The 57,671-nt window shown below is 32.9% G+C and carries 51 protein-coding genes, 1 pseudogene, 1 riboswitch and 1 other annotated feature (1 of these 54 running past the window's edge); of the genes and pseudogenes, 4 read left to right on the top strand and 48 right to left on the bottom strand.

All coding sequences use genetic code 11. From position 1 onward, the window contains the following. The 17 genes from fmt to WBF61_RS00475 all read right to left on the bottom strand — a co-directional run. Positions 1 to 795 carry the 5' portion of a methionyl-tRNA formyltransferase gene (fmt, locus tag WBF61_RS00555; RefSeq protein ID WP_424252977.1) on the bottom strand. The gene continues 159 nt to the left of window position 1, outside the view, so the window shows 795 of its 954 coding nt (coding positions 1–795); it begins with the start codon at positions 793 to 795; the stop codon falls past the left edge of the window. After that, complete coding sequence (gene def / locus WBF61_RS00550; RefSeq protein ID WP_424252976.1) at positions 792 to 1,286, bottom strand: peptide deformylase; 495 nt, start codon at positions 1,284 to 1,286, stop codon at positions 792 to 794. Before def ends, fmt begins: the two co-directional genes overlap by 4 nt. Before the next feature lie 21 nt (positions 1,287 to 1,307). After that, entirely contained in the window at positions 1,308 to 3,722 is a 2,415-nt protein-coding gene (gene priA, locus WBF61_RS00545; protein ID WP_424252974.1) for a primosomal protein N', read from the bottom strand. 14 nt (positions 3,723 to 3,736) lie between these two features. Then, positions 3,737 to 4,942 carry a bifunctional phosphopantothenoylcysteine decarboxylase/phosphopantothenate--cysteine ligase CoaBC gene (coaBC, locus tag WBF61_RS00540; protein ID WP_424252972.1) on the bottom strand — a complete coding sequence of 402 codons (1,206 nt, stop codon included), beginning with the start codon at positions 4,940 to 4,942 and terminating at the stop codon, positions 3,737 to 3,739. 193 nt (positions 4,943 to 5,135) lie between these two features. Next, the gene (rpoZ, locus tag WBF61_RS00535; protein WP_424252970.1) at positions 5,136 to 5,351 is read right to left on the bottom strand and encodes a DNA-directed RNA polymerase subunit omega; all 216 of its coding nucleotides are present in this window, start codon (positions 5,349 to 5,351) and stop codon (positions 5,136 to 5,138) included. Between the two features lie 5 nt (positions 5,352 to 5,356). Next, positions 5,357 to 5,971 carry a guanylate kinase gene (gene gmk, locus WBF61_RS00530; RefSeq protein ID WP_424252969.1) on the bottom strand — a complete coding sequence of 205 codons (615 nt, stop codon included), beginning with the start codon at positions 5,969 to 5,971 and terminating at the stop codon, positions 5,357 to 5,359. Positions 5,972 to 6,026: 55 nt separating this feature from the next. Then, complete coding sequence (locus tag WBF61_RS00525; protein WP_424252967.1) at positions 6,027 to 6,248, bottom strand: YdbC family protein; 222 nt, start codon at positions 6,246 to 6,248, stop codon at positions 6,027 to 6,029. Between the two features lie 250 nt (positions 6,249 to 6,498). Beyond that, positions 6,499 to 7,125: a V-type ATP synthase subunit D gene (locus WBF61_RS00520; protein ID WP_424252966.1), complete on the bottom strand. Its 627-nt coding sequence runs from the start codon at positions 7,123 to 7,125 to the stop codon at positions 6,499 to 6,501. Positions 7,126 to 7,131: 6 nt separating this feature from the next. Beyond that, on the bottom strand, positions 7,132 to 8,508 hold the full coding sequence (locus tag WBF61_RS00515) for a V-type ATP synthase subunit B (RefSeq protein ID WP_424252964.1): 1,377 nt from the start codon (positions 8,506 to 8,508) through the stop codon (positions 7,132 to 7,134). After that, positions 8,501 to 10,285: a V-type ATP synthase subunit A gene (locus WBF61_RS00510; protein WP_424252963.1), complete on the bottom strand. Its 1,785-nt coding sequence runs from the start codon at positions 10,283 to 10,285 to the stop codon at positions 8,501 to 8,503. Before WBF61_RS00510 ends, WBF61_RS00515 begins: the two co-directional genes overlap by 8 nt. Before the next feature lie 12 nt (positions 10,286 to 10,297). After that, positions 10,298 to 10,609 (bottom strand): V-type ATP synthase subunit F, encoded by a 312-nt coding sequence (locus WBF61_RS00505; RefSeq protein ID WP_424252961.1) that lies wholly within the window; start codon positions 10,607 to 10,609, stop codon positions 10,298 to 10,300. Then, positions 10,599 to 11,603, bottom strand: a complete 1,005-nt coding sequence (locus tag WBF61_RS00500) for a V-type ATP synthase subunit C (RefSeq protein WP_424252960.1) — start codon at positions 11,601 to 11,603, stop codon at positions 10,599 to 10,601. Before WBF61_RS00500 ends, WBF61_RS00505 begins: the two co-directional genes overlap by 11 nt. 18 nt (positions 11,604 to 11,621) lie before the next feature. Then, positions 11,622 to 12,203: a V-type ATP synthase subunit E gene (locus WBF61_RS00495; protein WP_424252958.1), complete on the bottom strand. Its 582-nt coding sequence runs from the start codon at positions 12,201 to 12,203 to the stop codon at positions 11,622 to 11,624. 53 nt (positions 12,204 to 12,256) lie between these two features. Further along, positions 12,257 to 12,736: a V-type ATP synthase subunit K gene (locus WBF61_RS00490; protein ID WP_085560144.1), complete on the bottom strand. Its 480-nt coding sequence runs from the start codon at positions 12,734 to 12,736 to the stop codon at positions 12,257 to 12,259. Positions 12,737 to 12,778: 42 nt separating this feature from the next. After that, a complete protein-coding gene (locus WBF61_RS00485) occupies positions 12,779 to 14,734 on the bottom strand; it encodes a V-type ATP synthase subunit I (RefSeq protein WP_424252956.1) in 1,956 nt (651 codons plus the stop codon). Then, on the bottom strand, positions 14,721 to 15,047 hold the full coding sequence (locus tag WBF61_RS00480) for a hypothetical protein (RefSeq protein WP_424252954.1): 327 nt from the start codon (positions 15,045 to 15,047) through the stop codon (positions 14,721 to 14,723). Before WBF61_RS00480 ends, WBF61_RS00485 begins: the two co-directional genes overlap by 14 nt. 43 nt (positions 15,048 to 15,090) lie before the next feature. Further along, positions 15,091 to 15,137, bottom strand: a sequence feature (sodium ion sensor (DUF1646 type); this cis-regulatory element may regulate processes involved in with the transportation of sodium ions). Positions 15,138 to 15,374: 237 nt separating this feature from the next. Further along, on the bottom strand, positions 15,375 to 16,244 hold the full coding sequence (locus WBF61_RS00475; protein WP_424252952.1) for a DegV family protein: 870 nt from the start codon (positions 16,242 to 16,244) through the stop codon (positions 15,375 to 15,377). A gap of 167 nt (positions 16,245 to 16,411) precedes the next feature. Between WBF61_RS00475 and WBF61_RS00470 the strand changes: the two genes are divergently transcribed. After that, the gene (locus tag WBF61_RS00470) at positions 16,412 to 16,729 is read left to right on the top strand and encodes a hypothetical protein (RefSeq protein WP_424252950.1); all 318 of its coding nucleotides are present in this window, start codon (positions 16,412 to 16,414) and stop codon (positions 16,727 to 16,729) included. A gap of 436 nt (positions 16,730 to 17,165) precedes the next feature. Here WBF61_RS00470 and WBF61_RS00465 read toward each other — a convergent pair whose 3' ends face one another. From WBF61_RS00465 to WBF61_RS00430, 8 genes are all read right to left on the bottom strand, one after another. Then, positions 17,166 to 17,834: an ABC transporter permease gene (locus WBF61_RS00465; RefSeq protein ID WP_424252948.1), complete on the bottom strand. Its 669-nt coding sequence runs from the start codon at positions 17,832 to 17,834 to the stop codon at positions 17,166 to 17,168. A gap of 3 nt (positions 17,835 to 17,837) precedes the next feature. Further along, a complete protein-coding gene (locus tag WBF61_RS00460; protein WP_424253018.1) occupies positions 17,838 to 18,767 on the bottom strand; it encodes an osmoprotectant ABC transporter substrate-binding protein in 930 nt (309 codons plus the stop codon). Between the two features lie 31 nt (positions 18,768 to 18,798). After that, entirely contained in the window at positions 18,799 to 19,422 is a 624-nt protein-coding gene (locus tag WBF61_RS00455) for an ABC transporter permease (RefSeq protein WP_424252946.1), read from the bottom strand. A 12-nt stretch (positions 19,423 to 19,434) separates the two neighbouring features. After that, the gene (locus WBF61_RS00450) at positions 19,435 to 20,619 is read right to left on the bottom strand and encodes a betaine/proline/choline family ABC transporter ATP-binding protein (protein ID WP_424252944.1); all 1,185 of its coding nucleotides are present in this window, start codon (positions 20,617 to 20,619) and stop codon (positions 19,435 to 19,437) included. A gap of 193 nt (positions 20,620 to 20,812) precedes the next feature. Beyond that, positions 20,813 to 22,264, bottom strand: coding sequence for a cardiolipin synthase (gene cls, locus WBF61_RS00445; RefSeq protein WP_424252942.1), 1,452 nt, complete (start codon positions 22,262 to 22,264; stop codon positions 20,813 to 20,815). A gap of 129 nt (positions 22,265 to 22,393) precedes the next feature. After that, entirely contained in the window at positions 22,394 to 22,963 is a 570-nt protein-coding gene (gene thiT, locus WBF61_RS00440) for an energy-coupled thiamine transporter ThiT (protein ID WP_424252940.1), read from the bottom strand. Positions 22,964 to 23,038: 75 nt separating this feature from the next. Next, positions 23,039 to 23,139, bottom strand: a riboswitch (TPP riboswitch). 105 nt (positions 23,140 to 23,244) lie between these two features. Then, on the bottom strand, positions 23,245 to 24,315 hold the full coding sequence (locus WBF61_RS00435) for a hypothetical protein (protein WP_424252938.1): 1,071 nt from the start codon (positions 24,313 to 24,315) through the stop codon (positions 23,245 to 23,247). A gap of 49 nt (positions 24,316 to 24,364) precedes the next feature. Beyond that, on the bottom strand, positions 24,365 to 24,850 hold the full coding sequence (locus WBF61_RS00430; protein ID WP_424252937.1) for a GNAT family N-acetyltransferase: 486 nt from the start codon (positions 24,848 to 24,850) through the stop codon (positions 24,365 to 24,367). Between the two features lie 751 nt (positions 24,851 to 25,601). Between WBF61_RS00430 and WBF61_RS00425 the strand changes: the two genes are divergently transcribed. After that, the gene (locus tag WBF61_RS00425) at positions 25,602 to 26,801 is read left to right on the top strand and encodes a quaternary amine ABC transporter ATP-binding protein (RefSeq protein WP_424252935.1); all 1,200 of its coding nucleotides are present in this window, start codon (positions 25,602 to 25,604) and stop codon (positions 26,799 to 26,801) included. Beyond that, positions 26,794 to 28,572: pseudogene (locus WBF61_RS00420) on the top strand (ABC transporter permease/substrate binding protein). The gene WBF61_RS00425 and the pseudogene WBF61_RS00420 overlap by 8 nt, the downstream one beginning before the upstream one ends. A 316-nt stretch (positions 28,573 to 28,888) precedes the next feature. Here the strand turns inward: WBF61_RS00420 and WBF61_RS00415 are convergent. Genes WBF61_RS00415 through WBF61_RS00405 form a run of 3 tightly spaced genes read right to left on the bottom strand, consistent with a single transcriptional unit; the run spans position 28,889 to position 32,557 of the window. After that, on the bottom strand, positions 28,889 to 30,568 hold the full coding sequence (locus tag WBF61_RS00415) for a ribonuclease J (protein ID WP_424252933.1): 1,680 nt from the start codon (positions 30,566 to 30,568) through the stop codon (positions 28,889 to 28,891). 31 nt (positions 30,569 to 30,599) lie between these two features. Then, complete coding sequence (gene dapA, locus WBF61_RS00410; RefSeq protein WP_424252931.1) at positions 30,600 to 31,481, bottom strand: 4-hydroxy-tetrahydrodipicolinate synthase; 882 nt, start codon at positions 31,479 to 31,481, stop codon at positions 30,600 to 30,602. Positions 31,482 to 31,504: 23 nt separating this feature from the next. Beyond that, entirely contained in the window at positions 31,505 to 32,557 is a 1,053-nt protein-coding gene (locus WBF61_RS00405; protein WP_424252930.1) for an aspartate-semialdehyde dehydrogenase, read from the bottom strand. A 206-nt stretch (positions 32,558 to 32,763) separates the two neighbouring features. Between WBF61_RS00405 and WBF61_RS00400 the strand changes: the two genes are divergently transcribed. Beyond that, complete coding sequence (locus WBF61_RS00400) at positions 32,764 to 33,525, top strand: alpha/beta hydrolase (RefSeq protein ID WP_424252928.1); 762 nt, start codon at positions 32,764 to 32,766, stop codon at positions 33,523 to 33,525. A 91-nt stretch (positions 33,526 to 33,616) separates the two neighbouring features. Here WBF61_RS00400 and pnp read toward each other — a convergent pair whose 3' ends face one another. From pnp to WBF61_RS00300, 20 genes are all read right to left on the bottom strand, one after another. Further along, the gene (pnp, locus tag WBF61_RS00395; protein WP_424252926.1) at positions 33,617 to 35,722 is read right to left on the bottom strand and encodes a polyribonucleotide nucleotidyltransferase; all 2,106 of its coding nucleotides are present in this window, start codon (positions 35,720 to 35,722) and stop codon (positions 33,617 to 33,619) included. 212 nt (positions 35,723 to 35,934) lie between these two features. After that, positions 35,935 to 36,204: a 30S ribosomal protein S15 gene (gene rpsO, locus WBF61_RS00390; protein ID WP_424252924.1), complete on the bottom strand. Its 270-nt coding sequence runs from the start codon at positions 36,202 to 36,204 to the stop codon at positions 35,935 to 35,937. 174 nt (positions 36,205 to 36,378) lie between these two features. Then, on the bottom strand, positions 36,379 to 38,367 hold the full coding sequence (uvrB, locus tag WBF61_RS00385; RefSeq protein WP_424252922.1) for an excinuclease ABC subunit UvrB: 1,989 nt from the start codon (positions 38,365 to 38,367) through the stop codon (positions 36,379 to 36,381). A gap of 521 nt (positions 38,368 to 38,888) precedes the next feature. Further along, the gene (gene rpsT, locus WBF61_RS00380) at positions 38,889 to 39,143 is read right to left on the bottom strand and encodes a 30S ribosomal protein S20 (protein WP_424252920.1); all 255 of its coding nucleotides are present in this window, start codon (positions 39,141 to 39,143) and stop codon (positions 38,889 to 38,891) included. A 144-nt stretch (positions 39,144 to 39,287) separates the two neighbouring features. After that, positions 39,288 to 40,322, bottom strand: a complete 1,035-nt coding sequence (holA, locus tag WBF61_RS00375; protein ID WP_424252918.1) for a DNA polymerase III subunit delta — start codon at positions 40,320 to 40,322, stop codon at positions 39,288 to 39,290. A gap of 65 nt (positions 40,323 to 40,387) precedes the next feature. Then, the gene (locus WBF61_RS00370; protein WP_424252916.1) at positions 40,388 to 42,739 is read right to left on the bottom strand and encodes a DNA internalization-related competence protein ComEC/Rec2; all 2,352 of its coding nucleotides are present in this window, start codon (positions 42,737 to 42,739) and stop codon (positions 40,388 to 40,390) included. Positions 42,740 to 42,810: 71 nt separating this feature from the next. After that, a complete protein-coding gene (locus WBF61_RS00365) occupies positions 42,811 to 43,269 on the bottom strand; it encodes a ComE operon protein 2 (RefSeq protein WP_424252914.1) in 459 nt (152 codons plus the stop codon). A 114-nt stretch (positions 43,270 to 43,383) separates the two neighbouring features. Then, positions 43,384 to 44,112 (bottom strand): helix-hairpin-helix domain-containing protein, encoded by a 729-nt coding sequence (locus WBF61_RS00360; protein WP_424252912.1) that lies wholly within the window; start codon positions 44,110 to 44,112, stop codon positions 43,384 to 43,386. 139 nt (positions 44,113 to 44,251) lie between these two features. Further along, the gene (locus tag WBF61_RS00355) at positions 44,252 to 45,295 is read right to left on the bottom strand and encodes a SepM family pheromone-processing serine protease (protein ID WP_424252910.1); all 1,044 of its coding nucleotides are present in this window, start codon (positions 45,293 to 45,295) and stop codon (positions 44,252 to 44,254) included. Positions 45,296 to 45,333: 38 nt separating this feature from the next. Next, positions 45,334 to 45,834 (bottom strand): pantetheine-phosphate adenylyltransferase, encoded by a 501-nt coding sequence (coaD, locus tag WBF61_RS00350; RefSeq protein WP_424252908.1) that lies wholly within the window; start codon positions 45,832 to 45,834, stop codon positions 45,334 to 45,336. Beyond that, positions 45,827 to 46,402 carry a 16S rRNA (guanine(966)-N(2))-methyltransferase RsmD gene (rsmD, locus tag WBF61_RS00345; RefSeq protein ID WP_424252906.1) on the bottom strand — a complete coding sequence of 192 codons (576 nt, stop codon included), beginning with the start codon at positions 46,400 to 46,402 and terminating at the stop codon, positions 45,827 to 45,829. The genes coaD and rsmD overlap by 8 nt, the downstream gene beginning before the upstream one ends. A 110-nt stretch (positions 46,403 to 46,512) precedes the next feature. Continuing rightward, positions 46,513 to 46,803, bottom strand: a complete 291-nt coding sequence (locus WBF61_RS00340) for a DUF2129 domain-containing protein (RefSeq protein ID WP_424253016.1) — start codon at positions 46,801 to 46,803, stop codon at positions 46,513 to 46,515. A gap of 88 nt (positions 46,804 to 46,891) precedes the next feature. Further along, entirely contained in the window at positions 46,892 to 48,052 is a 1,161-nt protein-coding gene (locus tag WBF61_RS00335; protein WP_424252904.1) for a CAP-associated domain-containing protein, read from the bottom strand. A gap of 24 nt (positions 48,053 to 48,076) precedes the next feature. Continuing rightward, the gene (locus tag WBF61_RS00330; RefSeq protein WP_424252902.1) at positions 48,077 to 51,508 is read right to left on the bottom strand and encodes a pyruvate carboxylase; all 3,432 of its coding nucleotides are present in this window, start codon (positions 51,506 to 51,508) and stop codon (positions 48,077 to 48,079) included. Positions 51,509 to 51,586: 78 nt separating this feature from the next. Further along, positions 51,587 to 52,744, bottom strand: coding sequence for an FtsW/RodA/SpoVE family cell cycle protein (locus WBF61_RS00325; RefSeq protein ID WP_424252900.1), 1,158 nt, complete (start codon positions 52,742 to 52,744; stop codon positions 51,587 to 51,589). A gap of 40 nt (positions 52,745 to 52,784) precedes the next feature. Beyond that, positions 52,785 to 53,066 carry a DUF1507 family protein gene (locus WBF61_RS00320; protein ID WP_424252898.1) on the bottom strand — a complete coding sequence of 94 codons (282 nt, stop codon included), beginning with the start codon at positions 53,064 to 53,066 and terminating at the stop codon, positions 52,785 to 52,787. A gap of 176 nt (positions 53,067 to 53,242) precedes the next feature. Beyond that, positions 53,243 to 55,087, bottom strand: coding sequence for a translational GTPase TypA (gene typA, locus WBF61_RS00315; RefSeq protein WP_424252896.1), 1,845 nt, complete (start codon positions 55,085 to 55,087; stop codon positions 53,243 to 53,245). A gap of 262 nt (positions 55,088 to 55,349) precedes the next feature. Beyond that, positions 55,350 to 56,141, bottom strand: coding sequence for an inositol monophosphatase family protein (locus tag WBF61_RS00310; protein WP_424252894.1), 792 nt, complete (start codon positions 56,139 to 56,141; stop codon positions 55,350 to 55,352). Between the two features lie 55 nt (positions 56,142 to 56,196). After that, positions 56,197 to 56,484, bottom strand: a complete 288-nt coding sequence (locus WBF61_RS00305) for a UPF0223 family protein (RefSeq protein ID WP_424252892.1) — start codon at positions 56,482 to 56,484, stop codon at positions 56,197 to 56,199. Positions 56,485 to 56,495: 11 nt separating this feature from the next. Then, positions 56,496 to 57,440, bottom strand: a complete 945-nt coding sequence (locus WBF61_RS00300) for a lactate/malate family dehydrogenase (RefSeq protein WP_424252890.1) — start codon at positions 57,438 to 57,440, stop codon at positions 56,496 to 56,498. Between the last annotated feature and the right edge of the window lie 231 nt (positions 57,441 to 57,671).

The following is a 57,671-nucleotide window of genomic DNA, read 5'->3' as shown; positions in this document are numbered from 1 at the left end:
TATTTTAATAATAACTCCTGGACTCTTATTTGTTTTTTCATTCGTAGGTGTCGTATCCCAAATCTTTAACCGACTATCATTGACAAACGTATAAGCACCAGGCCAAGGACGCATACCACGGACTTGACAGTCAATTTCTACTGCTTCTTTAGCCCAATCAATAATTTCTTCTTCCGGTTTAATGTTGGGTGAGAATGTTACTTTCTGTTCATCTTGCAAAATCGGTTTGATATGACCAGCTAATAATTCTGGTAAAGTATCAATTAACAATTCTTTTCCTAATGAGCTTAAGCGCTCAAACAAAGTTCCTACGTCGTCTTTTTCTGTAATGGCTAAAGAACGCTGAGATAAAATTGCTCCAGCATCCATTTTTTTCTCCATGTACATAATGGTTACACCTGTTTCTTTTTCACCATTAATTAAAGCATAATGGACAGGCGCTCCTCCTCGGTATTTAGGTAATAAAGAAGCATGGACATTAATGGCTCCGTATTTTGGTACGCTTAATAATTTTTGTGGTAAAAATTGTCCAAACGCTGCTGTAATAAGTAAATCTGGTTTCATTTCTATTATTTTAGCCATTTCCTCAGATCCCGTTATTTTCTCCGGTTGTAAAACCAGTAGACCATGCTTGAGAGCCGCTTTTTTTACAGGCGTTTCTGTCATAATTTTCTTTCTACCGACTGGTCTATCAGGTTGTGTTACAACAGCTAGTACTTCATATTTTTCGGCAATTAATGCCTCTAATATTGGGACAGAAAATGCCGGTGTCCCCATAAAAACTATTTTTGTCATGTTATATTCTCCTCCATATAGGCTTCTAAGTCCTCAGGTTTAATTTTTTGAATAATCCTGTCTGTAAATAACTTTCCATCGAGGTGTTCTAGCTCATGTTGAAACACACGCGCTAAATAGTCTTCTGCTTCAACTTCATAAGCATCGCCTTCTCTATCAAAGTATTGAACAATAATCTTTTCTGCCCGTTCAACTGTACCGTAGATTTCTGGAAAACTTAAGCATCCCTCGACATCAATCGTTTTACCCGTTGATTTTATGATTTTAGGATTTATCATTTCAAATAACCCAGTTTCTTCATCAACTTCTACTAAGGCTATTCTAAGTGATTGGTTTACTTGTGGTGCTGCGATTCCTATTCCATCTCCATCTATCATCGTTTCATACATATCATCCATTAATTGAATAATCTCATCTGTTATATCCACCACTTCTTTAGTAGGAGTGGTTAGTATCGGATTAGGGTGTTTTATGATTGGTAATAAAGACATTATTTTTCCAACTTTCTATCATTAAATGAAGTGCATAGGCTCAGAATCAATAGCAATTTGCAAACCTTTAGCCATTTCTTTTTGAGATTGATTCAGTAGTTCTTGTAATTGTGGAAATAGTGATGGTTCCTGCTTATATTTAATAATTGTCTGATAATAATACCGATTGTTCACTCGCGCAACCGCTTTTGGAGTAGGACCCAATAAAATCGTTTCTGGTTTTAAATTCGGTCTTATTGATTCAACTATTTCCAACATTTTTTTAGAAGCCATTAATTCTTCCACGTGACTTGTCGTAATCAAAATCGTAAAATAAAATGGTGGATAATTCCCTCTATGTCTTAAAAGCATTTCTTTTTGATAAAATGCATCATAATCATGTTTTTTAGCTAACTGAATAGAGTAATGTTCTGGGTTAAACGTCTGAACAATAACTTCTCCTGTTAAATCGGCTCTTCCTGCTCGCCCACTTACTTGAGTCAATAATTGAAATGTGCGTTCACTCGCCCTAAAATCTGGCAAACCTAAGCCGGTGTCTGCATTTAATACTCCCGCTAGCGTGATGTTAGGAAAATCTAACCCTTTTGCAATCATCTGAGTACCCAATAGAATATCCGCTTCTTTGTTTCCAAAAGCTGATAATAATTTTTCATGAGCTCCTTTTTTTCTAGTTGTATCAACATCCATCCTAATAACCCTTGCTTCAGGAATAATATCTTTTAATTCTTCTTCTATTTTTTGTGTCCCTGTTCCATAATAACGAATTTTATGCCCGTTACAACTTGGACAGATGCGAGGGATTCCTTCTTCATGTCCACAATAATGACATTTCATTGTTTTTGTATCCATATGCAATGTTAAAGAGATATCACAGTTAGGACAAGGTAAAACAAAGCCACAATCTCGACACATAACAAATGAAGAATATCCTCGACGATTTAGTAAAAGAACAATTTGTTCTTTTTTAGCCATGCGATCCCTTATTTTTTCTAGCAATAGTGTTGAAAAATTACTACGATTGCCATTCTTCACTTCTTCTCGCATATCGACAATCTCTACTTCTGGTAAATCTTTCTTATTCACACGTTCTGGTAATTCAAGTAATGTGTATACTTTTTTATGAGCACGTGCCCTGGATTCTAGCGAAGGAGTTGCACTACCTAGTATAACCGGACAATTATGATAAGTTGCTCTCCAAATAGCTATATCTTTAGCATGGTAACGTGGATTTTCATCTTGTTTATAGGTTCCTTCATGTTCTTCATCAATAATAATAACTCCGATATTAGTTACAGGAGCAAAAATTGAAGATCGTGCACCAACAACTACCTTAGCCTCTTGTCTTTCTATTTTGCGCCATTCATCATATTTTTCACCAATTGATAAACCACTGTGTAAAACAGCAACAGATTCTCCGAATCGACCTTTAAAAGAGTTAACCATTTGTGGAGTTAAAGCTATTTCCGGAACAAGCATTAAAGCTGATTGACCATTCTTTAATGTTTCAGCTATTGTCTGTAAGTAGATTTCTGTTTTTCCGCTACCCGTTACACCTTTAAGTAAAAACACTTCTTTTTCATGTTCTTTAACTGCCTTAATTATTGGAGTCAAAGCTTTTTCTTGACTATCATTTAATGAAAATGGTTCAGTTTTTTTAAATTCTTTATTTTTAAACGGATCACGGTAAATTTCTTCTTCAAAAAAAGTAAGCCATTTTTTATTTTCAGCTTCTCTTAAAATAGCAGAAGATACTCCATATTTTTTAGTCATCTTGCTAGTACTAATAGGTTTATTATTTAGTAATTGAAGTTGTTTTAATAGCTGTGATTGTTTTGGCGCTCTTTTACCTAATCCTATTATTTCTTCCTCTAATTGTTGAAAAGTTAGGTTAGAGTGAATCATTCTTCTTTTTTTTGTCTTAGCTTGATTTTTAACAACATAGGTTAATTCAACAAGTTCTTTTTTCTTTAAGTTTAATAATTGAGGCAATAAACCTCTTTCAGTCGCTTCATCCCAAGTCAATTCATTTCGACCTTTAAATAATTCACCCGCCAAATCTGCTGGTATCTCGTCTATTATTTTTACTTTTTTTTCATATTTTGCTCTTAACATTGCAGGCAACATCGTCTGATAACAAGTAATTCGAAAAGAAAAAGTCCATTCTGCCATTTCTCGACCTAATAACAACAATTCATGGTTTAAAACAGCTGTCAAATCCATCAAATTAGCTATAGCTTTTAGATTTCCTTCAAAACTACTTGTTTGAGTAATTTCAACAACAAATCCTTGAACTTTTCTAGCTCCCTGACCGAAAGGAACTTCTACCCGCATACCAGGCATTATTTGTTCATCGAATTCAGTTGGTATCAAATAATCGTATGGTTTATTTGTTTGCATCGTTGGAACATCAACAATAACCTTAGCAATTGAAACCACTCTTTATCACTTCCTCACCTTCTCATTTGCTTTATGGCTACATTAAAAATTTCTATAGCAACCTCTTTCTTGCTTCGAATAGAAACAATCGTTGGCTCGCTATTTGGTATAAAAATGGTTACTTCATTTGTATCTTTATTGAATCCAACATCTGCTTTTGAGACATCATTAGCGACTATCATATCTGCTTTTTTTCTTTCCAATTTTTCTTTAGCATAGACTTCGAGATTATTTGTTTCTGCAGCAAAACCGATAAGAAACTGATTTTTTTTTGTATGACCTAATTGATACAAAATATCCGTTGTTTTTTCTAACTCGATAGTAAGAGACTCATCACTTTTCTTTATCTTCTTAGCAGCTTGTTTTTTTGGTCGATAATCAGAGACAGCTGCAGCCATCACAACGATATCGGCACTATCATATTCTGCCATTACTGCCTCAAGCATTTCTGAAGCAGAATCAACTTCCACAACATCTACTCCCAAAGGTCTCTTTAATTGTTTTGTTGCAGAGATAAGAAGCACATGCGCCCCCATGTCTCTTGCAACACTTGCTAGGCTATAACCCATTTTCCCAGAAGAATCATTTGTTATATACCTTACAGGGTCAATACGTTCTTTTGTCCCACCTGCTGTAATAATAATACGTTTATGTTTTAAAGGTAAGTCTAGTTGTTGGGATACTATAAATTGTTTTACTGACTCAACAATTGTTGAAGGTTCAGGTAACCTACCTTTCCCCTCATACCCTTCTGCAAGAAAGCCTGTTTCTGGTTCCATAACAAATCGATTATCAGCTCTTAAAGTTGCAAGATTACGCACCGTGGCTGGATTCTCTAACATATGTGAATTCATTGCAGGAACAACAAAAATTGGAGCGGTGGTAGCTAGTAGAGCAGTCGTTACGAAGTCATCAGCTATACCATTCGCTACCTTAGCGATTACATTAGCTGTCGCCGGAGCGATGATAGCTATATCCGTCCAATCAGCCAAATGAATGTGGCTAACTTTATCTTCTTCTCTTTCATCAAATGTATCTGTATATACATGATGCTTGCTTAATATTTGAAAAGTCAAAGGAGTTATAAACTCCATAGCTGATGCAGTCATACCTACTTTTACATTCGCTCCTTGCTTAATAAGCCGTCTAACTAAATCAGCAGCTTTATAAGCCGCTATACCACCAGAAACATATAATGCGACGTTTTTATTTTCTAACATCCCGCCTAGCCTCCTTCAAAATAGAGCAATACGATAATTATACCTTATTATAGTTTACTAAAAAATGGTGCATTTGTCTTGTGAACCTTATAATTCATCCTTTTTCTTACTCTACTTAAAATAAAAAAGCTCCAAAAACAGGTAAACACCTATTTTGGAGCACATATGGAAAATTATTAACCATTAAAAAAAGTTACTCTGTAGGTCCAACTGTAGTAGGATCGATAACTAAATCACCTGCATCAATTTCTTCTAGTGCACGTCCCACGTTTTTGTGCGATTGGTAATTTTCTAACATAGGCATTGCTTTAGCTTCCAACTCATGTGCACGTTTACTTGCTAAAATAACTAATGAATATTTTGAATCAATTTTTTCTAATAAACTATCAATAGATGGCAATAACATCATAACTTTTACAACTCCTCAATCATTTTTTTATATCGATGAACTACACGTGATACTTTTAAATGTTCACATTCAACAATATTTTTAATTTTAATAACAGCATTTTCTACTTTATCATTTTCAACCGCATAATCATAGTGCTGCATCAAATTGATTTCTTCAATAGCTTTTTCCATACGACTCTCTATAACACTTGATTCATCTGTTCCTCTGCCTACTATACGTGATTTTAATTCCTTTAGTCCTGGTGGAGTTAAGAAAATAAAGATCCCTTCAGGCATTTTTTCTCGCACCTGTAAAGCACCCTGAACTTCTATCTCTAAAAATACATCTTTTCCACTCGCAAGAGTTTGATTTACATACTCTAAAGGTGTTCCGTAATAATTTCCAACGTATTCTGCGTATTCTAATAAACCGTCTTTTTTGATTAAATCTTCAAATTGTTCTTTTGTTCTAAAAAAATAATCACTTCCATCTATTTCTCCTGCTCTTGCTTTACGAGTAGTCATTGAAATAGAATATTCTAAGTTATTTTCTTCTTGCTCAAAAATAGCTTTCCTCACAGTTCCTTTTCCGACACCTGAGGGTCCTGAAAGAACAATTAAAAGTCCACGATCTATCATGTCAAAATCCTTTCCATTCTAAAAAAATAAGTTTATTCTTTTTTATCAAATTGTTTTAATCGAGAGTTAATAAGAATTTTTTTAGAGTCTCCATCTCTTCATTTGATAATGTTAAACCTTTTCCCATCTTTTCATGATTTGGTGCCCAATCTCGAATATCAAATTTGGGTTGATTGCCATTCCAACTCACTAAATTTAATTCTTTCTGCCAACCTTTATTATTTTTTGACAGTACAGCCATTTCTTCCATTATTTCGTATGAAAAACTCTGAGCCATCGTTTCTACACCTCACATAAAAAAATTAATCAAGTTTCATTAACAACTAGTAATAAGCATTTGTCTTTTAGTGTACCATAAAAAACACAAATGGTGTATGCATTTCTTTATTTTTCAATTATTTATACTATGATGTTAGTGTATTTATGAAATTTGAGAAGGGCTCTCAAAGAAAATAAAAAAAGTAGTGTGAACAAATAAAATTGTTCACACTACTTTTTTGATAATCTATTATAAAAATTTCAGAAAATTAACCCATATCTTTAACTTTCATTAATCGGGTTATATTGGCTCTTTCATTTTCATCTAGTTTCATTTGAATGAAATAAATAGTTTCTTCTAACTGAGGTATTGTCATATACTCTAAAGCATTGACACGACGACGCGTTTTCTCAATTTCATCTGCCATCAATTGACATGTTTTTTCAATTTCAGAAAGTTCAAGTAGTTCAGCCATTACTGCTGACATTTTTTCAATTGATGTATCCAGTTCACTATTTGAATTCAAGTAACCATACCTTAATTCATTCGTATCTTGACTTTCATCGTATCCGAAATTCATAACAGGTACTGAAACACTCATAATATTTTTTTGATACATTTCTAATTCAACTGAACGTGGCGGTATAGCTACCAACTCTTCAATAAAATTTTCGTTTAATAAAGCCTTAGCCATTACAAATGATTGCATAGCACTAGTTAATTTCTCCTCAACTATTGAACGCAATTCATTGTTTTTTCTGATTAAAGTAATGAATTGACGCATCAACTCATCTTGTTTATCTTTCAATAACTTATGACCACGAGTTGCTGTGCTTAACCGTTGTTTTAAAATGGTTAATTCCATTCTTGTAGGGTTAACGTTTAACTTTGCCATTTAGACTCATTCCCCTTTCGGCAGGTATTCGTCTAACATATCATCTTTGATTCGTTTTAATTCTGTTCTTGGTAAGATAGCTAGTAATTCCCAAGCCAGATCTAATGATTCTTCAATCGTACGGTTTGTATAGTTCCCTTGGTTTACATATTCCTTTTCAAAACGTTCACCAAATTCAGCAAACATTTTATCTGTCTCAGAAAGAGCAGATTCTCCTAAAACGACTGCTAATTCTTTCGCTTGTTTACCTTCAGCGTAAGCAGCAAATAATTGATTCATTGTTGCAGCGTGATCTTTTCTTGTTTTTCCTTCTCCTGTACCTTTGTCTTTCAGACGAGACAATGACGGAAGTACATCAATTGGAGGCTGGATTCCACTGTTAAACAAATCTCTTGATAAAATAATCTGTCCTTCAGTAATATATCCCGTTAAATCTGGTATTGGGTGAGTAATATCATCCTCAGGCATTGTTAGTATTGGAATTTGTGTAACAGAACCTTTTCCACCTACTAGACGTCCTGCACGTTCAAACAATGTTGCAAGGTTTGTATACAAGTAACCTGGGTATCCACGTCTTCCGGGTACTTCACGTCTCGCTGCAGATATCTCTCTTAGAGCTTCACAGTAGTTAGTCATATCTGTCATAATAACAAGAACATGCATATCTTTCTCGTAAGCTAAATATTCTGCTGCAGTTAGTGCCATTTTTGGTGTTGCAATACGTTCTATAGCAGGATCATCTGCTAAGTTAATGAACATGACTGAGTGATCAATCGCTCCAGTTTTACGGAAGTCTTCCATAAAAAATTCAGCTTCTTCAAAAGTAATACCAATCGCAGCAAATACGATAGCAAAATCCTCATCAGAATTTAAAACAGCTGCTTGTCTAGCGATCTGAGCTGCTAGTTCTTTATGTGGCAGTCCTGACCCTGAAAACACAGGCAATTTTTGACCTCTTACTAGTGTATTTAAATGATCAATTGAAGAAATACCCGTTTGAATAAATTCATCTGGATAATCGCGAGCCATCGGATTGATTGCTTCACCATTTACATCTAGTGATTTTTCAGGAATTAATTCAGGACCATTATCATTGATTCTTCCCATTCCATCAAAAACTCGACCAACCATGTCTTCTGAAACGTCTAACGATAAAGGTCTACCTAAGAAACGAACTTTTGTATCTTTCAAGTTTATTCCACTTGAGCCTTCAAAGATTTGAACCATCGCTTTATCGCCATTAATCTCTAGAACTTGTCCACGTCTTTTTTCACCGTTTTGCATTTGAATATCAACTAATTCATCAAATTTAACGCCTTCTACACCTTCAACTGCCATTAAGGGGCCGACAACTTCTGTTACTGTTTTGTATTCTTTAAGCATCTGAGTCCATTCCCCCTTCTTCAACGATTTGATGGATAGTATTTTTAATATCTTCTTTTAATACTGCAAATTCTCCAATTTTTTCTTCTGGAATGTATTTGCTACGTCCAATTCTTTCACGAACAGAAACGGTACCTTTAACAATTTCATTGAAATAAGAACCTAGTTTCATCCCTGCTAAAGCTTCATCTTCAAAATCAAGAATAGTAGAAAGCATTTCATATTGTTTTTCTCTTGATGTATACGTATCAACATCATCAAAAGCATTTTGTTGTAAGAAATCTTCACGGATCATTTTAGCCACTTCAAGTTTTAAACGGTCAGTTTCTGATAAAGATTCAACACCAACTAAACGAACAATTTCTTCTAATTCAGATTCATCTTGTAATAATGTCATTGTTCTTCTAACCATACCTGTCCAATCTTTACCCAATGCTTCGCCAATGTATGTTCCTAATTCAGATGAATACAATGAATAAGAAGACAACCAGTTAATCGATGGGAAGTGACGTTTTTGAGCTAATAAATTATCTAAACTCCAAAACACTTTAGCTACACGCAATGTATTTTGTGTTACAGGTTCTGATGTATCTCCACCTGGGGGCGAAACTGCACCAATCGCAGTAATACTTCCTCCACGGCCTTCAGATCCGATTGTAATCACTTTACCAGCACGCTCATAAAATTCTGCAATTCGACTACCAAGGTAAGCTGGATACCCTTCATCTCCTGGCATCTCTTCTAGACGACCTGACATTTCACGAAGTGCTTCAGCCCAACGTGAAGTTGAGTCAGCCATAATCGCGACACTATATCCCATATCTCTAAAATACTCTGCAATTGTAATACCTGTGTAAATAGAAGCTTCACGAGCCGCAACAGGCATATTTGAGGTATTCGCAATCAAGATTGTACGTTCCATAATTGATTCGCCTGTATTTGGATCTACTAATTCTGGAAACTCATTAATTACGTCAGTCATTTCATTTCCACGTTCACCACAACCAACATAAACTACTAAATCAACATCAGCCCACTTAGCAATTTGGTGTTGAACAACTGTTTTACCGGCACCAAAAGGACCAGGAACTGCTGCCGCTCCACCTTTTGCTACAGGGAATAGTGTATCAATAACACGTTGTCCTGTGATCATTGGCTCAACTGGATTTAATTTCTTAGCCGTTGGACGACTTTTTCTAACTGGCCATTTTTGCATCATTGTGAATTCTTTTAATCCATCTTCAGTATCTAGTGTGTAGATTGTCTCATTGATATCAAAACTACCATATTTAATGCTTGTAACCGTTCCTTCAACGCCATATGGAACCATAATTTTGTGTACGATAACTTTGGTCTCAGGAACCGTTCCAATAATATCTCCTGCAATTACTTTAGTTCCAACTTCTACAGTTGGTGTAAAGTCCCATTTATCTGTACGGCTCAATGGTTCAATTGAAATACCACGAATTAAATAGTTACTTTCTGTCTTTTTCATAAATTTATCTAAAGGGCGTTGAATCCCGTCAAACATCTGTGAAATCATTCCAGGAGCCAATTCAACTGATAAAGCTTCTCCAGTAGTCTCTACTGGTTCTCCGGGTCCAATCATTGATGTTTCTTCATAAACTTGAATTGAAGCTATGTCATTACGCATTTCGATGACTTCACCTATTAATCCAAGTTTACCAACTTTACAAATATCTTGAATGTTGGCTTGCTCCATTCCTTCAGCCGTAACCAATGGTCCAGAGACACTCACAATTCTTCCTTTGTTCAAACTGGTAACCTCCTATAAAATATTTTGTCCAACTGCTTTTTCAACATTTTGTTGAATTCTATTTTTACCAATATCCAATGATCCTAAATGATTGGGTATTAAAATAACAGCGGGTTGAGCTACTTGATCATATCGTTCAATTGTTTCAGGTATTAATTTTCCTAATGGTTCAGTTAAATAAATAATTCCATAATTTTCTTTAGCTAATCGGTCAACAAGACGTCTGGCTTCTTTAGCTTCAGATGCGTAAAAAATATCAAACCCTAGAATTTTAAAAGGTAGAATGGAATCTTTATCGCCAACTACTCCAATTTTATAAGCCATAAATGATTCGCATCCTTTCTCTTATCTCTTTAATTGGAAGACTGTTTTCTTTGCCTACTAAAATTAAGCGTAAATTTTTCACTTCATTTTCTTTAGCGTAAATATAAGCCAATAAAGGCATCGGTCCAAAAACTTCCAATTTAGCATCTTTCATTTTTTCCATATAAGCATTATCTGTTTGTAAATCGAGTTTTACAGGTGAAAGCTCTTGAGTTTCTGGGTCAATAGAGTTCAAAATAATCTCACGGTATTTTCCATCAGCAAGCTTTTTCCCTGCATCAACCAAATTTTCAGTACCAAGTTCTATCAACTCTTTTTTCGAAATACTTCCTGAACTAGATAAAATAGTTGTTAAAAAGTTTTGAGATCGTTCTTGTTTGATTGCTCTAGATAATGTAGATAAGTTGTTCAAATCTACCAACGTTGTAATCAAATCAAGCACTTTTGGATTCCCAATACTTTCTGCCAAATGTTTTAAATGAGTAAAATAACGGCGATCTAAAATAATATCGATAGATTGCACATTATGATATTCTTCATAATCTGTCTTAACTTCTTTAATACTATTCAGGTATTCTTGATTTAATTCATCTGATTTTTCAGTTTCTACAGCTTGTTTTAACGATAAAAGTGATTCTTTTCCAATCGGTATAAGCATGTCAGAAAAATCATTTTGAGTTAAATTTTCTTTTAACATGACTTTCAAGTTGTGATAAGAATAGCGCAATGAAAACAACTCAATTAGAGCTGGCTCAGGACTAATCGTAAACAATTCTTCGTACATACGTTTTAATTCATTTACAAGCAACACATCATAGTTTTTTGTTTTCTTTAATTCTTCGATATCATTGCGATAAGGTGTATCTTTTAATACACTCAGTGCTTCCTCGAAATTAGGCGACTGTAGCATCCGCTCAAATTGATCATTCTTAAGGAGGTTGCTTTCGAAAACACGAATGCGTGCATTAGTCCCAGCAAAATCTGTTGACTTCATTTATTCTCCCCCTTTTTATTAAAATAATTTTTTTGAAACGGATGGTATTAACTGACTTCTAACTTCAGTAATTAATGAATCAAATAGATAATTGTATTGGATACCTGTACTATCTTTGATAATAAAACCTGCTTTTCTATTAATTGTTTCAGCAGATAGCGTCACAGGCAGGCTTTTTTGAACAACGTTAACAATCCAAGATTCAGAGACTTTAGTACTAGATTGTTCACCGAGAACCAATTCAATTGTATCCAACGAGCTAAACTGTACCAAAACAGACAATAAAAATTCTTGGAATTCAGAGTCGTTCCAATTCTCCATAGTTTTTTGAGCGTCTTCAAATATATTAGATAAAAAATACTGTTTTTCAGCTAATATCGTGTTTCTTTTTTGATTTTCTAAACTGTTTTTATTCTTTTCAAAATCTTCTGCTAAACGATTATCAATTAATTTTAATTGTTTTTCTTTCTCTTCTGCCAATTTAACTTCGGCTAATGCAATTGTTTCTTTTGCTTCTAGCTCAATTTGGTGTATTGTTTCTTGTATTTCAGCTTTCTTTTTCTCAATCATACGATCAGTAATGAGCTTTAAATCTGACATGATTTCCCTCCATTCTTAACAATTTCTTTTTACTATAGAAACTAACTAATTTTCTATACGTTTAGTACAAGTAAGAATGAAATAACGAAACCTAAGATTGCATAAGTTTCAACCATCGCTGAAAAGATAATACCTTTAGTTGCATGTTCTGGTTTTTTAGCTAAAATTTGGATACCAGCAGAAGCAACTCGTCCTTGAGCAATACCTGAAAATAGTCCAGTAAAAGCAATAGGCATTGCAGCCATTAACAAGTACAATCCTTGAGCTACTGTTGTATCAGCACCTGTGTTCAAGTAAATTAAGAACGCAATAACGAATCCGTATAATCCTTGTGTACCTGGTAGCAATTGTAGAATCAAAGCTTGTCCAAATTTTTCTGGTTGTTCTGTTGTCAATGCAGCAGCTGCTTCACCAGTCATACCCACACCTTTAGCCGAACCTATTCCTGAAAAGATTGTTGCAAATCCAATACCCATTGCTGCAAAAAATAAACCACCGTTGTTTTCAGTTAAAAATGTTAGTAAGTTTCCCATTATAAAATTCCTCCATTATTGTGTTTTAGTTTTTTTTAACTATTACTGTCTTTTCTTTAAATAAATATGTTTTTCAAAAGTTTTTAACGGATTAAGTGCATGTCCGCCACCTTCATAAAATTTACCAAAAAACTCAACATACTGTAATCTTGCTGTATGCACATATGCACTCAGATACGTTAAGAATATGTTTAAAGAGTGTAAAGCGATAAACAGTACTATTCCAACAGTAAACTTAGCTAGTGGTGGAAGGAAATCAACAATCATATTAAACGCTGCTGCAATGCTTCCTCCTGAGATACCTAATGCCATTAGTCTAGTATAACTAACTAAATCTCCTACATATCCGGTTACACCATATAAATTATAGAATCCGAGCGCAGCACCAAGACCTTTGCTTTCTGAAGAAACCATTGTCACGAAAATAATCCCAACGACATTTACTCCAATTAAAATATAGGCAACCAAATTAAGAATCGGACTATCAAAGACCATCATTCCTAATACTAATAAAGCTATGCCTAACAGAATTCCAACCCAAGCCATACCATCAACGTAACTAGAGGCACGTTCTTGTTTTCTCCACTTAACGCCACTATTAATCAGCAGACCATATATAAGTTGAACAAAACCAAAGATAACTGAAATAATTAATATTGTTATAACATCGGATGTCGTAGATAGTAGCTGAATAGGCAATTCGTAACCCATAAAACTTCCATAAATTAGACCCCAAACAATTACAGAATAAGATAGTAAATTAAAAAATCGAATAAATTTAGCCATTCCACGTTCAAGTTTAAATAGTTTCTGAGCAGCTAGAGTTCCTATTAAAAGGATTAAGCCATAACCTACATCTGCACTCATCATACCAAAGAATACTAAGTAGAAAGGCATCATAAATGGTGTCGGATCAATGTCATTATATTTTGGTAAACTATACATTTCAGTAATACTTTCAAAAGGTTCTACAAATTTATTATTATTTAAAACCACTGGAACACTATCAAAATCTTTCATTTTAATTTCTTCTGAGATAACAGCGTAATTTTTTTCTCCAACATGTTCATCTAATAATTTACTTAAATCAGAAAGTTGTCCTTCTTCTAACCAACCATTTAATAAAAACAAGCTTTTGCCATTTAGTAGAAGATCTTTACCAATTTCTCTTTGATGTAAATTATAATAATATTCTTCCCCTAATTGTAATTCTTTTAACTGAGGAGAAAATTGTAACAAAGATTTTTTGAGTTTCTGTTCTTTTTCTTGTAATGCCTTGTTTTCGGATAAATTTCTTTGCAACTCATCTTTGGGCAATGTTTTATACGGATAAGAGAATTTAGTAAACTGGTATTGGTTTAATACTTCTTCAATTATTTTTTGGTTTTCTTTAGCAGTAATAATCAGATAAGCAGCTTCGTCCTTATAGTGAAAAATCTCGTCAACATAATTGGGAACCGTTTCTTTTAACGCCTCTTTAAATTCTGATACATTTCCTGAAGAAATTGTTCCGACAAGTCCTGAAGTAACTTTAAAATTAGTCAAGTCATTAGGATTAAAATTTAAAGGTTCCCACTTACGTAAAAAGAATTCTTCTTCATTTAACATCTTTTGTTTTTGATCTAAAAGAATAAGCTCTTTTTCTTTTTCAGAAACATCTTGGCAAATTTCTTTTAACCGAGCAACAGAAATTGATTCTTCTAACTCTGCTAAAGTATATTCTTCTCTACCTGCTTTTAATTTTGCAAACATTCCTGCTTTAGGAATATTTTGATTTAAATAAGATAGAGCATATTGAATATCTTTCAAACGTTCTTCATATTCCATTCTTTCAGCAGCGGGTTTTTCTTTGGAATAAGAATCTAGAAGCGCTGATTCTTCTAAAGTAGTTAAGTCAAGTAATTCTAATTTTTGTAGCTCCTGTACTGCTTTTAGAAGAAGGTCTTTATCTGTTTGTTCAGCCAAGAGCGTTACTTTCTTCATTTTAGCTATTGCCATATCGATTGACGACCTCCTTAACAATGTCATTAACTACATTTGTTTTATTCATCTGAACGGACTGTTTCATCTCTTCTACTTCGACTGCAACAACTTTATCTTTTTCATCTTTTATAGAAGCTATTTTTTTGTCGTATTCTTTTTGTTGACTAAACTCATAATCTTTTAATTCTAAGGATACTCTTTTTTTATGTTCTTCAATGGTAACTTGGGCTTCAGCTTTTATATTTTTCATTTCAGAGAGACTATCTAATTCTAATTTCGCTGCTCTCTCTTCTGCTTCTTTGACATATTGAACTGTTTCTAAACTCATTCTTTCACCTCCTCAAAATAAAAAATAGGCGTGCTTAAAGGACTTCTTCTCACCCCTTGAAGAATTATCCTTGAAAGCTATCGCCCAACCGTTTTGTTCTATTATATTAAGAAAAAAAATCCAACTTAAATATAGATTCTATTGTAAGCAAAGTACCTTTATTAAAACAAACGTCCTCACGCAAAATATATTTCTTTTAATAACTTTATCTGCCTTAGAAACAATTTGTACTGGTAATTGTTTAACAACTAATTTAAAACGTATACATCGTCTATTATACCGTTATTAAGCCTAAATTACAACACACAAGATTTGAATAAATCAACGTTATTTTCTAGTTTCTCCAAATGAAAAAGTTGCAATTGATCCAAATCCAGTATGTGCCGCAATTGTTGGTCCATATGGATAAATCTGAATATCCTTCACTTTAATTTTTTCTAAAAGAGCATTTTTAATCCATAATGCATCTTCAGGAACACCTACATGTCCGATAAAAAGTGTCTGTTTTTCTGGCTCTATTATTCCTTCTATAGTTTTTTGAACAAGAAATTGTAATGACTTTTTACGGCCGCGTACTTTTGCAGATGGCACTAACTTTCCTGTACGGTTCACAACAATAATAGGTTTAACATTCAGTAATGTTCCCAGCGTTGCCGAAACAGCTGAGATGCGCCCACCTCGTTCTAAATGCTTTATATCTTCTACTGTAATCCAAGTATGCAGCTTGAATTTATTCTCTTCAACCCATTCTTTTACCTCTAGTAGAGATTTACCTGATTTTTTTAATTGAACGGCTTCATAAATTAATAAACCATCTCCGAGACAAATAGATAACGTATCAATAATTGTAATCTTAATTGACTCATGTTCTTCTTTCAGTATATTAAGAGCTGCAACTGCGTTATTGTAAGATCCACTTAATCCTGATGAGAAGGCTAGATAAAGGACCGGTTCATCTTTTTTAATGTACTGATTAAATATTTCTAAATAAGTGCCAATATTTATTTGGGAAGTAGTAGCAATTTGACCATCCTTTACTGATTGAAAAAAAGCCTCTCTATCAAATGTTTTACCTAAATCATCTAAGTATTCTTTACCATTTATATTAATCGTCATATCAATTATATGAATATCATTTTTCTCCACAAATTCTAGCGGTAAATCACAACAAGCATCTGCCATTATTTTATAAGTCATTCTATTTTCTCCTCATCATCGCTTTATCTATTTAAGCTTTACTCATTCTATTATAACTACAATGAGTGCGAAAGAAAACTTTATCGCTAATAAATATTAAAAGACTTGCAAATATGAACGCTTGTTCGTATACTGATGATATCAAACAAACGTTCGGAGGAATCGATATGGAAAAGAACTTAGCTGAACAATATTCTACTTTTTTCAGTAAAAAAATTTCTTTGGTAAGTAAATCAAAATCAATTAAACCTTTTTCTCAAATGCCAGAACCTCAAATCACTTATTTTTTAACACAAGCTTATGAACGTAAGAAATCAGTTATACTTCAAATGAATAAAACTGAATATAATTTATTTATCAATGAACAGATTGGGATAATCAAGCATATTGAAAATAAAAGAGGGATGCTTGTACTTGAAAGTAGCGATTGCGACCTAATTCATATGCTTTCTTTTAATGATATCCGACATATTCGTTTATCGTAGATTTAAAAGCATTATTAATGTGTATCTTTACGAAAACACATTCCATAATATTTCAGATAAACAAACATAAAATTTTGTAAGAGTTTTTGTTTATCCTCTTTCTCCTAAAAAAATTAATTCAAACTACCAGTCAACTACATTAAAATTAGTTTATAAAGATTTATTTTCTAATAAGTGCAATACCAGAGTATATCTCAGGTAGTTTTTTTCTTCTGCTTATTCTTTTATCGGTGATTTACAAGATTAATTAAGAGCAGCCTAAGATTTCAATTAATCCAATTAGATAGTTTTTTACATGGACTGATAAAGTATATTAAACTATTTTTATACCACTTTTTTTAAAAAAATAACCTCCAATTAATTTTTTGGAGGTTATACATAAATTTTACTAGCCTTATATTTCAATTTTTATAAGTTTATATTTTTTATAAAGCCATTAGCCTCTCACTTTGCGAGTAGGATCCAACTTCTTTTCGATAACTCCTAAAACAAAATCACTGATAATCGCCATAAACGCTGTTGGTATAGCACCAGACAATATAATCGCTCCTCCGTTTGTAGCGTTAACACCACGTGCGATAATATCTCCTAAACCACCAGCACCAATAAAGGTACCGATTGCGGTAATACCTATTCCTACAACAAGTGCATTACGAATCCCGGCCATAATGACAGACAAGGATAATGGTAGTTCTACCATAAATGTCAATTGTAATCTAGTCATTCCCATGCCTTTTCCTGAATCCAGAATATTTCTATCAACACTTCGAACTCCAGTATACGTATTTTTAATAATCGGCAGCAATGAATATAAAAATACTGTAACAATAACGGTGGTAGTTCCTAATCCTAATCCAAGCATTAGGATAGATAACATGGCTAAGGATGGAATAGTTTGAATCACGTTAGCAATTCCTATTACCCAATCTGCTAACTTCCCTCGACGAGAAATTAAAAAACCTATTGGAATACCAATAATTGCAGCAAAGAGGACGCCATAGATAGAAATTAAAAAATGACGTAAAAACTGTTCCCAAATATAAAAGCCATTTTCGTTGAAATAATACCATAATTGTTCCCAAAGACCCAGTTTTGAAACCTCCACTAGTTATTCCTCCTCTTTTTTATTTTCAAAAAAATTGTTCTCTTTTAAAAATTTCTGTGCTACTGTTTTCGGCTCTAATAAATCATTATCAGCAGTATAATTCATTTCTTGCATTTTTTCTGTTGAAATAGTTCCTTCTAATTTCAATAGAATTTCGTTCAATTCTGGGTATTCTTTTAGCACTTCATTTGAAGCAACAGGACTAGCATCATAAGGTGGGAATAGTTGTTTATCATCTTCTAATACAACTAAGTCATAGCTTTTTATTCTGCCATCTGTTGAATAACCTAAAACCACATCCATCTTATCAGCAGCTAGTGCATCATAAACCAATCCTATCTGCATAGGATATACTCGATTAAAGTCGAAGTCATACGTGCTTACAAAAGCATCATATCCATCTCCTTTTCTTTCCATCCATGAATTATCCGCACCTAGATTAAGTTTTGAACTAACCTCTTTTAAATCACTAACTGTTTTAAGGTCATATTTTTCAGCTGTTTCTTGGGTCACCATAAACGCATATGAATTTGAAAAACCATAACTCGGAAACCATTTTTGATTGAATTCTTTTTCAAATCCTTTCACAACCTTGTCGTAAGCTTCAATAGGATCAGTGATAGGCTCTAAAGCTAATTCACCTGTCAATGATGTTCCAGTATAACGAGCTCCAGATACATTAGCGTCTCCACCAATTAATGCTTGATGATTTAATGTAGATGAACCCAGATTATTGATAATTTCTGCATCAATATCCAAATAGTGTTCAACCATGCCTTCAACGATAAAAGCTAAAATTTGTGTTTCAGATGTCGTTCCTCCTGTGATGGTGATACCTTCTCCATCAAATCCTCCGCCTAAGCCTGGAAGTGAGCAACTACTCAATACAGCAGTTGCAAAAAGAAGAATCACAATTTTATTTAATTTTTTGATTGCGTTCATTATTTAAAAACCTCCTGTATTTTTATGCTTGAACGGGCGTCACTTTTTTCTCTAGTTTTCCTAATAAAAAATCTACTAATAAAGCCATCACTGTAACTGGTATAGTTCCAGCAAGGATAAATTCAGTACTAAATACATTTAACCCATTAAAAATAAAGTCCCCTAATCCACCTGCTCCGATATAAGATGCTAAAGTAGCCCATGCTATAACATAAACTCCAGAAAGTCGGATGCCAGCCATTATAACCGGAGCTGCTTGTGGCAATTCAACTAATCGAATCAAATCCATATCCGTCATTCCCATGCCTTTACCAGCATCTTTCAATCCTGCATCCACTCCATGTACACCAATAAACGTATTTCTTAAAATTGGCAATAAAGAATAGATAAATAGTGCAATAATAGCAGGTAATTTCCCAATACCTAATAATGGAATCATCAAAGCTAATAAAGCTAAGGAAGGAACAGTTTGCAAAATAGTTGCTAATCCAATAACAAATGACGATAGTCTTTTAAATCGAGTTAATACAATTCCTAGTGGAACAGCTACAATAACCCCTAGAGACAAAGCAATAATAGAAATATACAAATGTTCCCAAGTTTTTAACAATAGATCAGAACCATTGTTTGCAAAAAAATCAGCCATGTTTCTTCCCTCCTATTCTTTACTTTCTATTGATGTGAAAGATTCCATTTTGGTCTCATTTGGTATTTCTGCATCTTCACTATCGCCCCAAATTGTGTCATAAACAATATCAACTAGAGAAGCACGTGTAACAATACCTACTAAATGATCCTTATCGTCTACAACCGGTACGTTTTTAAACCCACGTTTTAAGATACGTTGAACAGTATCTCTTAAAAGAGTATCTTTTCTAACAAAATATACCTTGTTAGACATAATATCCCCTACACTGGTTGCTTTTTTTCTGTTTAAATCAATACTCTCAATATCAACATATCCTTTAAGTATACCAGCGTCATCTGTTACAAGTAGCGTATCTACTCGACGGTCACGCATGATTTTAATAGCGTCTGAAATAGATTTACCTGGAGTTACCGATGCAGGGTTTTTCAACATGACTTGTTCAACCGTTTGGATATTGGGTCTTGCTTGAATCAGACGATCTTCACCAATAAAATCTTCAACGAATTGATTTGCCGGAGCTGATAAAATATTATCCGGTGTATCAAATTGAACTACTTTTCCTTCTTGCATAATAACAATTCTATCCGCTAATTTTAATGCTTCATCCATATCGTGAGTTACAAAAACAATTGTTTTATCTAGTTCTTTTTGAAGTTCTTTAAGCAATTCTTGCAATGAATCTCTTGTAATTGGGTCTAATGCACCAAAAGGTTCATCCATTAAAATAATATCTTGATCTGCAGCCAAAGCCCGAATGACACCAATCCTTTGTTGTTGTCCTCCTGAAAGTTCAGATGGATAACGATCTAAGAAATCCAGTGGCAGATCCACTTTTTGTATCAAATCCTCTGCAATAGCTCTTTGTTTCTCTTGTGGCCATTTCATTAAACGTGGTACTAACACAATATTATTAAAGATTGTCATGTGTGGCATTAAACCAATTTGTTGAATAACGTACCCAATTTTACGACGCAATTGTACTGGGTCTTGCTTCATAATATCTTTACCATTAATTAAAATTTGACCTGATGTTGGCTCAATCATTCGATTTATCATTCTCATTGAAGTAGTTTTCCCACTTCCGCTTGTCCCAATAAAAACAATAAATTCTCCTTTGTTAAAAGAAAGATTAATATTTTCTGCAGCTTTTTTACCGCCTCTATAAATTTTTGAAACATTTTTAAATTCAATCATCGCTTCCACCCTCTTATTTTATTTCTTTTATATACTAAAATCTTGCACAATACATTACTATTATCCACTAAAATGTATACATTATCAAATTTGAGATATTTTTATGTAAAAATAATCAAATAGCTGAACAAAAAAACTTCCAAATAAATCGGAAGTTTTTTTGTTCAGCTATTTAATTTACAGCTTTATTTATTTATAGAATTGGAGAAAATAATCTTGAAAAGACCTGCTTAAATTTTAACCATCTTGATTGGTTATCTAGTATTTCTTGTGTTAACAGATAACTATTTTCAATATCTTTATAAAAAATATCTCTTTGCTGCTTTGCTATCTCATGATCATAGATAAATGCATTTACTTCAAAATTCAATTTAAAACTTCTAACATCAAAATTAGCAGTTCCTATTGAACATATCTCACCGTCAATAACGATTGTCTTGGCATGTAAAAAGCCATTATCGTAAATATATACTTCAGCTCCAGCAGCAATCATTTCAGCTGCATAATAGGTTGTAGCTCGATAAATGAAAGGATGATCCGGCTTATTTGGAATCATAATTTTAACATCTATTCCCGACATGACTGCTATTTCTAGTGTTTCCAGTAATGAATCATCTGGAACAAAATAAGGGGTTTGAATATATACCGACTCTTTAGCCATACTAATCATTTTAATGTAACCTTTTTTAATTTGCTGTATCTCTGTATCTGGTCCGCTCGAAACAATCTGCATATTCGTTTTCCCTTGTTTTTTTATCAACGGAAAATAATTTTCCTGATACTCTAACTTATGATGAGAGACAGTTGCATTCCAATCCATTAGAAATCTACTTTGTAACGGTAAAACTGCATTGCCTTCAATTTTCATATGAGTATCACGCCAATAACCAAATTTTTTGTATTCTCCTAAGTATTCATCACCAACATTGAATCCACCAGTATAACCAATTTTCCCATCAATAATAACGATTTTTCTGTGATTACGGTAGTTAAACCTTAAATTTATTATACTATAACGTGAGCCAAAAAATGATTCAGCATGGCCTCCTAAAGATTTTAGGTTCTTAAAGAAATTTGTTTTTAAAGAACGTGAGCCTAAAGCATCGTATATAACTAAAACTTCTACTCCTGCAGCTGCTCTATCTTCCAATGCTTCTAGAACTCTTCTGCCAATTTTATCATCTTTAAATATATAATAAATTAAATGAATATGATGCTTAGCTTCATATATATCCGCAATTAATGACTCATATTTTTTTTCCCCATCTGTAAAAAGTTGAACTTTATTCCCTTTAGTTAAGATAGATTCATCGCTTTCAAGAAATAAACTTGCCATTTCTTTAGAATTTTCTGATGCTTGTTTACTCGAAAGCAAGTCCTCATCATCAGCTAACAATTCTTTTTGTGCTTGCACTAATTCAGACATGCCGATACTCTCTTGTGCCTTGATATCAAATATTTTTTTTCTGGATAATTTATTCCCAATAAATAAATAAAATACAAAGCCAAACACAGGTAAAAACATTAAAACAACTAACCAAGCCCAAGTTGCTGCAATATCACGTTTCTCTCGAAAAACAGTAATGATAGCAAAAATAGTATTTAAGGTAATAATAATAGATGAGATAGATAAAAATAGTTGCATAGGCAGTCCTTTCAAATCTTTTTACTAATCTTACTATGTTATTCACTTTTTTACTAGTTTTAACAAAATATCTTGAGTAGTAAATTATTTTAGAAAACTTAAGTCATTCTACCCTATTTATTCTTCATCTTATTTTGCTTTAGTTGGTATAAACAAGTTAGGACTAGTCTTACTTAGTAATACTAAGACCATTGATGTAACAATCATAGTAGCTAACGCACTGCTTCCGTTTGCTACAAACGAATACAAAACTGGACTCATTCCTTCAGGAGCATAACTTCCCCAAAAATAATATCCCGCAACAAAATGCCAAAAAAAGCGAGAAATAGTTCCTATTATCGCTCCAATTGTAACATAATAGACTAATTTTATCGGTGTCTTATTTTTTAATGCAAGTTGAACTGGTTTAGAAAATAATCCTGCCATTCCTGCAAACATGAATGCTATAAAATATTCAATAAATCCTTGTATCAAACTCAAAATCGCAACATTACCTGTTAGATAGTGTAGTATACCCCATAAAAAACCTGCAGCTAAACCAGCTGTAGTACCTCTCCTTAGCGAATATAAAACTAAAGGTATCATACCCAACGAAATTGTAAATCCTGTACCTATATTTGTAGGTATCATAGATAAAACAATTGCCAATGCAGCTACAATTGTCCCTTCAATCCAAACCTGTAAACTAATATTTCTCATAAAAAAAATCCTCCTTAGAATGTGTTGAACAGTGCCACACATCAAAGGAGGAGCTAGAATGATTGGGTGAAAAATCATTTGCCCCGTCACAATCCCTACGCTCGTACTAACGAACAGGTTCGAAGGGTTAGAATCAAAGATTCAATCTCAGCTTTGCAGCACCCCTTTGTGATGGTTGTTCTATTTTATTATTTCTTCCTTAATTACTATAGTAAACCTTTTATATATTGTCAAGTTCACATTTTACTAGTAAAGATTTCATACTTATAAAACAGGTTATATTAAAATTTTTCTGATCCACTACTTGAATCTAAACCTGGTTCTAGTTCTGGTTCTGGTTCTGGTTCTGGTATTGATTCTTTATCTGGATCTTGATTTGATCCTTGATTTTCATTTTCTGAAGTATCTGATGAATCATCCGGTTCTATTGGTTTAGTGTCTGGATTTTTCTCTGGCACAGTTGGTTTCACCTCAACATTAGGTTTCGGTTTCGGTTTAGAATTGTCACTGGTAGATGGTTTCCATGGTTTTGTCGGCTTAGGTGAAACTGGCACCCAAGTATTTTGGTCTTCTTGAGAATTTATAGTAGAATTATTTTCTTCTTCACTATTATTTTGAGCTTCTCCTTCAGACTCCTTATTTATTTCTTCTTCTAGTAGGAGTGACTCTTCTAATTCTTTTTCTTCTTGTTCAATTAGATGCTCTTCAATGCTATCTAGTCGTTTCTCTTGTTCTTTTTTTATTTTTTTATTTTTAATAGCACGAACTTGTTTTTTTATCATTTCATATTGTTCTCTTGTAACATCATCTTTAACCTTTTCATCGTTCGATTCTTCAAAAAAAGTCATAAGTAACTTAATTATTTCTTGATTGTAATTAAACTGAGCATTTACTTCTATCACTATTCCATTTAACTTTTTATATAAAGTCTGAGATAAGGGTTCAACTTTTTTTAAAGCTTTAGTTGCTACCTTTATTTGACTTTGTTCTAAATCATCAGATAAAATACCATTTGCTAATAAAGATGTTAACGTAAGTTCTGTTTCATAAAATAAATTTGCGGTATTTACATCTTTCACTAATTTTGCATTAACTAAATTATTTGGTAAATTTTCAACTTTTTTCAAAGCGTCTTTTACTTGTTCACCAGTAATATTATCAGCTAGCTCTTCTTTTCTATTATCTTTAAACAAACCTTCAACCATTAATTTTATCGTCTCAGTTTCATCTAATTTCTCTCCAGTTTTATTCATTTTCTCTGCCTGAACAGACTTATTATAATGAACTCCTCCTATAATAACTATTGCTGTCACTATTATTAAACATACAAGTAAAATATTTTTTTTATTCATTTTTTTTCCTTTCAGTAAATTATTTTTTAATTAGTAATAGAGTTATAACTTATACGTTTAGTTTTTTTGAATAGATAAATTTAGATCTACCATTTTCTTTTATTCGTTTTTTTGTATCTCTAAAACCAGTTTTAAGATAAAGCATTTGACCACTAAGATTCTCATAGTCGACAGTAAGTATGATTTCATCTATGTTACTAAAATGCTTTTTAATATATTTAGGCAAAGCTTCTATAGATAATTTACCAAACCCTTTTTCTTGAAAACGTTCATCTATAGAATGATCTTTAAAGAAAAGACAGTTGCTATCCATTTGAAAGTTTTTAATAATTTTATTTTTTTGTAAAATAAAAAAACCGACTAAAATTTCGTTACTTAAAATTAATATTGGGTGTTTTTCTGTTTCATGTAGACTATTCGTCATCGCTTTTATTGGCCTATCTGCATACTGATTTTCTTCTAATAGGTAACTCTCTATAAGTGGTATATCTCCTACTGTTGCTTCCTTTAACTTAATTTCTTTGTATTCAATCATAACTTACACCACCAAATCTAATAAATTTTTTTTATGTATTAATCTATCTTCTTGTATTTATTTTAATCAACCGTATTAATCCCAAAAATTTTCAAAAACAATTTCCTAATAGTGTCTCTACTCTATTATCTTCCTATATATGCTCTTTTTATAATGACTAGTTTTTTGATAGTATTATCTTTTATCCTAATAAAAGATAATACAAAGGAAATTTATTAAAGTTAATAAATTTTTTTAATTCAACTAATAGTTTTATCCGATGAATCTAACTTTCCTTTAGTGTCTCAAAAACAATCAGCTTTGTCCATCTATTTCGAACACTAATTATTTGTTAGAAATCCTCTTTAGACCTATTCTAACAGTCTTTCTATTTTATTCTACTTATTTTACATCTAATTAAATATCTATCGTCATTTTATGGCAATAATTTATTTCATCTACTTATTTTTTTGTATCAAATTAATTAAATGAGAAAATACTTACCAAATTATAATTTTTCTCTCATAGCTCCTTTAAAGCAATGAAAACTTGCTGTTATTGATGATTCTTGCAAATCTGATTTGTTTTCATTTAAAGATTTACATGTTAAGCTATAATTGTGCTCACTTTCGGTATGGTTTTTTTAAAGACCTATTATTATTTTTTTTAATAAAACATTTTATTTATTTTCAAAGTTTGAAATAATTATTTTGTTTTTTTGTTCGCCTGTTAAAAATTTAGTTTAAAAATATATGTAGAAGGAGTCGGTTTTTTGACAAAGATTAAAGTAGAAAATGTTACAAAAATTTTCGGTAAAAAGAATGAACGTGTTTCTGAGCTTTTAGATCAAAACAAATCTAAACAAGAAATATTGAAGGAGACTGGCGTAACCGTCGGTGTTAATAATGTTAGTTTCACAATTGAAGAAGGTGAAGTTTTCGTTATTATGGGTTTGTCAGGTAGTGGCAAGTCAACTTTAGTTAGAATGTTAAATAGATTAATAGACACAACAAAAGGAAATATATATATCGATGGTGAAAACTTATCTACAATGAATAAAAAAGAGTTACGTGAAGTAAGACGTAAAAAAATGAGCATGGTTTTCCAAAACTTCGCACTTTTCCCTCAACGTACCATTCTTGAAAATACCGAATATGGTTTAGAAATACAAGGAATAGATAAAAAAGAAAGAACTAAAAAAGCTGTTCAAGCTTTAAAAAATGCCGGTTTAGGCGATTATGTTCATCAATATCCAAACCAATTATCTGGTGGTATGCAACAACGAGTTGGTCTAGCCCGGGCTTTAGCTAATAATCCAGAAATATTATTAATGGATGAAGCTTTCTCAGCTTTAGATCCATTGATTCGAAAAGAAATGCAGGATGAACTAGTAGAATTACAAGCAACTGTAAAGAAAACTATTATTTTTATTACTCATGATTTAAATGAGGCTTTAAGAATTGGTGATCGCATTGCTCTGATGAAGGATGGTGCTATCGTACAAATTGGCACACCTGAAGAAATTTTAATGACACCTGCAAATGACTATGTCGAGCGTTTTGTTGAGGATGTTGATCGTTCAAAGGTTTTAACTGCTGACAATATTATGAAACGACCTGAAACAATTAATATAAATAAACACGGTCCGCGCGTTGCACTAGAACAAATGAAACGTGAAGGAATCTCAAGTATTTTAGTCGTTGATGACAACCGCAACTTATTAGGTTATGTAACTGCTGAAGACGCTTCTGAAGCACGTAAACAGTCTATTACGAGTTTAAAATCTATTCTAAAACTAGACATACCAACAGTTAACAGAACTACGTCAATGAACGATATTTTTTCGGTTATTCATGATACTGTAACTCCAGTTGCCGTAGTAGATAATAAAAAATTAGTCGGAATTATCGTTAGAGGAGCAGTAATTGCTGCACTAGCCGGTGAAAGCGAGGAGGAATTAATCAATGAATAATATTTTAGACATAATTCCTAAACTACCAGTAGCAAATCAAATTGAAAACTTAACTGAATGGATAACGAAAACATTTTCATTTTTATTTAATCCTATTCAAACTTACTCAGAAATGTTTATGGACGCAATCACTAACTTTCTATTATTTATTCCCCCAATTATATTTATTCTTTTAATTGCATTGTTGGCATTTTTTGTCACTGGGAAAAAATTCGGATTAACTGTTTTTTCAGTTATAGGACTATGGTTTATTTATAACCAAGGTCACTGGGAAGATTTAATGAGTACCGTAACTTTAGTACTAGTAGCTAGTTTACTTTCAGTTATTATCGGAGTTCCGTTCGGAATATTAATGGCTAAAAGTACAATTGCTAATAATATATTAAAACCAGTTTTAGATTTTATGCAAACTATGCCAGCTTTTGTTTATCTTATACCAGCCGTTGCCTTTTTCGGAATCGGAATGGTCCCAGGAGTTTTTGCTTCTCTAATTTTTGCTATACCTCCTACTGTACGTTTTACTAATTTAGGTATTCGTCAAGTTTCTGCTGAACTCGTTGAGGCATCAGAAGCATTTGGTAGTACAGGGTTCCAAAAATTATTTAAAGTAGAACTGCCTCTTGCAACTTCTACGATTATGGCTGGAATTAACCAAACAGTTATGTTGGCATTATCAATGGTTGTTATTGCATCAATGATTGGAGCACCTGGATTAGGTAGAGAAGTTCTTTCTTCCTTACAACGCGCTCAAATCGGTACAGGATTCGTATCCGGAATTGGTTTAGTTGTATTAGCAATAATTATTGATCGTATCACTCAAAAATTAAGCAACAAAAGCAAGAAGTAGTAAAAAATATAAAAAAAGGTGGTTTTATTTTTGAAAAAAATTAATATTAAACGTTTGGGACTTGTAACTGGCCTTGCATTATCATTATTTGCTGCAGGTTGTTCATCAGATGATTCAAAGACATCAAAAGAAGATACAGTTGGAAAGGGTCAAGATATTGATCTTGCATATGTAGAATGGGATACAGAAGTAGCTTCTACGAACGTTATCGGTTCTGTATTAGAAGAATTAGGATACAATGTTAATTTAGTCCCACTTGACAATGCAGTTATGTGGGAAGCAATTGCAAATGGCGAAGCAGATGCTATGGTGGCTGGTTGGTTACCTGGTACTCATGGAGCTCAATACGAAAAGTACGGGGATGACCTTGAAAACTTAGGTGAGAACTTAAGTGGTGCTAAACTTGGTTTAGTTGTTCCTGAGTACATGAACGTCGATTCTATTGAAGACTTAACAGATGAAGCTAAGAAAACAATTACTGGAATTGAACCTGGTGCTGGTGTCGTAGCTGCAACAGAAACTACTATGAATGAATACGATAATTTAGGCGATTGGAAACTAGAAACTTCTTCATCTGGAGCGATGACCGTTGCTTTGAAACAAGCTATTGCAAATGAAGAGGAAATTGTTATTACTGGATGGTCTCCTCACTGGATGTTCGCAACATATGACTTAAAATACCTTAATGATTCTAAAGAATCTTATGGTGGAGAAGAAACAATTAACACAATGGTTAGAAAAGATTTAGAAAAAGATATGCCTGAAGCATACAAAGTTTTAGATCAATTTAACTGGACAACTGACGATATTGAGTCAGTCATGTTAGCTATTAGCGATGGTGAAGATCCAAAAGATGCTGCAAATGCATGGATTGAAGATCATCCTGAAGAAGTTGCAACTTGGACTAAAGGCGTAACTAAATAATCATATTGAAGAAACTATTTAGTAAATTGAATATGATGTAAAAAAAGCTAGATTCCCAAATTGGGAATCTAGCTTTTTTTGTTAATAAATTAATACCTTTACCTTTTTGTAACTATCTTAAAATAAATAACTACTCTTCTTAAGACGCTTGTACAACTTTCACTCTATATCTACCTAAGTTACAGTTATTTCATTATTAAGCTCTTAAGGCGCCTAGAATAGGTAACAGAGCTAAACCAAGACTACTTTAGTACAAATAATAAATAATCTCCTTCCACTATCTATCTTTTGTGGAAGGAGATTATTTTTATGTTTTTTAGTTTCTTCTATTGCGAGAACTTGTTTCCATAATAATTGGTAGAATTACAGGTCTTCTTCTTGTTTGTTCAAATAAATATTTGCTCAGTGCGTCTCTAATTTCTTGTTTTAGACGGCTCCATTCAAATTCTTTATGATTTAAGTTATCTTCTACAACTTTTTTAACAATTTCGTTACTTGATTCAATGAGATCAGTGTTTTCTTTAACATAAACAAATCCTCGTGTCATTACTTCAGGACCTGACATAATTTTGCCCTTCTTACGGCTTATGGTAACCACAGCAACAAATATACCGTCTTCAGATAATAACTTACGGTCTCTTAAAACAATGTTTCCAATATCTCCAATACCAATACCGTCAACCATTGTATTTCCAGCTGTAACTTGCCCTGACATAGACATACGGCCTGCCTTAAATTCTACAACATCCCCTTTTCCAGGAATAAAAATATTTTTAAAAGGAATGCCTACTTCGTGAGCTAACTTAGCGTGCGCAGCTAAACGTCTATACTCTCCTGTAACAGGAACGAAGTACTTTGGTTTAATAAGATTTATCATTAATTTCAAATCGTTTGGTGTCGCATGACCTGAAGCTTTTATATTGTCAGAAATTTGTTTTACTTCTCCTCCAGCACGATAAATCATATTCTTAGTTTTGTTAACCGTCACTTCCATACTAACAGAAGGACTAGTAACAATATAAACCAAGTCTCCTTCTTTAATATTTATTTGTAAATGTTTACCCATTGCCATTCTTTGGAGAGTTTTAATTGGTTCGCCTGTCGTACCGGTTTCTAAAATTACAATCTCATTGTCTGGATATTTTTCTATATCGTCGATTGACACAATCAAGTCTTCACTAGGTAAATGTATTTTTTTCAACTTCATTGCAACATCTACAATTTCTTCTACTTGCTTTCCAGTAAAAAATATTTTCTTGCCAGATTTATATGCAGCATCCATTACTTGTTGAATGCGTAAGATATTACTAGCAACACTAGCTACAATTATGCGCTCTTTAGTATTACGAAATGTATCTTCTACTTGTTCAGCAACTTTATAATCACTCATATTTTCAATAGAACTCTCTGCTTCGCTCGAATCACTTAATAGAGCTAATACTTTTGTTTTTCCGATATCACTTATTTTAGCTAAATCAGTCTGATATGCTGGAGTTGCACTTTGATCAAATTTAAAATCACCAGTATAAACAACACTACCTTCATCTGTTTTTAGCGTTATACCTACTGAATCTGGTATAGTATGCGTTGTTCTAAAAAATCCTAGAACAGCATGTTCAAATTCAATTTCAGTATTCTCATCAACAATATGGTAATCATTAAAAGCACTTACCTGGCTATCTTTTTCTACAAATAATTTTGCCAGTGCAATCGTTAATTCTGTACCAAAAACTGGTACATCAAACTTTTGAAGAAAATAAGGTAGTGCTCCTATTGCATCTTCGTGTCCGTGTGTTAAAAATACCCCAGTTACACGATCTTTATTTTCTTCTAAATAACTAAAATCAGGAATAACGACATCTATTCCTAACAACTCTGTTTCTGGATACATCAAACCACAATCCAAAACAAATATTTCTTCATCAACTTCAACAACGTACATATTCTTTCCGTTTTCGCGTACGCCACCTAGCGGAATTATTTTAATGTTACTCATTTCTTCACCTCTATTTCTTCCTATTTTTAAATCATTTTTTATCTGAATTTAAACTGTCTAATATGGTTTTAGCTTCTTCTTTTGTGCAGTCTACTAATGGCAATCTTACACTTCCTACTGCTATTCCTCGGTTATTTAAAACCATTTTTACTGGAGCAGGAGATGGAACTGAAAAAAGACTATTCATTTTTGGTATTAATTGACGGTGTTGATTTGCAGCTTCTTGCAAGTTATTTTTCTCAAGATGATCGTACATCTCTTTCATCTCGTTGCCTAAAACATGACTTGCTACAGAAATAACACCTGTGGCTCCTATACATTTTGCAGGAAAAGTTAGGTTATCTTCACCAGTGTAAACCAAAAAATCATCAGTTGTATTTTCGATGATTTCACTCATTGCATCTAACCCCATGCATTCTTTAACACCGATAATATTTTTTATAGTTGCTAAACGAATAGTTGTTGCTGGATCAATCGATACACTTGTTCTACCTGGCACATTATAAATAATAATCGGTAACAATGTGTTTTTAGAAACCGCCTCAAAATGAGCATACAGACCAGCTTGATTGGGTTTATTATAATAAGGTGCTACAACTAGTACAGCATCAATTCCCTTGATGGATTCAACTTCTTTTGTAAACGAAATTGTTTCTGCGGTATTATTTGTCCCAGTTCCCACAATAACAGGAACACGCCCATTAATTATTTCTACTGATTTTTTATATAAGTCTAATTTTTCGTCGTGAGATAGGGTTGGCGATTCTCCTGTTGTACCACCAATAACAAGGCCTTCGCTTCCATTGTTTAATAGATAATCGATTAAATTTTCTAATTTATCAAAATCTATTTTTCCCTTTTCATCAAAAGGAGTTGTCATTGCTGTTATAACTCGTGCATTTGTTAAATTCATTAAAGACACCTTCTCTTTCATGATTAATTCATTTTATTTTTTATTAAACTCATAGTGTGTAATTTTTCAGCAATTTGAACTGAATTTAACGCTGCACCTTTGATTAAATTATCTGATACAACCCACAAATGATACCCTGTTTTCACATCTATATCTTGCCTAATTCTACCAACAAATGTTTCTTTTTTCCCATCTGCTGTTAATGGAGTTGGATACAACTGAACGGAGGGATCATCTTGCAATTCTACTCCTGGTGCTGTTTCTAATACTTCTTTTATACCAGCAACTGTCGCTGACTCATCGACAACTTCGATATAAATAGATTCTGAGTGACCAGAAACTACTGGTACACGTACACAAGTAGCTGATATTTTAATTTCATTATCTGACATGATTTTTTTTGTTTCATTTATCATTTTCCACTCTTCGTAAGTATAACCTTCTTCTGCGAATAAATCGATTTGTGGCAAAATATTAAACGCAATAGGATAATGTTTTTTATCTCCTCCTGAAGGAAGTATAATTGCCTCATAGGTTTCGTTATTAAGCATTTTTCGAGCCTGATCTTTCATTTCTTTAACCGCAGCTATACCAGCACCACTAACTGCCTGATAAGTTGAAACAATAATTCGACTTAATCCATATTTTTTACGGATAGGATCTAAAGCTACCATCATTTGAATAGTAGAACAATTTGGGTTTGAAATGATCCCATTATGCTGTTTTAGCGCTTCAGGATTAACTTCAGGAACAACTAACGGAACAGTAGGATCCATACGATAAGCACTTGTGTTGTCAATAACAATTGCTCCACGTTTTACTGCTTCTGGAGCGAATTGTTTCGAAACATCTCCACCGGCACTAAATAAAGCGATGTCTACTCCGTCAAAAGCTTCAGGTGTTGTCTCTTCAATAACCAACTCTGAACCATTAACCATCAATTTTCTTCCTGCTGATCGTTTTGAAGCAAGAACTTTAATTTCGCGAATCGGTAAAGCTGAGCTTTCAAGCATTTCGATCATTTTAGTGCCCACCGCTCCTGTTGCTCCGACTACAGCTATCGTGTATTTATTCATTTAGTTATTACTCCTTTACAAAACTTCTCGAATTTATTATTTATATTCTAATTTACCCCACAAACGTAACCAATATATATTTTAGCATAAATAGCAAAGAAATCATACATATGTAGATTATTGCATTTATTCAAATAATAGTTAAACCTATAGAATAAATTTAGTGGTAGAATAGAACAAACAAAAAAAGATATAAAGGAGAACAAATGAAAAATAAAAAGAAAATAATTATTTGGTTTACATTAGCACTACTGGTTTTATTTACTGTTGGGTCCATCACACTTAGAAATCTTACTTATCAACCCTCTTCTTCAGCTTTTGAAGCAGCAATTAATCATGCTTCCTATACTGTTGGGACGACAGATGATGTAATTTATTTCAAACCTAAAAAGCAACCCCTTCCCATTTCAGTTATTTTCTATCAAGGCGCGCTCGTCGATCAAAAAAGTTATAGCATTTGGGCTTCAAAACTAGCTACTGAAGGTTATCCAGTATACTTAATTCATCACCCTTTTAATTTAGCTGTTACTGATAAAGATAAGGCTCATTTGATTATTGACGATTATAATATTAAGGATTACGTTATAGGTGGTCACTCTTTGGGTGGAGTAATGGCTAGTCGTTATGCTCATGATACACAAATAGATCCTGCAACAGATATGGGGTTATTAAGAGGAGTATTTTTCTTAGCTAGTTATCCTGATAATAAAGGCAGCATAGAAAATGAAGCTTTACCTGTTTTATCAGTAGTTGGATCAAAAGATGGAGTTTTAGATCAACAATCTTATTTAGAAAGTAAAAAGTTCTTACCAAGTAAGACGCTATATTCTTCTATACAAGGCGGAAACCATGCTGGTTTTGGAAGTTACGGAAAACAAAAAGGAGACGCAAATGCCACTATTAGTAATAAAGATCAACAAGAAAAACTTTTTATTATTCTTTCTTCTTGGCTCAATAGAATTAAGTAAGTTCTATTCTATTGAGCTCTAAAATAACAGATTTAACTAACTCATTATTAAAAAAAAGTAGACCGCAATTCTGCAGTCTACTTTTTTTATTTTAGTCTTCTTTTTTCAATAGTGCTTTAACAGAAAGATTAATTCTACCTTGTTTGTCAATTTCAACAACTTTAACGTCTAAAACTTGACCCATAGACAATACATCTTCTACTTTAGCAACGCGCTCATTAGCTAATTCAGAAATGTGTGCTAATCCATCTTTCCCTTTAGCAATTTCAATGAAAGCACCAAATTTTTCAATTCGTTTAACTGTACCTGAATATACTTTCCCAATTTCGATATCTTTAGTCAATTCTTCAATAATTTCTTTTGCACGTTTTATCATTGATGCATTTTCTGAAGCAATACTAATTTTACCTTCTTGGTCGATATCAATTTTAACGCCAGTTTCTTCTATAATCGCATTGATTTGATCTCCACCACGGCCAATAACGACTTTAATTTTTTCTGGTTTAATTTGCATCATTTCAATTTTTGGCGCATATTCACTCAACTCTTTATGTGGTTCAGAAATAGTTGAAATTAATTCATCTAAGATTTCTAAGCGAGCTTTTTTAGCCTGAGTTAATGCTTCTTCTAAAATTTGTGGTGTGATTCCTTGAATCTTAATATCCATTTGTAAAGCAGTAATTCCATCTTTGGTTCCAGCTACTTTAAAGTCCATGTCACCTAAGTGATCTTCAAGTCCTTGAATATCTGTTAAAACCGTATAGTTTTCATCTTCCATTACTAATCCCATAGCAATTCCGGCTACTGGAGCTTTAATTGGTACACCTGCGTCCATTAAAGCTAAGGTTCCAGCACATATACTAGCTTGAGATGATGAACCGTTTGACTCTAAAACTTCCGAAACTAAACGAATCATGTACGGAAAATCTTCTTCATTAGGAATAACTTGTGCCAATGCTCTTTCTCCCAGAGCTCCGTGACCAATTTCACGACGTCCAGGCCCACGATTAGGTCCTGTACTTCCTACTGAGAATTGTGGGAAGTTATAATGATGAATAAATCTTTTACTCTCTTCGATCCCTAGTCCATCAATAATTTGATGTTCTCCAAGTGGAGCAAGTGTTGCAACTGTCAAAGCCTGTGTTTGTCCACGTGTGAATAGACCGGAACCATGCGTTCTTGGTAATAGCCCCACTTCTGAAGATAATGAACGTATTTCATCAATTTTACGGCCATCTGGACGAATTTTATCAACCGTAATCAGACGACGAACTTCATCTTTTTCCATATTTTCAACGATCGTTTTAATTTCTTTTTTAATACGACCAGCTTCTTCATGATCTTGATATTTTTCGTTATAGAATAAGATAGCTTCTTCTTTCACAGCTTCAATGTTTTCTTCACGTGCTAGTTTTTCTTCTGTTTTAATTGCTGTACTCATTTTTTCTTTATAAGTATCATTTACTTCTTTTTCAAGTTCTGAATCAATTGCTAACAAAGAAACTTCTATCTTTGCTTTACCCACTGCTCGCTTAATTTCTTCTTGGAACGCAACAAGTTCTTGAATAGCCGCATGCCCAAATAATAAAGCACCTAGCATATCTTCTTCTGAAACTTCTTTAGCTCCACTTTCAACCATATTTATAGCTGTTTTTGTTCCTGCAACAGTTAAATGAATATCTGAAAGAGCTTCTTGCTCAACTGTAGGATTGATAATGTATTCTCCATTAACACGTCCAACATCAACACCAGCAATAGGGCCTGCAAAAGGAATGTCTGAAATAACTAGAGACAATGACGAACCAAACATTGCTGAAAACGATGGTGAACAATCTTTCTCAACTGACATAACAGTATTGGTTACTTGAACTTCATTACGAAATCCATCAGCAAACATCGGGCGTATTGGGCGGTCAATTAGTCGGGCAGTTAACGTAGCTGCTTCGCTCGGACGACCTTCACGCTTAATAAACCCACCAGGTATCTTACCTACTGAATACATTTTTTCTTCATAATTCACAGTTAATGGGAAAAAGTCCACATCTTTTGCTTTCTTACTTGCTACTGCTGCTGATAATACAGCTGTATCACCATATCTAATTAACGCTGCTCCATTAGCTTGCTTAGCTAATTGACCAACTTCAACTGTTAACGTACGACCTGCCCACTCTTTAGTGAAAATTTGTTTTTCTGACATAAATTATTGTTCTCCTTTTTTTCAAACTACCATTCATTTTACCAAACAGACTACTAAACAAATGTCAATCTCTAATCTATTAAAAACTCACATTTGTATAGTAGGATGGTTAACGGAACGTGCAGTTTTGATTTTTTTATACCATTTACTAGATTATGCAAAAAATAAAGCGAGATTCCTGCGAACCTCGCTTTATAATAAGACAATCATTTTTAACGACGTAGGCCTAATCTTTGGATTAGTTCGCTATAACGACTAGCATCTTTATTACGTAAGTATGCTAATAAGTTACGACGGTGACCAATTTTCTTCATAAGTCCACGGTATGAGTGGTGATCTTTTTTGTGAACACGTGCATGTTCGTTTAAGTGATTAATTTCTGCAGTTAATACAGCAACTTGTACTTCTGGAGAACCAGTATCTCCTTCGTGTGTTGCGTACTCTCTCATAATCTCGTTCTTTCTTTCTTTAGAAATAGCCATTTCTAAACACCTCTTCCTTTTAGTTTATCCTATTACTGAGTAGACGTTGGTGAGTCGTTTAACCAAGTAATGGATGTATGTTATACATTTACAAACATTACATGATATTAGAGATAAATGCAAGTATTAATTCTCTAAAAACTAGGTTTATTCTATTTCAATTTATATCGCTCTTTATTTATATTGAGCAGTTAGTTCAAGTACAATATCTCTTAAATTGGCAGCTTTTTCAAAATCAAGCGCTTTTGCTGCTTCATGCATTTCTTTTTCCATATTTTTTATTAATTCTCTTCTTTCTTGTTTCGTCATTTTGGCTACTTTTTTAGAAGAAAGACCTTCTTTTGCTTCACCTGAGACAGCTGTAGTAATGGAGATTAGATCACGTACTTCTTTGATGATTGTTGTTGGTGTTATGTTATGTTTTTCATTGTAAGCTTTTTGTGTTTCACGACGTCTTTCTGTCTCTCCTATTGCAGCTTTCATTGAATCAGTAACTCGATCAGCATACATGATTACTCTCCCGTTTTGGTTACGAGCTGCTCGGCCAATAGTTTGTACCAATGAACGCTCACTCCTTAAGAAGCCTTCTTTGTCTGCATCTAATATGGCAATCAAAGAGACTTCAGGAACATCAATGCCTTCTCTTAATAAATTTATACCAATTAACACATCATAAATACCTAACCGTAAGTCACGAATAATTTCTGTTCTTTCTAATGTCTTAATATCACTATGAAGATAAGAAACTTTTATACCAACCTCTTTTAAATAGTCGGTTAAGTCTTCAGACATTTTTTTTGTTAATGTAGTAATAAACGTTCGTTCATTTCTTTCTACTCTCTTATTAATTTCAGTTATTAAATCATCGATTTGTCCTTTAATTGGGCGTACTTCAATTAGTGGATCAAGCAAACCAGTTGGGCGAATAATTTGTTCTACAACCTCTGGAGTGCGTTCCAGCTCATACGGACCAGGTGTTGCAGAAATGTACATAATTTGATTAACATGGTTTTCGAACTCCTCTAAACGCAAGGGTCTATTATCCAAGGCACTTGGCAAACGGAATCCATATTCAATTAGCCGTTCTTTCCTTGCTCTATCTCCGTTATACATCCCTCTAATTTGAGACATTGTAATATGAGATTCATCAATCACAATTAAAAAATCCTCTGGAAAAAAATCTATTAGAGTGTATGGGGGTTGACCAGGTTTTCTACCATCCATATGCCTAGAGTAGTTTTCTATACCTGAGCAATAACCCATTTCTAAGAGCATCTCTAAATCATAATTGGTTCGCTGTTCTAAACGTTGTGCTTCAATTAATTTATCTTCTGCACGCAAAACTTTTAAACGGTCTTCTAATTCTTTTTGGATAGTTACCACAGCATTTCTTGTTTGTTCATCATTTGCTACAAAGTGAGTAGCGGGAAAAACGGGCACATGTTGAATTTCAGTTTTGATTTCTCCAGTTAAAACATCTACTTCTGTAATACGGTCAATTTCATCCCCAAAAAATTCTACTCTCACAGCTTCGCTGTCTCTAGAAGCTAAAAATATTTCAACAACATCCCCACGTACTCTAAAATTACCACGTTGAAAATCAATATCATTTCGTTCAAATTGCATATCAACTAATCGTCTTAACATATCATCCCTTTTCATTTCAGTCCCTACACGTAATGACAAAACATGGTCTCGATAATCGATTGGATTTACTAGACCAAAAATACACGAAACAGAAGCCACAACAATAACATCACGACGCTCTAATAAAGAGCTTGTAGCTGAATGACGTAATTTGTCAATTTCATCATTAACACTTGATTCTTTTTCAATAAAGGTATCGCTAGAAGGCACATAAGCTTCAGGTTGGTAATAATCATAGTAACTAACAAAATATTCAACTGCGTTTTCAGGAAAAAACTCTTTAAATTCACTGTATAACTGACCAGCTAAAGTTTTATTATGCGCAATAACCAAAGTTGGTTTATTTACCTCTTGAATGACGTTAGATACTGTAAAAGTTTTCCCAGTTCCAGTTGCGCCTAATAAAGTTTGTTCTTTTTTCCCTTCTCCAATCCCTTTAACTAATTCTTTAATAGCATTGGGCTGATCTCCACCAGGTTCATAATTAGATACTAACTTAAATTGATCTTTTTCCATTTTAGTTTCACATCCTGTTTTTTATAATTTTCACAAAATAAAATTTATCTTATTCTTTAAACTACTAGTTTACCACTGAACGTACGTTCTTACAATGATAAGGGACTTCTACTTTTTAGCGAATAGATAGTTTAGGCTAGCGGGGGTTTTCATACTAGCCATATAAAATTAGCTTTATATTTCAAAAAAACCTTTATTTCTAGTTATTTTTATGGTATAGTGAAAGATGTATTAAAAGTAAGTATGTAGTTTTATATAAATAGTTTTAAAGAAATTTATTCACACTGGCGCAGTTATGGAACTGTAAGGACATAAAAGAGGTTGGGTTTATGTTGTATAAATGAGAAATCAATTAATATAATTTGACTAGTATTTTCCCCGAATAACTTTATAAATATTTATTTTTAATTAGAAAGCCACTCCATTGCGGAGTGGCTTTCGTCAATTTTATAGATAAAAAAAGACCACAAACATGGCAAACATGTCTGTGGCTCTCATAAAAACGAGTTAACTGTACTATCTTATTTAGCTAATTTAGCTGTTAAACGAGATTTGTCACGGTTAGCTTTATTTTTATGAATCAATCCTTTAGATGCAGCCATATCAATGGCTCTGATTGCTTGTTTGTGTAACGCTTCAGTATTATCATCCCCAGCTTCATTAGCTTGAACGAATTTTTTGATAGCAGTACGCATAGCGCTCTTTTGAACGTTATTTGCTAAAGCAGATTTTTCTGAAGTACGAACGCGTTTGATTGCAGATTCGATGTTTGGCATTTGATTCACCCCACTTTCAATTAATTACAACTTAAAATAGATTATTCCAGTTGTTTCCCACGTTAATCATTATACATAATGAAAGACCTCATTGCAATATAAACTGTAAAGTTTTTTTACTTGATAGCTATTAGGTGTTTATTATTATCCTATTGAATAGTTCCTTGCAAATTGTAAAACAAATAACTCGAATTGCATATTTTTTTCACCTTGACCCGTTTTTAGGCGGTATTCTGTTTCTATTAAACCATTATAAGCGTCAGCTAAAACTTTTTTGCTAAAAGGTCTCATATGTTGGATGCTCAACTTAATTCTATAAGGATGAACCTTTAAAATTTTAGCAATATCACCTTGCTGATACCCTCTCTTTTCAAGAATTTTCACTTGTAATAGCAACCGAAATTGAGATGTCATAATAGCATTAATTTTAATAGGATCTTCTTTTTGCAATAGTAAATCGTGGTATAATTCTAAAGCAAGTCCTACTTTTTTTTTCAAAACATAGTCATTTAAGGAAAAAATATTCTGCTCAAGCGATTTGGTTATTAATTCTGAAACAGCATCCTTAGTAATGTATTTATTTTCTTGCCCATATAAAAGTAATTTTGGTAGTTCAGACATCGCCACAGAAAGTTTTGCATCCGTTAGTTGAATAAACAACTCAAAAGCTTCAGGTGATATTTTAAACTCTTCATTCTCAATAGTCGTCTTTAAATAACTTCTCATCTCTTTTTCTGATAAAATAGGTGTTTCAATGATCACCGCATTTTTCTTTAATAGCTTGCTTATTTTCTTGCGATCGTCTAATTTCTCATAGGGAGCAAAAATCACAAAGATTGTCGTCGCTGAAGGTTTTATCAAATAGTTTTCAAACCATTTGATATCATGTTCAAATTTCGGTTTACCCTTATCTCCTGTTAAAAAGATCGGTCGATCAACAATAACTAATCGGCGATCTCCAAAAAAAGGTACAGACTCTGCATCTTCTAAAGCTACTCCTAAGGGAACCTCCTCCATGTCATAAATTCCTAAGTTTAAGTCAATTTCATCTTTTTTTAAAATAGAATGGATAAAAGTTTCTCGAGCTATTCTATTCAAATAAGATTCTGTTCCTAAAATTAAATAAATTGGTGCAATTTTGTTAGTTTTTAATTTTGCCATTTCTTTTGAAAAATTCAATGTACGCCACCACTTTCTTCTCCTTCTTACATGGTACAAATCTTAAATATATTTTGCAAGCTCAATCAATCTTTACTTTCAATTAACGTGTGAAAAGATTCTTTAACCACCCATTTCCCTATCTTTAAATATTCATAATGAATAGCTCCACTCATATCTGTTCGATAAATATGCGTATTTTTATTGCTTATCCGATTAATTACTTCTGAATTAGGATGGTTGTAACGATTGTTCAGTCCACAAGAAATTATCGCATAGCTTGGTTGTATGTTATTTAGAAAATCTTCACTAGAAGATGTTTTACTTCCGTGGTGTGCTACTTTTAAAACATCTACTTTTAGATTAGGATATTCTCGGATTAATTGTTTTTCTCCCTCTTCAATATCACCTGTAAACAACCAATAATAGGAGCCTATTTTGCCATGTAAAACCATAGAATCATTATTTTCTCCTTCTCCTTGAGTTAATGGCCATAATATAGCTAAACTTGGAGTGACATAGGTTAAAGCATTTCTCGAAGCTTTAATTTCACGAATAGACGTCTCTGAATTAGCTATCTTTAAAACAGTGTTTTGAAAGGACGGTTTAGTTAGTGCTCCTATTGGGAATAATAATTCTTTAACTTTAATTGATTGTGTCATCTCTAATAATGCGCCATAGTGATCTTCATCCCCATGAGAAATCAGAACTTTATCTAAGCTAGATATTCCTTGAGATTTTAATGAAGGTATAACTATTCGTTCTGCTATTGAAGATGGGTTCTTTTTCTCTTGCCATTTCTTTTTTTCAAAAGTTAAAGACCCACCAGTATCGATTAAATAGCTTCCCTTACCAAATGATTCTTTTACTAGTAGTGCATCTCCTTGTCCAACATCAATTACTATTACTTTATCATATGGCGAATAACGCTGGTAACAGCTAAACAATAATAAAGAAGTCATTAATAGAATAATACTCCTTATTCGCATTTTATTATTCTTTCCATCTGTTTCTAAAGATAGAATAAAAAAGATTAAAGAAATAATAAATATAAAAGTTAAAAAAATAGGTACTCTACCAGTTATTATTGTAATAAATGGTAAGTTACTTATTTTTTCTACAATTTTTTCAATAATTGTTAAAAAATTTTCTAAACTTACTAAAGTATGTTGAAAAAAGGGACTTGAATAAAATAGAACAGATAAAAATAACAATAAAATAAAAACAGGCAATAATATCCAGGTAAAAAGAGGAACAAATAATAAATTAGAAAAAACTCCAATCCATGAAAATTCAAAAAAATGGTAGGATAAAATTGGTATTGAAACTAACATCAAAATAAATGAAATTGTGAAATTTAAATAAAGTGGATGTCTTGGTATAGTAAAATATGTTTGTGTCAAAATCAATAAAATAAAGCTTAAAAGATAACTTAATTGAAAACCTATCGAAAAAACTTGATAGGGATTAATAATTAGAGTCGATATCAACGTCCACGACCAAGCATCTAAACTAGAGATAATTATTTTTAAATATGAACTTATCAATAAAATAAGGGCCATTATGATTGCTCGATATACGCTTGTTCCCCACCCTGTTAAATTTCCGTAAAAAGGCAAAAGAATTAACATTATATATACAGTTTTCTCTTTAGTGAGGCCAATTCTCCATAACAAATAAACTAAACCTGTTAAAAAAAATTGTATATGTAAACCAGAAATACTCAATAAATGTATAATTCCTATTTTTTTAAACTGCTGTACCGTTGCCTTATCAAAAGAACCTAAATCAGCAAAAAGAAGCGTCTTCATATATTGAGATGTTTTTATTGTCATCTTTTCATCAATATATTTTAAGATTTTACTTCTCATGTTTTTTGGCGCAACTTTATTTAAAACAGATAGCTTAGGTTGTTCTATAGAATGAATAGTATCTGCCATTAAAATCCAATGAATTTTTTTATGGTATAGATAGGATTGGTAACTAAATTGATATTGATTTCTATTCTCTCCTGGTATTTCTAACTTACCCGTGATGGTAACCATAATTGATTTATCCTGTGACTCCCACATGTTTTTCTCTTCTAGCGATTGGAGTGTATAAAAGACAACAATTTTTTCAGAAAATTTAGTATGATGATTTGTCTGTTTGATTATCCCATCAAATTGAAGTTGATCTCCATCTATTTTAATTTGATCAGGTGTGACTTTTATTATAAATGTATGATCTTGAGGTGTTAAATCTGTCGTATTCGTCCACTGATGAAAACTAGTAGATAGAATAATAAGACCAGTTAAAAGTAACGATCCTATAATTAATTGTTTTCTTTTTGTCGCAAAAATACGGAGTAAGAAATAAATGAAAAGAGCTACTGTTATCCAAGACGCTGATGTTAAAATTAATAAAGAACCAACAAGACAAAGTATGGCCGAAAACAAGAAATAACTTCTCATTTTTTAAATTAGATAATGATTCTGTGTATAGCGATTTTTGTAAAAAAAGTCATAGGCTAAAATTCTAATTCTTTGAAAAAGTGTTCTGATAAAAAAACTTTTTCACATTGAACTTGGGCTTGTTCAATCAGCTTTAATGCATAGTCATTATTATGATAATCTTCTAAATAATATATTTTATTTATACCTGCTTGAAGAATCATTTTTGTGCACTGAAGACAGGGAAAATGAGTTACATAGATTTCTGCGCCTTCTGTTTGTGCACCAAACTTTGCACACTGTAAAATTGCGTTCATTTCAGCATGTATCGTTCGAAGACAATGTCCTTCAACAACATAGCATCCTTCATCGATACAATGCTTGTCCCCGCTTACAGAGCCATTATACCCACCAGCAATAATTCTTCTTTCTCTAACTATCGTAGCACCAACTGTCAGCCTAGTACATGTGCTTCTTAAAGAAAGCAATAAGCTTTGTGACATGAAATATTGATTCCACGGAATTCTTTCTACCATTACTATTTCCTCCAATCTAATCTGATTTAGTTATAATATAATAATTGATAGTCTAGTCTATATTTCTATCAGTATACAAAAGCTTTTGTATCTTTTCAATCTTTCATTAAAAAATTAATCTATGCCCACACTAATAGAATCAGCCAATACTTCGAATGTTTTATCGCCAATACCAGAAACCTCTTTTAATTCATCTATTGATTTAAACGAACCATGTTCTTGTCTATATTCTAAAATTCGTTCAGCTTTTTTTTCTCCAATACCTGTCAATGTTTGTAATTGAGTCATATCTGCTGTATTTAAATTTACTTTTCCTATCTCCGTAACCTTTGTTTCGGTTGGTATGCTGACAACTACTGGTGCTATTTCCTCTCTTTCACTTGCTTCTTCGTCTTCTTTTTCTGCTTCTACTCCAATCGTTGGTATTGTAATCATCATTTGATCTGTTAGCTTTTGAGAAAGGTTAACCATACTTTGATCAGCTGTAGTTAAAAACCCTCCTGCCATAGTAATAACGTCAGTCAAACGTGTTTCTGAGGTTATTTCATAAACTCCTGGTGATTTAATAGCTCCTTTTATATCAACAAAAATATACTTTTCTACCTCTATATTACTTTCTAAAAGTAATTCTTCATTATTCTTATTCGAACCTATGTTGCTTTGTAATTCAGAAGGATTGCTCATGTAGTAATCACCTAAGGACTCATTCGCTAAATCTGATTTTCTTGGACTAGAGAGAAGGCTAAAAATCAATAGTATTATAACTAGCAAAAGTATAAAAATTGTCGTAATTGCAACTATGATTCTTCTCTCCGATAACCATTCTTTTATCAGATCATACATAAATTAGCGCACTCCTTTCTATTTATCGTGTCTCTAATAGATTATCCGCAGTGATAGAACGGATACGTTTTTTAATTTTTATAAATGATAAAAAATAAACTTCTTAGGAATTGTTATCTATCCTAAGAAGTTTGGTTGCTTATTTTATTTTATTTAAATAATCAATAGCATCTTGAAAATTTTTAATTGGAACAATTTTTATATCAGTATTTATTTTTTCAGCAGCATCTAGGGCTTCTTCATAATTTGATTGCAACTGAGGGTAATTTTTTTTAACCGTAGGATCTATAGAATCATCTGGTGCAAAAAATATAGTAGCTCCTTCTTTACTGGCAGCAACAACTTTTTTATTAATACCGCCTATTCTTCCAATTGTTCCCTCTGGAGAAATTGTACCTGTACCTGCAATTTCATTGTTTTTCCGCAAATTTTGATTGGTTAGCTGAGAGTATATTTGCAAAGCAAACATGAATCCTGCTGAGGGGCCTCCTATTTCATCCGAATCAACAGAAACAGGTATATCTGTTTCTATTGAAGTATGATCTACTAAACTAATACCTAATCCGGGAAGATTAGTTTGCTCTATTTGCATTAACGGTGCAGCAATAGTTTTAGTTGTGCCATTACGTTGGTAAGTTACCTCTATCGTTTGTCCAGGTTTCTTATTTTTCACGTAGTCAATAAATTCAGCAGAACTCTTAAATTTTTGATCATCTAAAGCTACTATTGTATCTCCAACAAGTATTTTCCCTGAAAAATTTGATTTTGGTAAAACAGACATAACATAAATACCTTTGTAAGTTACTTTGTAGGATTCTCCTGCAGTTTTATAGGCTAATTCAATGGCTGCATTAATTGAACTCTCCATAAAATATTTTTGCAAGTTTTCATATTCTTCATCTGATTCAGTCATACCCAGAAGCTCTTTTTCAGTTACACCTTCATGAAAAGGTAAATACTTTGTAAAGTAGGTTAATGGGGTAGCTCTACGAATAGAGACTGTGGTTAACATAAAACTACCTGGATTTTCATCCGCTTTATCGTCAACTTTAATTAATTCAGATAAACGAATAGCTGATCCAGGAGATTCGATATAATAAGGCAAAGGTACGACTAATCCCAAAACAATCACAAGAATAAGTACGAACCAAATAATACGTTTCGTATTTTTTTTGTTCTTCATTGAACTCATCCTCTACATAACTTTTATTCTAATAGTTTTTATTTTTCTAATTTAAGAACAGAATACTTTTCTCTAATAGCTCTATCAACATCTGGAGGGACTAATTTTGAAATATCCCCACCAAAAAAAGAAACTTCTTTAATTAAGCTCGAACTCAAAAATCTATGCTGTTGTGAAGCCATTAAAATAATGGTCTCAATATCTGGATTCTGTATTTTATTCATTGCGGCAATATTCATTTCATATTCAAAATCTTCCGCATTACGTAAACCTCTAATGAGTACGTCTGCTCCAACTTTTTTTGCTAAATCTACCGTCAAACCATCTGTGTGTTCAATTACCGAAACATTATCTAGATGGTTTATTGCTAATTGAATTAACTCTATTTTTTCATTTACATCAAACAAATTTTTTTTTGATGTATTTGTAGATACCGCTACAAACACATGATCAAATAATGTAGCAGAACGATTAATAGTATCAAGGTGTCCATTTGTTAAAGGATCAAAACTTCCTGGAAAAAGAGCTTTTCTAATCATTCTTATTCTCTCCCTCAATAAAAACTTCGTACAATACTATTTTACTAGCCCCATAAACAGTGGATCTAAATTGTTTAGCTAAGCTAATTTCGTTTGGTAAATCAACTTTTCTCCCAACCTCGCAAATAATGATTGCTTTATCCGCTAATAAATTTAAAGACATGATTTTTTCAAGTTGTTTAACAATTTCTTGTTCAAAATAAGGTGGATCTATAAAAAGGACATCGAATTGACTATTTTTGGCTGCTAACATTTCAATAGAACGATTAGCATCACTTCGATAAACATCAAATTTATTCTTTTCTTTAGTCATTTCAATATTCTCTTTTATAATCTTAATTGCAGAAATATCTCTATCAACGAGCACTGCATGATCCATTCCTCTAGAGATAGCCTCGATAGATAAACCACCACTGCCAGCAAATAAATCTAAACAATTCCCTCCATCAAAATAAGGCCCGATAATGTTAAATATAGATTCTTTTACTTTATCAGATGTTGGTCTTGTTCCCTCACCTGGAACAGACTTTAGTTTTCTTCCGCCATAATTACCAGAAATAACTCTCATTAAAACACCAATCCTTCTTTACTTTTTATTTTCTTTAAAAAAAGAGGTTGGAACATGAATCCCCCCCTCTTTAATCTGTGTGATTATTTTTGAATACTTTTTTCATTCAATTAATTACTTTTTGCCTCAATTTTTTTTAAACTAGGATTACTACAATGAAGCGATTGTTTCTCATCTTCTTCAACTTCTCCGACTTCTTTTCTAGGAGATGTTTTTTTAAGAACTTCTTTAAAATCCATATTAATTAGTGGTCTGTAAGATTGTTCTACTTGTCTTACAAAATGTAATTCTTTGAGTTTACGAACAGTTGTTTCTAACTCTGTACGATTTACATAGATGACAACATATTTCATTCGTTTTGATACATAGTGAATCAAACCAAAACGTTTGAGAGTTTTCATATGTCTTAAACTATAAACCCAAACCACTATACCTTGTCTTTCGTTTAATGTGAGTTCCAATTAGCATCCTCCTTTCCTTATACCGTATTTATTCCTCATAATCCTCTTCTTTATCTAATATAAACATAACCTCTTCTCCACGAAAAGCAAAGCCAAATCTTTTCATCGAAGGATCTGTTAAAATTGAACGTTGATTCTCTAGGCTAAACCAATAGGTTATCAGCCAAGTGGCATCAGTAAATTGATTAGAGTAAACAACGCGGGGGTCTGCTAAGGACATTTTATTCATTTTTAAATAGTCTTGAATATCCTGATTCGTTAAAACTGGAAGATTGGCTTCTTCAAAATTTTTATTTTCATTTGGCGAATCTACTTTCTCTGAGCTCTCAGTTTGAGTTAGTTCTTCCTCACTTAGCTGTTTTGAACTAGATTCATTTTGACTAAGAAAGATATTTTCAGCCATTAACGAAAGCTCAACACTATAAGATAACTCAGGAAGATCATACCGTTTCCTGAGTGCATTAAGTGTAATCTCAATCTCTTTTGTTTTTTCTTTATTGATAGTCTCAATTTCTATTTTTAAATCTTCATTTTCACTAATTCCATTCTGTGGTAAAACTTCATAAATATCAGATTTCAATAATGTTTGTTTATCTACATAACGGATAGCATTAATTTTATTTGTTTCTCTATCAATCATTAAAATTGAATAAATATCATTTTCAAAAATAACTAATGGGTGATAATTTAAATCATTTTCTGATAGTTCAATCGTATATTTTTCCCCATCATAGTCAATAGAAAAAGTAGGGTACAAAGTAGCTAATTGGTATACTTCTGTTATATCCATACCTACTTTAAATGGAGAGAGATTGAGTGTCGTTCCTAAAACAAAAATAGATGAAATTGTATCTTCTTCAGATACTCCTACCTGAAAATAATCTTTTTCATTATCTCCATATATCCATCGTTCATAACCAATAGATGTTGTTTCGATGCGTAAAGGTTCGCCATAAATCTTTTTAATTGCATCGCTTTTTCTTCCCATATACTGACCTATTCCGGTTAGTGAGAATACTTCTTGTTTAATTGTAGGTGTAGAGGCAGTACTTTTTTCTTTTCTTAATTTAGGCGTAAGTTTCTTTTGAGTAACAATTTCAGAAGGACTATCAGAAATAATTTGAGGAACAAAATAGGTCAGCATTAATAAAACCAAAAAAATAGGGATTGTTCTCAAAATTGTTTTCATTTATTCGATACTCCTAACTCATCTTTATTTAGCAATCATTTCAATTAATAAATCGCCTGTTTCAATGAGGTTGTCCGCTTCCACATAGATTTGATCAATTACGCCATCAAACGTTGCTTTTATCGTTGTTTCCATTTTCATTGCCTCAGTAATAACGATAGGATCTCCTTGACTAACGCGGTCTCCTTTTGAAACTAAAACTTCAATAATCGAACCTGGCATTGTAGCACCAACATGTTGCTTATTAGTTGGTTCAGCCTTTTTGCGAATAACTTTAGTACTTGTAACGCTTCTATCTTTTACTACAACTTCTCTCCCTTGACCATTTAAATCAAAATACATCGTACGATTCCCTTCAGAATTTGGCTCTCCGATTTGATTTAATTTGATAATCAACGTCTTTCCTTTTTCAATCTGAACTTCAATTGATTCACCAGTACGCATTCCGTGAAAGAACGTCGCAGTGTCTAAAACTGTTACATCACCGAATTGTTCATAATTTTTTTGATAATCTAAAAACACTTCAGGATACATAATGTAGCTTAACACATCTTCATCAGAAGGCTCTTTATTAATCAGTTTAGCTAAGTTCATAGTTGTTTGGCTAATATCAATTGGCTTCGCTAAAACTCCAGGTCGAACCGTAATCGGTTGATTTGTTTTTAAAACAATTTTTTGTAATTTCTCTGGAAATCCACCAACTGGCTGACCTAAATCACCCATAAAGAAGCTAATAACAGATTCTGGAAAATCAATTGAGTGACCTTGTTCATATATATCTTCTTCAGTCAACTCATTTTGCACCATAAATAATGCCATATCTCCAACAACTTTTGAAGAAGGAGTTACTTTAATAATATCACCAAACATCTGATTAACTAGTGCGTATACTTTTTTTATTTCATCCCATTTATCTTCTAACCCAACCGCCTTTGCTTGTTGTTTAAGGTTAGAGTATTGACCTCCAGGCATCTCATGCTGATAAACTTCTGTTTGAGGAGCACTTACACCATTTTCAAAATCACTATAGCGTGTCCTAACATCTTCCCAGTAATGATTTATCTGCTGTACATTTTCAATATTTAAAGATGGAACTCGTTGTGTTCCTAATAGTGAATAATAAAGACTGCTCATGCTCGGTTGACTAGTCGCACTGCTCATCGCACTCATTGCAACATCAACAATATCTACACCCGCTTTAACTGCTAAAGCATACGTGAATAGTCCATTTCCACTTGTATCATGGGTATGCAAATGAACAGGAATATCAATCGTTGCTTTTAATTCACTGATTAAACGATAAGCTGCCTCAGGTTTCAAAATCCCTGCCATATCTTTAATAGCAACAATATGAGCTCCTTGGTTTTCTAGTTCTTTAGCCATATTCTTATAATACTCAATCGTATACTTTGTTCTTAAAGGATCATTAATATCCCCTGAGTAACAAATAGATGCTTCAGCTATCTTGCCCGTATCTCTAACAACTTGAATACTTTTCTCCATTTGAGGAATCCAATTCAGACTATCAAAGATACGAAACACATCTACTCCACTTTTTGCTGCCTGTTGAATAAATGATTCAATAACGTTGTCAGGATAGTTCTGATACCCAACAGCATTAGAGCCTCTAAATAACATTTGAAGAAGAGTATTGGGCATTTCTTTTCTTATTTTTTTTAAACGTTCCCATGGATCTTCATTTAAAAATCGATAAGCCACATCAAAAGTAGCTCCTCCCCATACTTCAGAAGAAAACAATTGTGGTATTGCCCTTTCAGTTTCAGCAGCGATATTTAAAAAATCCTGCGTACGTACGCGAGTCGCTAATAAGCTTTGATGGGCATCTCTAAAAGTTGTATCTGTTAACAAAACTTCTTTTGTATTTTTTACCCATTCTGCTACTGCATCTGCACCTTGATGATCTAAAATACTTTTTGCATTTACTGTGGTCTCATCTAACAGCGTTAATTTTTTTGGTCTTCTAGCTGGTTCATAAAACTTCTTTGGAGCCTGTTCAATACCAGGAAATCCATTTACGGTTATATTACTAATATATTTCATGGTTTTATTTCCTCTATCACGAACTTTAGAAAATATAAAAAGTTCAGGAGTAGAATCAATAAATGTCGTTTTCGCTTCTCCTGAAAGGAAAACGGGATGAGAAATAACATTGTCCATAAACGGAATGTTAGTTTTTACACCACGTATACGAAATTCTCTTAATGAGCGCGTCATTTTTTGAGCCGCTAATTCAAATGTAGAAGCATGTGTACAAACCTTAACTAATAAAGAATCAAAAAAGGGAGAAACAACGCTTCCTTGAAATCCATTGCCAGCATCTAGGCGTATGCCAAATCCACCTGGAGAACGATAAGTGTCTATTTTACCTGTATCAGGTAAAAACCCGTTTAAGGGATCTTCCGTTGTTATTCGACATTGAATAGCCGCACCCATTAAAGGAATATTTTCCTGATTTGGAATATTCATTTCTTTATGCAAATCTTTTCCTTGAGAAATTAAAATTTGAGCTTGAACAATGTCGATGCCTGTAATTAATTCTGTAATTGTATGTTCTACTTGCACTCTCGGGTTAACCTCAATAAAGTAAAATTCATCACCTTCAAGTAAAAATTCAACGGTCCCAGCATTAACGTATCCAACATGCTCCATTAATTGAACAGCAGATTCACACATTTCCAGGCGTAACTCATCTGGTATAGAAACGCACGGTGCAACTTCAACCACTTTTTGGTGTCGGCGTTGCACTGAACAATCGCGCTCGTATAAATGAACGATATTTCCGTGAATGTCTCCTAATATTTGAACTTCGATGTGTTTAGGATCTTCAATATAGCGTTCTACGTAGATATCATCATTTCCAAAAGCTGCCTTCGCTTCACTACGTGCTCTTTCAAAACTATCTTTTACTTCATCAACTGAATAGGCTACCCGCATCCCACGACCGCCACCACCTAACGCTGCTTTTATCATAATAGGATACCCAAATGTTTCTCCAAATGCTTGGACTTCTTCAACATTTAATACTGGTCCTTCAGATCCAGGTATAGATTTTATACCTGCAGAAATAGCTGCTTCTTTAGCTTTAAGTTTATCTCCAAAAATGTCTAAATGATGTATCTCTGGACCAATAAAAATAATCCCTTCTTCTTTACATCGTTTAGCAAAATTTAAATTCTCAGATAAAAAGCCGTATCCAGGATGAATCGCATCTGCATTCGAATCTTTTGCTATACGAATCATGTCTTCAATATCTAAATAAGCCTCTATTGGTTTTTTTCCTGCTCCCACCAAATATGCTTCATCAGCCTTAAACCGATGAACAGAACCTTCATCTTCTTGCGAATAAACAGCAACTGTTCCAATATGAAGTTCTGTCAAAGCACGAAATATTCGAATGGCTATTTCTCCTCGGTTAGCTACTAATACTTTTTTCATTATATCGCTCCTAATTTAACAGTTTTTGTTCATCTATACTATTTTTCGTATTATAACTTATTATTTTTTTCATTTTCGTTAATTATTATCTTCAATTTCTTGTTTTCTGTTCATTGCGCTAACATTTAAGACTAATCCGATTGAAATGGTTAATACTATCGTACTCGAACCACCATAACTAATAAAAGGGAATGTTACTCCTGTAATAGGCATAAGCCCTAAGACCCCTCCTAAATTGATTGAAGCTTGAATTAAAAACATGGTAGCTATTCCAATACACATTAAAGAACCAAAAGGATCTTTTGTGCGAATACCAATTAAATAGATTCTCAAAACTAAAAAACTAAAAAGAGATAGAACAACTATTACTCCTACGAGTCCTAACTCTTCTCCTAAGATTGAAATTATAAAATCCGTATAGGGCTCGGGTAAATATCCTGTTTTTTGAACACTTTCTCCAATTCCAACCCCAAAGAGACCACCTCTACTTAAAGCATAATAAGAATTAACTAATTGAAGTCCCGCACTTTCAGAAACTTCAAACGGATCCCAAAAGGCAACAAAACGATCGTATTGATACGGTTGTAAAAAAGGGAGTTTGGTCCCGAAAACCCTCACTAATTCAACTACACCAAGAATGATTGCAATACCTAAAGCTCCCATAGTGATACCCAATTTGGTAGATACTCCACTAGCAAAAATCATGATTATCCCAATAAATAAAATGATAGCTGCTCCTCCAATATCTGGTTGTATAGCAATCAATAAAAGAATAACAGCAAATAAAAATGCAGGTTGTTTCATCGAGGACCAAAAATCACGAACAATTTGTTGTTGTCTTCTAGAAAAGATATAAGCAAAATACCATATCACCGATATTTTAGCGAATTCAGCTGGTTGTATCCCAACTGGTCCAATATCAAGCCACCCTTTTGCTCCGTTAATTTCTTTACCAAAAATAAGTAAATAAATCAAAAGACCTACTATCACTAAGATAGCATTCATGATTAATTTTTTTTGTTTTAAAGCTGTGTACTTTAAAGCAAAAATAAACAGACTAATAAGAAATCCTATACACACAAAAACAGCTTGTTTAATAAAATAAAACTCTGGATTTTTGTCTTGACCAATGGCAACATAACTACTCGCACTATAAACCATTAAAGTACCAAATATAGATAAAATAAAATAAGGAATAAAAATAAACTGGTCTAAATACTTAAATTTTTTAATCATATTATCGGCTTAATTGAAGCCCAAGGCCCCCTTTATCATTCTATCTTTTTTTTTCATCATAAGCCTTTACATACAAATCATTTAATTTTTTTTCCAAGTCACTTAGTATGCGATCTCCTTCATCTGAATGGATTGCTCCTATTTTTTTTGCAAAAGATATTTCTTTCGACAAACCAAACATTTGAGTATCAACAATCTCGTTAAAAGCTGGACATTCAGTGAGACATAACTGATTTTTCTGATTATCAATGAGTTGAAAGATTTTTGTAGCATCATCTAATAAGACATCTAAAGCCTCTTTTTTTTGAACATTATTCAGCATAAAATCTTCCTCCTTTAGTCTAACATTTTCATTATATCAACAATATGCTCATCCAACAATACGAAACCATCTGTATTCTGATAAAACTAGGTTCAACATTTAATGGTTTTTAATTAAAAGTAAAAAAAAGACTATCTGATGAATTATATATTCATTAGATAGTCTTTTAAAAGGTATTAGCCTATTTGAGAGGCTTTATTTTTTTTAGCTGATTTTTCACGTTCGTTTTTGTTTAAAATTTGCTTACGTAAACGAATGCTTTCTGGAGTGATTTCACAATACTCATCTTCACCTAAGAATTCTAGTGATTCTTCTAAAGTCAAATGACGAGGAGCTTTTATAACGTTTGTTTGGTCTTTATTAGCAGAACGAACATTGGTCTTTTGTTTAGCTTTCGTGATGTTAACAGTAATGTCATTTTCACGAGAGTTTTCTCCAACAATCATTCCTTCATAGATTTCAGTTGTTGGTTCGATAAAGATTGTTCCTCTATCCTCAACACCCATGATACCATAAGTTGTAGCTTTTCCAGTTTCAGTTGAAACTAAAGCTCCATTACGACGTCCACCAATCTTAGTTTTTAAACGTGGTAAATATTGGTCAAAAGTATGGTTCATAATTCCGTATCCTCTTGTCATTGAAAGGAATTCTGTAGAATAACCAATCAGACCTCGAGCTGGAGCTAGGAAAGTTAGTTTAACTTGTCCATTACCATTGTTAATCATATCTTGCATTTCGCCTTTACGAGCACTCAATGACTCAATGATTGATCCCATATATTCTTCAGGAGTATCAATTTGAACTAACTCAAAAGGTTCACATTGAACCCCATTAAAGTCACGTAAAATAACTTCAGGACGAGATACTTGTAATTCATAACCTTCACGACGCATATTTTCTATTAGAATTGCCAAGTGAAGTTCACCACGTCCAGATACAATCCAAGCATCAGGAGATGCTGTGTTTTCAACACGCATAGAAACATCTGTATGCAATTCAGACATCAAACGGTCTTCAATTTTACGTGAAGTTACCCATTTGCCTTCGCGTCCAGCGAAAGGTGAATTATTTACTAAGAATGTCATTTGTAATGTAGGCTCATCGATGTGTAATACTGGTAAAGGATCAACATGATTTGTGGGCGTTACAGTTTCTCCAACAAAGATATCTTCCATACCAGAAACGGCAATCAAATCTCCTGCTTTTGCTTCATTAATTTCTACACGATCTAGACCGAAGAAACCAAGTAATTTTGTAACACGGAAATTCTTAGTAGACCCGTCTAATTTACTTAATGTAACGCTGTCTCCAACTTTAATTTTCCCACGGAATACGCGACCAATACCAATTCTACCTACATAATCACTATAATCTAAAAGTGAAACTTGGAATTGTAAAGGTTCATCTGAGTTATCAATTGGAGCAGGGATTTCTTTGATAATTGTGTCAAAGATATAGTTCATTGTGTTTTCTTGATCCTCTTTGTCGTCAGAAAAACTACTAGTACCATTCATAGCTGAAGCGTAGATAACTGGGAATTCTAGTTGTTCATCATCAGCACCTAATTCAATAAATAATTCTAATACTTCGTCAACAACTTCTGCTGGACGAGCTGCATCTTTATCAATTTTGTTTACAACTACGATTGGGACTAATTTTTGTTCTAACGCTTTTTTCAATACAAATCTTGTTTGAGGCATTGTACCTTCATAAGAATCGACAACTAAAACTACACCATCAACCATTTTCATGATACGTTCTACTTCTCCACCAAAGTCAGCATGTCCTGGTGTATCCAAGATATTGATGTGAGTGTCTTTGTATTTAACAGCTGTATTTTTAGCTAAGATTGTAATACCACGTTCTTGTTCAATGGCATTTGAATCCATTGCACGTTCAGCCAATTTATTATGAGAATGTAAAGTGTCTGATTGTTTCAATAATTCATCCACTAATGTTGTTTTACCGTGATCGACGTGGGCAATAATAGCTACGTTTCTAAGATCTTCTCTTCTTTTCATTACTAAATTCCTCCATGATTCTTGTCATTATTTCAATACTTCTGATTCGCTATCTATCAAAATGAACATTATTCAATCCAATTTATGCACTTGAACTTTTCATAAGTTTCTGCTCATTTCAGAATGAAAACGCATTGAAAACTTATGAAGACAACTATCAACTTGTACAGTTTAACACTAAAACAAAAGATTGCAAAGAAAAAAGTTTGTGATATCGAAATTTTTTTTAATCCTTTTGATGAAAACGCTTTATTTGACTCAGCTATTTTTCTGTTTTAGAGATATAGTTCATCCTTATTTCTTTATGAGCAGATGGTGTTGCCACAATTGTTTTATTGTATTTCAACATGTCAATTTCTTCCCCATTTAGCTGTGTATAAATTAAGCCCAATTCCTCTGCTATGACTTTTCCAGCGCCAATATCCCACGGAGCTAAAGACGCTCCAATATAAGCCACCAGTTTCCCAGTTGCTACGCGTGTTGTTTCAAGTCCTGCTGATCCAATCATACGCACTCCACTGCTAGCTCTACCAATTTCCCTAGCGTCATCATTTATTTTACTTGTCATTAAACGATGACTTATCGCTACTAGCCCTTCTCTCAGAGGAGTATCTTCTACTTTTTTTAAAGGTTTATCATTTAGATAAGCGCCTTGATTTTTTGATGCAAAATAAAGCTCATTTTTCATTACATCGTATATATAACCTAGATACCCTACTCCATCCTTATAAACACTAACCATAATAGCAAAGTCATATTGTTGTTTTACAAAATTTAAAGTTCCATCAATAGGATCTATTACCCATACAACACCTTTTAAATCCGTAAACTGATGACCTGATCCTTCTTCTCCTAAAATTCTTTCATCAGGAAAATGAGCGTTTATCTTCTCAATAAAAAATTGTTCAATTTCTTTATCAATATTGGTTACTAAATCTGTACGATTTGTTTTTTCTTCTATATTAATAGTTTGATTGAAAGATTGTTTACTTTTATCAGCAGCTTCATAAATCCAATCTTTTATTAATTGCTTTCGCTTAGTTAATTGATTCAAGGACTCACTCCCTCTCTCATGAAATAAGTTAACATGTTTAATTTTTATTTTCTAATTATTTGCTTTTATCCATAAAAATCATTTTTTTATTTGTCTTCTTAGCTTCTTGGTGTACTGCATAGACAGAATAACCTGAAATAGATTCAAATTGACGACTCCATTTTTTTTCTTCTCCAATTGAAGGAATAACCTCTTTAAATTTACGATATACTATTAAAAACTCTTCTTTATTTATTCCTATTTCATACGCCAACTCAACAGCTCTCCATAAGTTTATAACCTTCGTCATTTCTTCTTTTGTCCAATCATAATCCATTGGATAACTATAACTTTTATTTTCCATTATCTTCTCCTCTATCCTTTTTCTATCCAATCTAAATATTCGCGTGTTTCTTTTGCAACTTTAAGCAATTCTTTTTTTTCCGAATCCGAGAAACTAAGTTCAGATATCTTAGTAACACCATCTCCCCCTAACAATACAGGCATAGATAATGGAATATTTACTAAATCAGCTATGTTAACTAGGTGCGTCAACGTAACCAATACTTTCTCATCATTAAATATAAATTTAGATAATTCAATTAAGGCGGATGCCGTTGTAAAATAAGAATTTGTTTCTCTTGAAAATAAGTCTCTTTCTGAAAGAAAAGATTCAATATTAATTCTATCATTTTGATTAAAATTATTTTTCTTATCCATCATTAAACCTAAAATCGGATTGCCTCCAATATTAGAACGACTCCAAGTTGTTACTCTGCTTTGCTTTGAACTTCCTCCAACAATAAAAGCATTAACATCTCTGGAAGAAACTCCTAACTTCTTACTTAGCAATTGTCTGAATAAATTAGAATCAATATAAGTACCTAGTCCAATTATTTTTTCTTTAGGAAGACCCGAAAATTTCCAGACAAGATAAGTAAATATATCTGTTGGTTCTGTAGCAATTAAAACTAATCCACTAAATCCGTTTGCCATAGCTTTTTTTATAACTTTACGCACTAATAATATATTTCTTCTAGTATAAGCATCATTTGATTCATCTATCTTTCTTTCTTCGTGTGCCGTTATAACTAATAAATCAGTAGAAAGAAAGTCTTTTGTATTAGCGATAGAAAAAGAACATTCTGATGAAAAATAAGAAGAAAACTGTAAGTCCCGTATTTTATTCTCTTCTAAAGAAGGCAGTTGATAAAACTTTACTTCTACTGGTTCTAATTTTAACATACTTAAGAACGCAAATTGATAACTTGTTTCATCTGTACCTACAACAATTATTTTTTTTTCTTGTCTCTTATTCACTAAAATCCCTCCATTATACTTTTTTATTTCTATACACAAATTAAGAAAGACTGTTATCTATCTAATTATTATAACAAATTTTTAACAATTTTTTTGTAATATATATCGAGTAGGAGGAGCCTCGCGGCTCCGACCTCTCAGTCGAGTAGCACTAAGGAATTTCACCTTAATGCTCTCACAGAACCGTACGTGAACCTCTCAATTCATACGGCTCCTATCATTCACCTTACG

Origin of the sequence: Carnobacterium sp., assembly GCF_049673005.1 — a bacterium.
Taxonomy (GTDB): Bacteria; Bacillota; Bacilli; order Lactobacillales; family Carnobacteriaceae; genus Carnobacterium_A.
The sequence above is the reverse complement of the archived record's forward strand: the minus strand, read 5'-3'. Positions and strand labels throughout refer to the sequence as shown.

What these genes read in the sequence shown, in the direction of transcription:
- def (WP_424252976.1), bottom strand. Translation starts at nt 1,286, where the DNA reads ATGTCTTTATTACCAATCATAAAACACCCTAATCCGATACTAACCACT.
- coaBC (WP_424252972.1), bottom strand. Translation starts at nt 4,942, where the DNA reads ATGTTAGAAAATAAAAACGTCGCATTATATGTTTCTGGTGGTATAGCG.
- rpoZ (WP_424252970.1), bottom strand. Translation starts at nt 5,351, where the DNA reads ATGATGTTATTGCCATCTATTGATAGTTTATTAGAAAAAATTGATTCA.
- gmk (WP_424252969.1), bottom strand. Translation starts at nt 5,971, where the DNA reads ATGATAGATCGTGGACTTTTAATTGTTCTTTCAGGACCCTCAGGTGTC.
- WBF61_RS00525 (WP_424252967.1), bottom strand. Translation starts at nt 6,248, where the DNA reads ATGGCTCAGAGTTTTTCATACGAAATAATGGAAGAAATGGCTGTACTG.
- WBF61_RS00520 (WP_424252966.1), bottom strand. Translation starts at nt 7,125, where the DNA reads ATGGCAAAGTTAAACGTTAACCCTACAAGAATGGAATTAACCATTTTA.
- WBF61_RS00515 (WP_424252964.1), bottom strand. Translation starts at nt 8,508, where the DNA reads ATGCTTAAAGAATACAAAACAGTAACAGAAGTTGTCGGCCCCTTAATG.
- WBF61_RS00505 (WP_424252961.1), bottom strand. Translation starts at nt 10,609, where the DNA reads ATGGCTTATAAAATTGGAGTAGTTGGCGATAAAGATTCCATTCTACCT.
- WBF61_RS00500 (WP_424252960.1), bottom strand. Translation starts at nt 11,603, where the DNA reads ATGAAGTCAACAGATTTTGCTGGGACTAATGCACGCATTCGTGTTTTC.
- WBF61_RS00495 (WP_424252958.1), bottom strand. Translation starts at nt 12,203, where the DNA reads ATGTCAGATTTAAAGCTCATTACTGATCGTATGATTGAGAAAAAGAAA.
- WBF61_RS00490 (WP_085560144.1), bottom strand. Translation starts at nt 12,736, where the DNA reads ATGGGAAACTTACTAACATTTTTAACTGAAAACAACGGTGGTTTATTT.
- WBF61_RS00485 (WP_424252956.1), bottom strand. Translation starts at nt 14,734, where the DNA reads ATGGCAATAGCTAAAATGAAGAAAGTAACGCTCTTGGCTGAACAAACA.
- WBF61_RS00480 (WP_424252954.1), bottom strand. Translation starts at nt 15,047, where the DNA reads ATGAGTTTAGAAACAGTTCAATATGTCAAAGAAGCAGAAGAGAGAGCA.
- WBF61_RS00475 (WP_424252952.1), bottom strand. Translation starts at nt 16,244, where the DNA reads ATGACTTATAAAATAATGGCAGATGCTTGTTGTGATTTACCGCTAGAA.
- WBF61_RS00470 (WP_424252950.1), top strand. Translation starts at nt 16,412, where the DNA reads ATGGAAAAGAACTTAGCTGAACAATATTCTACTTTTTTCAGTAAAAAA.
- WBF61_RS00455 (WP_424252946.1), bottom strand. Translation starts at nt 19,422, where the DNA reads ATGGCTGATTTTTTTGCAAACAATGGTTCTGATCTATTGTTAAAAACT.
- WBF61_RS00450 (WP_424252944.1), bottom strand. Translation starts at nt 20,619, where the DNA reads ATGATTGAATTTAAAAATGTTTCAAAAATTTATAGAGGCGGTAAAAAA.
- cls (WP_424252942.1), bottom strand. Translation starts at nt 22,264, where the DNA reads ATGCAACTATTTTTATCTATCTCATCTATTATTATTACCTTAAATACT.
- thiT (WP_424252940.1), bottom strand. Translation starts at nt 22,963, where the DNA reads ATGAGAAATATTAGTTTACAGGTTTGGATTGAAGGGACAATTGTAGCT.
- WBF61_RS00435 (WP_424252938.1), bottom strand. Translation starts at nt 24,315, where the DNA reads ATGAATAAAAAAAATATTTTACTTGTATGTTTAATAATAGTGACAGCA.
- WBF61_RS00430 (WP_424252937.1), bottom strand. Translation starts at nt 24,850, where the DNA reads ATGATTGAATACAAAGAAATTAAGTTAAAGGAAGCAACAGTAGGAGAT.
- WBF61_RS00415 (WP_424252933.1), bottom strand. Translation starts at nt 30,568, where the DNA reads ATGAGTAACATTAAAATAATTCCGCTAGGTGGCGTACGCGAAAACGGA.
- dapA (WP_424252931.1), bottom strand. Translation starts at nt 31,481, where the DNA reads ATGAATTTAACAAATGCACGAGTTATAACAGCAATGACAACTCCTTTT.
- WBF61_RS00405 (WP_424252930.1), bottom strand. Translation starts at nt 32,557, where the DNA reads ATGAATAAATACACGATAGCTGTAGTCGGAGCAACAGGAGCGGTGGGC.
- WBF61_RS00400 (WP_424252928.1), top strand. Translation starts at nt 32,764, where the DNA reads ATGAAAAATAAAAAGAAAATAATTATTTGGTTTACATTAGCACTACTG.
- pnp (WP_424252926.1), bottom strand. Translation starts at nt 35,722, where the DNA reads ATGTCAGAAAAACAAATTTTCACTAAAGAGTGGGCAGGTCGTACGTTA.
- rpsO (WP_424252924.1), bottom strand. Translation starts at nt 36,204, where the DNA reads ATGGCTATTTCTAAAGAAAGAAAGAACGAGATTATGAGAGAGTACGCA.
- uvrB (WP_424252922.1), bottom strand. Translation starts at nt 38,367, where the DNA reads ATGGAAAAAGATCAATTTAAGTTAGTATCTAATTATGAACCTGGTGGA.
- rpsT (WP_424252920.1), bottom strand. Translation starts at nt 39,143, where the DNA reads ATGCCAAACATCGAATCTGCAATCAAACGCGTTCGTACTTCAGAAAAA.
- WBF61_RS00365 (WP_424252914.1), bottom strand. Translation starts at nt 43,269, where the DNA reads ATGGTAGAAAGAATTCCGTGGAATCAATATTTCATGTCACAAAGCTTA.
- WBF61_RS00360 (WP_424252912.1), bottom strand. Translation starts at nt 44,112, where the DNA reads ATGTATGATCTGATAAAAGAATGGTTATCGGAGAGAAGAATCATAGTT.
- WBF61_RS00355 (WP_424252910.1), bottom strand. Translation starts at nt 45,295, where the DNA reads ATGAAGAACAAAAAAAATACGAAACGTATTATTTGGTTCGTACTTATT.
- coaD (WP_424252908.1), bottom strand. Translation starts at nt 45,834, where the DNA reads ATGATTAGAAAAGCTCTTTTTCCAGGAAGTTTTGATCCTTTAACAAAT.
- rsmD (WP_424252906.1), bottom strand. Translation starts at nt 46,402, where the DNA reads ATGAGAGTTATTTCTGGTAATTATGGCGGAAGAAAACTAAAGTCTGTT.
- WBF61_RS00340 (WP_424253016.1), bottom strand. Translation starts at nt 46,803, where the DNA reads ATGAAAACTCTCAAACGTTTTGGTTTGATTCACTATGTATCAAAACGA.
- WBF61_RS00335 (WP_424252904.1), bottom strand. Translation starts at nt 48,052, where the DNA reads ATGAAAACAATTTTGAGAACAATCCCTATTTTTTTGGTTTTATTAATG.
- WBF61_RS00330 (WP_424252902.1), bottom strand. Translation starts at nt 51,508, where the DNA reads ATGAAAAAAGTATTAGTAGCTAACCGAGGAGAAATAGCCATTCGAATA.
- WBF61_RS00325 (WP_424252900.1), bottom strand. Translation starts at nt 52,744, where the DNA reads ATGATTAAAAAATTTAAGTATTTAGACCAGTTTATTTTTATTCCTTAT.
- WBF61_RS00320 (WP_424252898.1), bottom strand. Translation starts at nt 53,066, where the DNA reads ATGCTGAATAATGTTCAAAAAAAAGAGGCTTTAGATGTCTTATTAGAT.
- typA (WP_424252896.1), bottom strand. Translation starts at nt 55,087, where the DNA reads ATGAAAAGAAGAGAAGATCTTAGAAACGTAGCTATTATTGCCCACGTC.
- WBF61_RS00305 (WP_424252892.1), bottom strand. Translation starts at nt 56,484, where the DNA reads ATGGAAAATAAAAGTTATAGTTATCCAATGGATTATGATTGGACAAAA.